We start from the raw sequence: 40588 nt of genomic DNA, 5'->3' as shown, positions 1-40588 counted from the left end.
ATTCATCCATGCTCAATCAGGTCGAAGCGCAGCTTCCGGCGCATCGTGAGCGATTACTTCCGCCGACCGAGACACTGGCGATGTTTCTCGCTCAAACCCTGAACGCGGACCGCTCCTGCCAGCCGCGACATGTGGAGCGAGAAATCGTTCGCGCGCACGGTCATCCGGTGCGTGTTAAGTAAGTGCCATTCTAACCTGACCCCGATACTGGACCGTTGAATTGACTGCGATCCGGCCGCGTCGATACGATGGCAAAGTCATCATTCCACCAGCCGACAAACCATGCACATAGCATTTGAAGGCCCTATCGGGGCGGGCAAAACAACCCTGGCGAAATTGCTAGCCGCACGACTCGGCGCTGGCTGCGAATTGCTTCTTGAGGATTTCGGAGAGAACGAATTCCTGAAGGATTTCTACGATAATCCGGCGCGTTGGTCCCTGCCGATGCAGCTTGATTTCTTAGTCTCGCGCTATGCGCAGTTCTGTCACGCTGCAAGTTTGTCCAAGCGCTGGATCGTGGCCGATCATTCGATGCGAAAGGACCGCATATTCGCGAATCTTTTGCTTCGCAGTCGGGAAGCAAGACTGTATGACCGCATCGCAACAGCTCTAGTGGATCGTGCCGCTAAACCCGAGCTCACCGTTTACCTAGACGCGCCGAACGCGGTACTTATCGAGCGAATTCGTCTTCGGGGAAGACCTTATGAGAAGAATATCGACGCCGACTATCTGGATCGGCTACGAGGAGCGTACGGAGATCTATCGGAGAACGAAGATTTTTGTAGCGCATTCATCGTAGATACTTCAGAAGTTGACATTTCCTCCGAAGCAGATATAACGGCAATTGTCAACAAGATACTGACGCATCCAAGAGCCGTCGAATAGCAGCTACGAGCGCCCAGGAGTGAACAGCGTGGAAATCCGGTTCTTGTCTGGAAACGAGCAGAAGATTCTGGAAACAGAGTTGATACTTGGCGCCGCTGGCGCAAAGGTCATCGCCGTAAACCGAAAAATCCATGAACTTCAAACTGACGACGCACGCAAGCTCGTTGAGGACAAGTTGGTCAAGGCTTTCAAAGAAGTGGGTCGTGAAGTATTCGTGGAGCACACAGGGCTTCACTTGGCAGGGCTCAAAAATTTTCCTGGCGGCCTCACCGAAATATTTTGGGAGACCCTTCAAGCGGACGCGTTTGCCGATCTCGTAGCCCGCCTCGAAACTCCCGCGGTCATCGCGAGGACAACAATCGCCTACTGTGATGGTCGACGCTTCCATTTTTTTGACGGTGAGATTAACGGCATGATTTCTAAATCGCCCGCAGGTCCGAGGGATTTTCAGTGGGACTGCGTATTCGTGCCTGATGGAGAGAACCGGACTTTTGCGGAAATGGGTAAAGAGAAGAACCGTCACTCTATGCGCCGAATCGCACTCGACAAGTTCGCGAAGTTCTTGGAGTCAAGCCGATGATTGAAGAGCTCAAAGATGCGTACCGACGGCGGCGCCTGATACTTTTTGTAGGAGCGGGCGTTTCGAGGGGCCTAGGACTTCCCTCTTGGTCAGACCTGATTGACCATATGGCGAGGGAGCTCGAGTATGAGCCAGAGGTCTACCGCACGTTCGGCGACTACTTGACTCTCGCGGGGTACTATCGAATTCAGAAAGGCCTCGGCCCGCTACGTAGCTGGCTGGACCGAGAATGGCACAGCAAGGACAGGGATGTGTCGAAGTCCAAGATCCACGAACTGATCGCGAAGCTAGATTTCGACCAAATCTACACTACCAACTACGACCGATGGATAGAGAGTTCCTTCGAGCATTGGAAGCGTCCGTACACAAAGATTGCGAACGTTGGAGACCTAGCCAAAGCGCAGAAAGGTACTCAGATCGTAAAATTGCACGGTGATTTCGATGACGATGCGTCGCTAGTTCTGGACGAATCAAGCTACTTTGAGCGCCTTGATTTTGAATCGCCATTGGACATAAAGCTTCGGTCGGATACGCTCGGAAAGTCCGTACTTTTCATCGGGTATAGCCTGACAGATATAAATATCCGCTTGTTGTTTTATAGGCTTGCCAGTCTCTGGAAAAAAGAACTTGTCGCGCAACAACCGCCGTCCTTCATATTCTTTCCGCGACCAAATCCGATCCAGCAGGCAATGTTGGAGAAGTGGAATATCAGAGTGATCTGTCCGGTAAGCGATGACAGCACAAATGAGCTTGAGAAACTCTTGACAGCGCTGAGAACATAACACCGTTTCAATCGAAGCAGTCGCCATCCGCGAAACTGGGCTGGGTTCGAATCACTGACTTTGTGCCAACTCTCTAGCCCGAGGGACGGCCGTCGACCGGAGGTTCGCTTACGCTCCGATATCGAGTTTTACGGGAACCAATTCGCTAGTCGCTCCGGAAATAATATTCATGAAGCGGCGGTAATTTAGCGACTTCCAGCCTGGGGCCGAACAGTGGCGAATAATCCACCCTGTGTCAGTCACTTCCATAACGCCATCGCCAGGCTTGTTGATTCCGGACACGCGTAGTCCGTCCTGCTCCAGCCCGATAGCAACGAACTGACTCGGATTGCCCTGTGATTTCAACATATAGACTTCGGCGATAGCCATGATGTGAGTAGCAGGGCAGCCTCTCCCTCCCTTGACTGCCTCGATCTTGGCAACTTCTACGTTGATTGAGCTAACTGCCGAACCGGCATGCTGTAGCTCGACTACCCGCATGCTCAGTGCGCGATTGCGATCCTGCTCTTTGGCAAGAGCGAGGCTGGCTGTCTTGGCTTCCGCGATACGCGTCAGCATATCTGCTTTGGCATGGCCAAGGTCCTTGGCGAGCGCTTCTGAATCGGCCTTCGCCTTTTTCAGTTCAGCAAGTTCAGCCGTGGGCACAGAGGCCTCCTTCAGCGACCTAATTTCATTTTCCGCCGTGGCTAGCTTCGCCTGAAGAGCGTCGCGCGCCGCAACAAGACCTTCATATTTCTGGGCCTTCTCCAGATCTCCGGAAGATACGAATGCTCGCCCAGACATTCGTACAACGGCCTCGTAAGACCCAATTCCTGCCGAGAACGCACCTGCTATGGCGGCGAGGAAAAAAATGACGGCGTTGTTATCTATCAACTGCTTGAAAGACATCTTCGACCCCTTGTTCTATTTCATATCCCAGAACGAATGGCTTTTAGATCGACGAGAATTATGTCTCCTCGTTAAATTGCAATGGACATAGTTGCCTCCGCTATAGATGCCCTACACATTGTGGTCGCCATCAGATCGCAATGAGCACCAAACGCCTGAATTTGGCCGCGCAGCGAAGCGGACTCAGCTTGAATTGTTAGCCATCAGCCACCTGATAGATGCGGCAGCCGAATCTGGTCTTTCCGAATTCAGCATAGAGCGCGGAGCCGCGCTCGCGAAGTCCTTCCGGTAGCACGAGAGCTGCAAGATCGCTCTTGCGGCCGAAGACACAGAGAAAGCCGAGCGCTTGCCCATGCGCCTCCCGGTACTTACGAAGCTTCTCAAGGTCACCGTTTACTCTCGGACGTGAGTTGCGAGCCCATTTCACCTCAAGAGCAAAGTGGCTGCCATGCCCCTGCGCAACGAAATCCAGTCTTCTTACGTCTCCGCGGCCCTTCCGTGCATAGCCGGGGCACTCGACCTCCGACTGCGTGGCAAATCCTCGCGCTGTAAGAATTCGCAACGCCGGCTCATACAGTACGTACTCGCTAAAAGCAGCATTCATTTCACAGGCGGCGAGGTAGCTCACGTAAGCAGCCAAGCCGCGCTTGATCCGATAGAGGACATCGATAGTCGCGTCCAGGTTTTCATTGCCCATCGCCACAGACCTTGATCGGATGGCTAACGCCTACTTGAGCCGACGTTCGAAGCGGCCCCTTGAGCACATAGCTAGACCACACGCTAGAGATCCAGAGCTATTCGCGCTGTTCTCTCATCAATGCCCGCTGATCTTGAAGCTCTAGCCTGACGTGCTTCGATTATTGACTGATTAAAATTGTTCAGTGCGCGCAGCGACGCTATTGCATATGCGTGAAGGTCCTTTACTTGATCAGAAACTTTCGCAGGAGCGACCAATAGGGCAAGACGAATTTCAGTTGCGAGTACAGGCTCCGCACTCTCTGTGCATTCTTCTACCAGAAGCATGCCTGCTCCACTTGTTAAAGCGGAATCGAGAAAATTATTCGCGATCTCCTCGCAGTTTCTATACCTATGTGCGACAAGAGCGAGATAAGCATGCAAAGGCCCAGCCTTCTTTATCTTTTCTATGATCTTCACATTTCTTGCTTTTCTTTCATCGGCCATCCTGAGTGCAGAAGCCTCATCGGCAAATTCAATTCCATCAAGTGCAGCTTTTGCATTTGGCGGAACGGGATAAGGCTCTGCGTCCTTGAAGGCATTTACAATTGATCGATCAAGGGCTCGGTCGCCGGTCGGCGTGATCCAACTCAGATTCAGCAGCCGCCCGCGAGAATCAGTCTTCACGCGCATTAGCCATGTTGCTGAGTTGGGTGATTGCGAGGGGCGCTTCCATGCCGCGAGCACCTTCTTTAGCACATCCGCGTGCCAAGCTGGCATTTGCATTTCACCGTCAATGTCAGGCAGTGCTACAACGCGATCAATGAGCTCCTGAGACGCAACGCCCGCATCCATTTGACCCTCAGCAGCGGGTTTTTCTGTTGCAAGCGCCTCTGCCGTCATGAAGATCACAATAATAAGTTTAAATATATATTTCATATGTTGCCCATAGAAGTCACGTTATACGCCAGCCCTAAGACCTACCGGCGAGCCGCAAGACGCGGCCTTACGCCGTGGTAAGCGGCAGCGGCAAGACCCCATACCATGAAACACGAGAGCCCCCACTGCCCGCTTGACCCCATAGTTAGCTTTCAGGCGCATCGGACTCCGGCGGGTCGCCGAAGTAATAATCGCGAGTAAACCTCTCCACCTTGAATTCGTCGAGACCTAAATAGGGTCTGCGCGTGCGCTCCTCCCCACGATACTCCGCGCGATGGGTGCGGTTCGACAGGTCCATGTAAGGCCCGCTTGTCACCAAGAGGACGCCCTCCTTAATGCGGTACGATGGCAGAAGTTCCTCGCGAACCTTATCGCACACATAGTTTGCCGCACGTGTCAGCTCTAAGAATAGATCCTCTACCAAAGAAACATGCTCGTTGTACTGCGCGGAGAGGCGGCTATAGCGATCGGGATTCCATTCATCGATTTTGTAGAATTTTGCTACTTGCCAGGTGTCGCCCCAGACCTTCTCGACATGCTTCTCGAATGTGCGGCAGAGGTCCTGAGTCACATAACGGAAATTTGTGAAAGAATCCTCAAGATTTTGGCATCGTCCTGGCCAAACCCGTGACAGCAGCCAGGGCCTAATGTCGTCTAAAGCTTGCTTTCTTTCCTGATGCATGCGCGGCTGATCAGCGCTGAGCATCCATGAGCCCCATCCGTTCCAGTCGTCCAATTTCAGGAAACCCGCCCACTCTTCGACGTAGCTGGCATAAAGGATCTCGTCACGTAGCTTTACGGCATCGAAGTCCAGCTGTTGGCGAACCCAAGCCTCATGCTCTTGCTTCAGCTGATTTAAACGATTGACCGTGTAGGCACCCGCTTGGTCATCAACCTGCTTGTGGTGCACATTGCAGAGCAGCAACAGATTGGCGTACTTGTCGCGCTGTTCGTGCGTCAGCGGCGAAACTCCCCGGGGGCCGCCCACCTTCTCGGCAACGATATGAGCCGCTTCTCCGACAACAGACTCATCATCCGTCTCTGTGGCGTCCATGACGAGCTCGCGTCTGCAAATCGCGCAGCGATTCGCTGCACGACCCCATAGCATCTTCTGAGTCTTTACGGATATCGACAAGCGCGCCCCCAGAAGCTAACGTTTGAGCTGAGCCGACCGTGTGGGCGAGGCCCACTGGCCGACCAGAGCAACATGGTACTGGGCTCTGGGCCGCCAGTGGCGCTTTCGGAGCGGGGCGGCTCGAGCGACGGATTAGGCGGCATCGCGACCACCGCCGCCGCATTGCTGCGAGAACGTCCTCCAGCTTTGCGTTGGCCTCTACTTCGTATTCGTCAAGAAGCTCCGCAAGATTGACCTTGGGGTGAGATTCGCCCTCACCCTGCCGCCACTGCTCGAAAGTGATGGCACTGTAGTTCCCGAAGCTTCTGCTCATGAAGGTGCGAGTGAGCGGTTCCCGCCGTGGTATGTCCTTCTTCACTGGGTGGCCAGCGCACAAGTTTCGGAGATCGCGAAGTTCAAGCCAGGCCTTGAGTTGGCTTCGCCTGGCATTCAACTCCTCGCCAGCGACGACTTCATGCAACTCACAGATTGCATCCTGTTGAATGACAATCGCCTGCATGACTCCCCAGAACTCCAGGTAAGCAGCACGCGCATCCTCTGCAAATCCACGGGTTCGATGCGCGGCCAAACTCTCCGTCGCGTCTTGGAGTAGGTACATGCTGTTGTAGTAGGCGACAAAGGAAGGCTCGTTTTCTTGGGCATAGAAGTAGCTTTGACAGCCTTCGCTCGAGTGGAAGTATTCGTATATCTTTTCTCGGGTTCGCGCCAGCGATTCCATGTGCCGCCCAACTTCAATTCATGCCCCAACTCGGGGCGCAATAAATCCAGTATCGCCTGAATCTCAATAACTTTCCTACACACCGTTGCGCCGTTCTCTGTTGCTCCCCAGCGCGGGGCTCGTCCACGCTACCGCCGCTACTTCGGCAATACGGGGGCGTATGACTTACGTACGGCAGGAGCTGTAGCGGGTGGTGCGGACGTCGCGGGCAAGCCGGGACTTCACTGAACAACGGGTCAACTTCTAGCCTCATTGAAACAACACGGAAGTCGACCTGGCCCAGTTTGTTGCGGAACATGCGTCGTCCGTGCCAACACTGCTATGAGCCTGTCGCTGGGAGCGGCAATCTCTCACCTGTGCGCAAAATATACTCGGTTCGCGCTGGGGACAAATCCGCGCTCTTGACGCCGCCCGCGACGAGGTAAACAATCCGCCCGTCGCCGCCTATTCGGCGACCGGGTTTAGCAGCTCGTAGTAAGTAGCGCACACAGCGCCGCACGTACTCCTGGCGTTTTTTTTCGCCCGGAGTTTGTGCGGCGACTGCTGCTGTTTTATGGCGGCGGTGTGTGGGGAGCCGCAAGGCTCGCCGGATGCTACTTCCCGGTCTGCTAACCCGCACACCGTTCGCCACCCTTTTTCGCCGTTCCGGGTGGCGACTCCACGCAAAGGGAGTTGTCCATGGAAAATCGGTCTGCAGTTGGCGGCACTGAGCCGCGTCCTTATTGCCTTGTCCGCGTTGGCGGCGTTGTTCCCCTATCCGGGAGGCGCGCGCCATGACGCCACAGGGTTCGTTCTATCCCCTGCGTCGCGACGACCGCGGCGATCATCCCGTGATGTTCGCGTACGTGCTCGACTCGAACGAGCACCGCGATGCGTTTGACGAGGAGATCATGACCCGCCTCGGCGCCATCCAGGAACTCAGCGAAACCATCGCGACGGCGGAACTGGAGTGGCCGGGTTCGCGCTCGCACAGCGGCATCCTCGAAGCCGTAGCCATCCTCTCGCGCGATGTGCGCGGACTGCTGGAGGCCCGGTGGGAAAAGGGACCGTAGGTTCCTGCATTGCCGGGGCGGCATCGCGCCGCTCCGGCGTTTTGACCGCGACGCTGCCGCACCGGCGACCGATCAGCTCGCCCGGTATTCGCCCTGCCCGTTCTCGCCGGTTCGCGCACATCGTGCGAACAATGGGTCTGGTTATCTTCCGGCCTGATGGAAGCCTGACGGGGCCAGCCTGACCCGACCCACGCCGCGCCTCGAGCCCGCCGTCTGAAGCTGCAACCGCTCAGCTATGAGCAAGAAGTAGATTCGATTCGCGCCGCGGAAAAATCTGCGCACTTGGCTCCGCCCGCGACCGGAAAAATTGCCCATCCGTTGCCGCCCATTCGGCCCGCAATCTCCCATCGCGCGTTATAGAAGCGCGGTCCGGCGCCGCTTCCTATCAGTGCTTTCGGTGATCACCCGCGTTCATGGCATTTCTGAACGTTTCGTCTCGCCTGATAGCTGGAGACTGCGTTTTTCGCTTGCGCCGATTTTTGATTAATTTTACTTGCGATATCAAAAATCACGATTGCGCTATTCATAAAGACGGAACATGATCGGAACGCCTCGGCGCACGCGTTCGTGTCGCCATCGTCTTCGTAGTGGATCGCGTCGCTGCCTGCAGCCAGCCATAGCCGGCAACGTGGTTCTTCACCACCGTGTTTCTTGCGTCATCGATGACCAGGAGTGTCCATGTCCGCGACGCCCGAGCGCCATTTGCTGCATTTCGATCTGCGCGGCCGCGATGCGGCGTATACCTTTCACGTCGCGCAGCGACAGTACCCCATCGCACGCCATACGCCGGAAACGCTGCTCAAAGCGCGCGGCAGCAACGGCTTTCTGCATCACTTGCCCGATGCGGATCTCAGCCACTATGCCGACGTGCCGCTGCCCACCGATGCCGTCGCGTTGATGTGGGTGACCGAGCCCGTGCTGATCGACGGCGTTCAGACGGAACGCCTCGTCTCGATGGGCATCCACGTGCCGCGCGAGGCGCGGCTGCGCGATGTGCGGCGCAATCTGCATCTGCTGCAGGCGGAGGAGCCTCACCCGAAGCTCGCGTATCGTCAGGCCGGCCAGAAGTTGCTGCGCGATCAGCGCGTGTCGCTGGAAGCCGCACCCGATCAGATCGCCGCGGTGCAGGACGCCTATGAAATCGCGGTCGCGCTGCTGTTCAAACATCCGGAGCTGATCAATCTCAACAAGGATGCCGCCACCGGCGGGCCGGTCACGGTCATCGAGGCCTGCATCCGCCGCGCGCTGTCCAAGTCGACGATTCTCATCGACCAGATTGCGGCGCATCTGGACGACTGGTCGCGCCCCGTGCGCGCGATGGACGGCGATCAGCCGGCCGTGGACGACGAAGGCCAGCCGGTGTTCGTGGCCGAGCTGCACCCGGCCGTGGCGGCGGCGCTGCCCGCGGCGTTGTCGCGCGCGCTGGTGCTGGCCAAGCAGGCGGAGGAATTGCGCAATCAGTCGTGGTCCGTCGAGTACGGCAGCACAGTGGCGGACTATGCGGGCACCGTGAAGCCGAAGCCGCATGCCGCGGCGGAACCCGAGCTGCTGCGCGCCGCGGGCGACGTGAATTGGCGGCTGAAGAATCTCACGCCGTCGGACGGCCTGCAGTTCGAACCGGACGTGCGTTTCACGCCCGCCGCGCCGGGCAACAACTGGCGCGCCGATGGCGTGTGGTCGAGCGAGGACGATCTCGCCGTCGGCCCGTTCGACGACGCGGCCCAGAAGGCGCTCGCCGCGCAGCGTTTGCATCTGGTGTTCGGCACCATCTCCGGGCCGCTGGTTCCGGTTGCCGGCAAGGCGGGCCTGTATTCGGTTTCACTCGGTGCGCAAGGCTCGTCGCGCCGCGCGCAGGGCGAGTGCCGCCTGAATGCGGTCGGTAGCGCGCTGCAATATCTGGTCAGCACGACGGACGGGGCGGTCGACAGCGCGTACTTCGCCATCGGCACGCCCGGCGCGCTGAAGAAGGTGCACACGGTGCTGGTGCGCGACGGCGGCAGCAACGGCAACCTGATGGTGGTGGTGAAGAACCACTGGCTGCGGCATCTGTCGGCCTATGTCGAATTTCTCGATGCGGCGGGACGGCCGAAGGCGCCGCCCAACTGGACCTCGCGTTTTCCGATTCCGGGTACGAGCTTCGACGACCACCCGACCTTGCGCTATGTCGACATGGTCGGTCCGGTCGAAACCATGATGGGCATTCCGCTGCCGGCGGACTCGTCCCATCTCAGCGTGCCGGTGCCGATGGATGCGGCCGTGGTGCGCTTTGTCTGGGGCGGTCTGGGTCAGGGACGCAACCATCCGGTCGCCTGCCCGCCCGGCGCCATCATGACCGTGGTGGTGGAGATGGCGCTGCCGGTCGTGATGCTGGTGGCGGGCGCCGGGCTCACCGCCTCGGGCGGTCTGCTCAAGCTCCTGCGCGAGAAACCGATTCTCGGCGCGCTGCTCGCGGCCTTCACCGCCTTCTATATCGCCGACAATCCGGCCAAGGCGGTCACGACGATCGGCAAGAAGCTGATCCCGGTGATCGCCAAGGCGGGCCTGGGCAAACTGTCGGAATACATTGCCTCGAAAATCATCGAGGGCGGCGCAAAGAAGGCCATCCCGTTCATCAATATCGCGCTGTTCCTCGCTGATACCGCGGCCACGGTCGCGCAGCTGGCACAGACCTCCAACGCGATCCGCCAGTCGCCGCGCGCGCACCGCACGGAGATCACGCGCAGCATCGATCTGCGCATCACCATCACGTCCAGCAAGGTCTACAAGAAATTCCCCGATCACCACCATCATCTGGGCGTGGTCGTGGTGTACGACTCGGGCGCGACCTTGCCCAAGCTCGTCAAGGCGCTGCCTACGGAAACCATCAGCGAAGACATCGTGGTCGAATTCAAGGATGTGCCGGCCGCCGGCAACCTGCGCGTGCTCGTGTTCTTCTACGCCGAAAACGATTGGCAGTCGGGCCAGGGCGCCAGCGACTGGATGAAGGCTGAAGGCAATTCGGGCAGCGCGCGCCTGGTCGTTCCGCCGATCGAGATAGCGGTAAACGAAGTGCCGCTGGGACGCTGGTCGGTGTACGAGCATCTGCAGAAGATTGTGCTGCGCGACAACCGGCACGTGTGGCAGGCTGGCCCGGCGCCGAAGGCGACCAAGACCACGTCGTGGCCCATTCGCGGCAAGATCGAAAAGCGCCACGCCATCACCATGGCGCAGTACCCGCAATTCGTGGGCTATGCGTGGCAGGCGACCGATCTGGATCTGCCGCCGGACGATCCGCGCAAGCCGCCCACGAGCGCGAGCTTGTTCACGCTGCAGAATCTCTCGGTGCTGCAGCACCCACAGGAACGCTACGCCACGCCGGTCATTGGCACCACCGCCAGCGGCGGCATCGCGTATGACCTGGTCTCGCCCGACGACGGCAGCGGCCGCAATTTCCTCCTCGATCCCACGCGCGGAATCTACGACGAAGAGACCAATCCCGCCGGCGGCCATCACCTGCGCCGCGTCATGCTGAATCACACGCGTGCGCCGCAGTTCAATCTGGGCACCGGCGACAGCTTCGGGCGCTTTCCCGATGCGGTCGACGGGATGGTAGTGCACCCGCATGGCTACGTATTCGCCATCCGCCGCGGCCGCCACAAGCTCTATCGGGTCGAGCTACCGGCGAACGGTTCGGAAGATATCGATGCGCCGATGGCGGCGCTGTACTCCGGCGAAGGCAAGCGCGTGGGGCTGATGCAGTCGCCGCTGGCACTCGCCCTGGCGCTCGATGGCCGCGTACTGGTGCTGGAGGAAGGCAACAACCGCATCCAGTGCTTCGACGTGAACGGAAATCCGGTGGCCTATTTCAAGGACGCGGCCACGCAGAAAGCCACACCGTTGCTGGAACTGCGCAAGGATCCCGATTTCTCGCTGCTCGACATGGCGGTCGAGGCCAAGGGACATCTCTTCCTTCTCGGCCACACCGGTGCCGGCAAGCTACCGGGCGACTACCGCCTCGATCTGTACGACCCTTCCGGCGCGTTTCTGACCTCCACGCCGAACTTCACCGCGGCGCGCATCACGGTGGACCTGCTGCGCAACATTTTCGCCATGAACTACGAGGTGCTGGACCACGCCTCGCGGCGGCCGGAACCCGGCATCAGTCAATGGCGGCCGCCCGCACCGCCGAAACTGCAGGGCGAAACGGGCGAATGATTTCGATAAAGAGCAACCAGGGGAAGCGCGCATGAAACGATTCGCCGGCAAATATTCGTTGCTCATCGACGGTCGCAAGCTCGTGCTCTGGGAGCGGCGCGTCGGCCTGATCAGCAAGGACCGCACCGATATCCTTGATCTGACCGGCAGGCGCGTGCCACTGCCGCCGGAAGCCTCCATGTTTTTCGCCATCGATCGCGGCGACGGCACCTTCGTGCTGCAAGCCTGCAACGGCGAGGTACTGGCGACCAACCACTACCTGGCCATGGTCGAAGTCACCACCGAACCGACCCGCTTTGTTCCTTCCGTGTTGCCGATCGGCACCATGCGCTTCGATCTCGCCCTGCTGCGCAAAACGCGTGCGAGCGGCAAGGCGCAGTTGCGGTTCTACCTGCAGACAGAGTCCAGCGTGAAATGGCGCTTTCTCGAAGCCTCTTCTGTGCGCCTGCGCGAAGTCGACGAGATCACCGGCGCGCGCTACGTCACCAATCTCAGCGCCACGCTGAGGGAAGGCCCGGTGTGGACGCTCGTGCAGCACGGCGACGGCATCGACGAGATCAGGGCGTCGAAGAAGGTCACGCATTTCGACTTCTCGGCCGCCGGCGAGGCGATCGTGGACCTGTCGGGCGAGGATCTGACCGACGTCGATTTCGGCCGATCGGATTTCAGCGGTGCAGTGCTCACCGGAACGGTGATGAAGAATGCCTCGTTCAAGGCGGCGATGTTCCGCAAGACCCTGCTCGACGGCGCGACGTTCGAGGGTGCCACGCTGGATCGCACGCGCTTCATCGAAGCCTCGATGCTCGACACGACCCTGAAGGACGTCACGGGCGGCGGCTGCGATTTTTCGTATTGCGACCTGCGCACCGTGAGGCACGGTGACGTGCCGCTCGCCCTCACGTCGACCGCCGACGCGCCACTGCGGTTTTCCTACGCCACGCTCAATTACGCGCTGGTCGGCCCGACCTGGCGGCACATGCACTTCGACTGGGCGAGCATTGAAAACGTGCCGAACGACGTGGCCATCGATGCGCGCAATGCCAACCTCACCGGCATCGCCCTGCCCGGCGTCACCTTCGGCACGAGTTCGAAATTCGACGAGGCGATCCTGCGCGGCGCGAGCTTCGTCAACGCCACGCTGCCGCTGGCCTCGTTCCGCGGCGCGCACATGGATGCGGTCATCGAACCCGATTTCGCTCCGACGGATTTCGGCGGCGCGCGCCTGCAGGGCAGCGACTTCACGGATGCCCGCTGCAGCCACACGAACTTCTCTGGCGCGCGCATGGACGAAACGCAGTTCAACGGCGCAACGCTCGTCGGTACCAACTTTGCCAACGCCTATCTGCGCGGCGCGGCTTTCGGCGCAGTCGAGCAGAAGAAGATGAGCGGCGCCAAATTCGACCACGCCTTTCTCGTCGACGCGAATTTCGTCGGTGCAGATCTGTCGACCTACGACGGCGTCGCGGTGAACCTCACTCAGGCCTTCCTGCACAACGCCGACTTCAGCAACGCGAAGCTCGCGGGCACGTTCATGGGCGCCGCCGGCGTCGCGTTCGAGAGCGGCACGCTGACGGTACACCTGGGCGGCCGGACCTTCTCCGTGGACTACGACCCCACGATCATCGACGTGAACACCACCACCGAAGGCACGACCTGCCCCTACGGCAAGAAAGGCCCGTGCACGCGCGCAACCCTGCACACGCGCGATCCGTTTCCGACAACGTGGTCATCGTCGGTGCGCAGCGACATGCGGGCCGCCTGGCAGAGCGGCGAGGACGAGTAGTTTTGCGGTGCGGGCCTGCCAAGGCAGGCCCGCCTTCGGCGCGGCCGACGCCAGCACTTTCGGGGCCAAGCACGGCGCTTCTTGTGTCACCCGCTGCGCTCTTCCGCCGGCTTCCGCACTTTTTGCGCGACACGCCGCGGGAAAAGTGCGGTCGTTGAAATTTCTTGTACAAAACGCGAGGCAAAAGCGCGTGCGTAGGGACCGTGGACCAGCGGCGCGCATGACGTTCTGCGCGGCGCCTCTCGATGGAACGGTCAGGCGCTTGTTGCCGCAGAAAGCTGCCGTAGCGAAGCTTTCCAGGCGTCTGCTTCCTCTCCCTCTTCCCAAAGCTCAAGCAGCTCGGAATCGGCCGATGCAATTCGCTCGATGACTTGTCTTGCCTTGGCCAAGAGTTCCGCCGTCGGCTTCTGGGCATGCTGCTTTACCCATTGATCGATTTCCTTCGTATACGCATCGGTCTGGGTTCCCTTGCCCCGTAGCTTTGCCAGAACTTCGATCGCGGCAAGGGCTTCGGTCGCCAGATCGGCATCCAGGTAGTCCTCGCCGTTTTCAATGACAGCATCGAGCGCGGCTTCTACTGGCGAGAGGTCACTTGCCTCCACCAAGCCATAGCCCCAATCGCAAGCGGTATCGTTGCCAAAGGGTTCGTGCGACCAGGCTCCCATGTATTGCTCCTTTTCAAGCGACTAACGGTTGAGTTGAGCGGCGCGCGACGATGTATGAAGTTCGCACATTGTCCCTCGCGCGTCCGCCCCAGCGATTTTGTAGGCGGCTCAGGTGTCGACCCGCTCGTTGAACTTGGCAAGAGCAAGCGCTCCTGCGGGGTTTCCGGCTGCTCTGGCGCCATCGCGATTTGAGGTGCTTTCCACCCCGAACATATTCATCTGATGGGCATCAACTCCGTAGCGCAGGAGCTCCTCTACTTCGGGCACGCGATTGAGATTTACAGCGTGTTGAAGCAACGTATCGCCTCCGTCGGTGATTACGTTTGGGCTTAGGCCAGCACAGAGCAACGCTTTGAATGTCGCCAGCGCGTTCGAGTTTGCGTTCGACAATGCAATGCAAAGTTCGAGTAGACCGAGCGAATCGGCTTCGACCGCTTCGGCCTTCGCGCATTGGCCCAAGCACTGCACCACTACGTTGGGTGGTGCGTTGAGCTCAATCAACCAGGCCACCGGCGAGGAGCTCGGGCAGCGCACGTCGGAAGGATCGTCCTGCGGCTTGATAGCCGACAAAGCCAAGTTCCAGTCGGCGCGTCGAACCGCCTCGAGAAAGTCAGCACTCACGTTCTGAACCGGGACATCTTGAGAAGACATAGAGAGCGCCTGACTTTAGAGCCGCGCGGCGTGCTCGCCGATGCATGAGCTTGGCACTTTATTCCTCACGTGTCGTCTCCGACGATTTGATAGACGGCATCCAGGAATTCAGCGGTCACGCAGCACTGTCGCCGACGGCGAGCCAATGAGGTTTTCGCGCAGGGACTTGTGATCCGGATGAATCCGGTGCTCGCCGTGGAGGAGCAGCCGCAGCACTTCAACCGGACGTCGGTACCAGCTGGCCCAGGCCAGCGGCGTGTCTCCGTGGGCATCGGTCTGTTCCGGTCTTGCACCGGCGCCAAGCAGCAACTGGATCGTGGCTGGGTTTCCGAAGGCCGCTGCCCGATGCAAGGGCCCCTCGCCTCGTGTTCGGCTATCTCGCATGAAAGACCCCGTCGCCGCGCCCGGAACGGTCGGTGCGTTCGCGTCGGCGCCCGCGCGTAGCAGGACCTTCACCACAAGGTCGTACTTCATCCGGTCGTCGTTGGTGAGTGCCGAGTGGAGCGGCGTCTCACCCGTAACCGAATCGGCGTACCTCGCGCTCGCTCCCGCCTCGACCAGGAACTCACACAGTTGCCAGTGACCGTGGAAGGCTGCCGCGTTGAGTCCCCTGTCCTGGCCGAGTGCAGCCAGAACTGCCCCAGCGCCAAGAAGCGCCTTCAGCGCGGTGACGTCGCCGTAGTAAGCCGCCCAGTGAAGCAGCGAGGCCCCTTCCACTTCTGGCCAGGGCCCGGAACCGTGAGTCGTGAGGATGTCGACGATCAGGTCGGTGCGACCCGTCGCAACGCGGAGAAAGCGCGAGTCAGGGTGCATGGGGTGCTGCCTATCGCCTTGGTTGCCGCGCCGAAGGCGTCGGCGTGAATGGTTGGTCAGGCCACGAACTCGGCCCCCACAAGGCAGGGGCGACTGCGAAGAAGACAAGCGAGGCCAGGTAAACGCTGCCCGAGATCGGATCACGGGACGCCAGGTAGTCACCCGGCGATCGGGCGCCGAGGAAGTACGCCACCCCGAGTTCTGCAGCAACGAGCAACACGAACGCGGTGCAGCCCACCGCCAAGCGCGCCGGGCGTCCCCACGGTGCATTGCGGCGAGCCAGGTATCGCGATGCCCAGAGGATGACGAGCAACATGACCGGCGCTTCGATGAGCTCGGCTGTGCGCACGCCAAAGCGTGGCACCAGGAACGGTATCCTGATGAGCGCGAGCGCGAAGCCGGCGCCAAACACGAGAAAAAAGTATACGAATCCGGCTCGCAAGATACGCATAAGTTTGCCTCAGGGGCCTGACGTTCGAGCTAACCTGCCTGCGCAGGCAGGTGCTGCGAGCCCGGGCTGCAATGATGCACTACCTGCCGCAGCCTGGGCTTGCGGCGCTGGCTGTATCCGGCCACAAGGAGTTGGACCGCGTCGGGCTTGGCGCCGCACGGTTATTCGACGAAGCCTTGCTCCTTGTAGCTGGCGTAGCCCGCCTTGGTGAGCGTGGCGAGTTCCCTGAACAATGCAGGTTCGAGCACGGCGAAGTTGAAACATGACTTGCCTTGCATGCGTGCCTTGAGTTCAGGTGATGTGGAAGCCAGCAGTTCTGGCTTCACATACACCGGCATGAGGTGGAAGCTGACGTACGACTTCTTGATTTGAACGGCACCGAAGAACAGCGGCTTCTTGTTTTTCTGGATGTGCCGCGTGTCGACGTAGAGTTCCTGATCGTCGTCCCGGGCGGCAGCGAGCTTGCCCGCGTACGGCGCCATGATCTTGCGTAGCTCTGCAAAGACGGGGCTAAGGTCGGGCATGCGAACTCCTTGAGCGGTGCGAGTAGCAGTGACATGGATTGCGCGGCCTGACGCGAGAGTCAAGCCGCGCGCCGCTCATTGCAGCCATCCCGAATCGTACGTGCGAACAGCGCCTGACGTGAGCACGTGGCGCGCGTGCAGTGAATCGCCATCCCTGCCCCATTGCCGCAGTGACGCTGGAACACCTTTCGCCCATGTGGCGTCTACAAACGCCGAACGGGCGTACTGCCGACGCCCCAGGCTCTCGACACGATCAGCGTCGTTCCTGCCCGCGACGCGCAGAGCGGGCGCTTGATTCCGCGCCGCTCCATCAACGCCACTGTGCGTCGCTCGGGACGGCAGTCCCTGCTTCGCTACTCCACCTCGAACGACTGCAACTCCACCGGCACCGCCGTGACGGTGAGCGTGACCGAGGTACCCGTATAGTTGATCCGGAATACCCGGCCATCATTGAACGGGATGGACGCCCCGTCGGCTAACCCGTTGAACGTCCCCGTCACACTGCTCGCCGACACGATGGTAAACACATCGCCGAGCCCCGGCGCGAATGCCCCGCTCAGCACCAGATCCACGCCGGTGAGATTCACCGAGCCGGCAACATTGAGTTGCGAGTACTGCGCATCGAGCGTCGTGCCGTTAATGACGATATTGAGATCGCTGCCGAATGACACGGTACTGGCCGTGGCATCGGTAAGGGCGCGGACCGGTTTGACCGCGGCAGGAGTGAGGCCCGGATCGAGCAGCAAGGTGCCGCCGCCCGTGTTGACTTGTCCTCCGCTCACCACCACGTCGCCGCCGGAAATCAGCTCCATCGCCGTGGAAACGGGTCGAGTCATGTCGGTGCTGACCGTCAGCGGGCCACTGGTGCTGTTGCCGATCTCCAGGGTACCCGCCGTGACCTGATCCAACTCCGCGTCGGTGAGGCCTAAGGTGAGCGGGCTGCCGGTGAGCACATCCACGCCACCCAGGTTGATGAGCGTCCCCGCCGTGCGCGGTTGCAGCGTCACCCGGCCAGTGCCCGCGTTGACGGCGCCGGGAGTGAGCCTGACGCTGTCGGCGGTAATCACAATCGCGGCATTTCCGCCCGATTGGATCGCGCTCGTATCCTCCATATTTACCGCCGCGCTGTTGCTGGTCCCGGCTCCGGTGACGGTGACCGCGCCGCCCGCTGAATTGATCTGGGCCGCGTTGACAGCGGACACGCCATAGCTGCCGCTGGGTGGCACCCCGGTGGCCCCGGCGGTGCCCAGCACGGTGGTTGTACCCGCGCCACCGGCGCCGATTTGACCGCTGTTGAGAAGCACACCCGCATTGTTGGTGCTGACGCCGGTGCCACCGCCTTGTCCGGTAACGCTGACCGCACCGCCACTGGAGGTGATCCGTGAGTTGGCGCCTCTCACCTCGACGCCGCGATTGATCTGCCCGGCGGTTCCGCCCGTGCCCTCGACCGTGACCGTACCGGCGCCACCCGCGCTGATCTGGCCATCGGCGCTCACGAACACGCCGAAGTGCTCGGTGCCGCTGATACCGCCGCCGAAGCCGGTGACACGGACATTGCCACCGCTGGAGGAAATCTCAGAGCCGCTGTTGGTGACGCTGACCCCGATATTGAACAAGCCCGTGCCAACGCCGCCCGTGCCGTTGACGGTGACCGCGCCGCTGCTGCCGGCGCCGATCCGACCACTCAGGACCAACGCCACGCCGTTGTTCTGAGCGCTGGCGCCGCTGCCGCCGCCTTGTCCGGTGATGGTGACCGGACCGCCGTTCGAGGTGATTGAAGAGTTTGCATCTCTGACATACACGCCGTTGTTGCTCGTTCCTGGGCCAGCCCCACCCGTACCCGAGATCGTGAGCAATCCACTGGTTCCGCCAATGAGGTCGCCCCCAGAGCGCACCTGCACGCCATGCTGCAAACTTGCCCCGTCGCCGCCGCGGCCCGCGACCGAGAGCGCGCCAGTGCCGGTGACTTGCACAACGGCCGCGTTAATGTTGACGCCGATGAAGTCACCCGAGCTTGCCGTCGCCTGCTGGTTGGCTTCCAGGACGATATTGCCGTTGGCCGCCGTCAGGGTGGCGCCGCCGGCGAAGCTGATGTTACGGCTGGTACGCGCGGCAATGCTGGCAGCGCCGGCGAAGCTCGAAGCTCCATTGAACGTGATGGTGCCGGCGGCATTGTCGAGGGTGATATCGAACGTATCGCCGTACGTGTTTGCGCCACTGCTGTTGAAGGTCGCCGCAGTGCCGGTGGCCGAGTCGGTGAGGCGAATGGTGTTGAACGCGGTCAGTCCTGCCGCCGTTACCGTCATCGACGCGGTGCCATTCCCCGTGACGTTGGCGCTGTTCGTGCCGATCCAGGTACCGCCGGTCAAGGTGAGTGTGTACGTCGTCGCGTTGGCGACGATCGCCACGGCCTCGTTAGCGGTATTCAGGTCAAGGTTGAGTTGCGCTCCGGCCTCACTGAAGGTCGCGGCCTTGGCTGCCGTGGTTGCGCACGACACCATGGCAACCGCAACCAGCGTCCTGCAGGCGAATGCACACGTCCCGGTGAGCGGGAATCCACAAGACGACCAGAATGATCGACCGCGAAGAATCAGCATCAAGGACATTTCCTGCATATGCTGCAGTAGACGGCCCCATCGCAACGCAGGTTGTTGGCCCCAGAGATGCAGCTTCCCGAAGTTCGTGTAGACCACACGAATGCCACCCGAGCGCCCGTTCGGAATTCTGCCCATCGCCCCCTCGCTGAAGAAATTCTACAAATGGCGCGAAATCTCCTCGAAGTCCGGAGGACTGTCAAGTTGCAGTTTCCCCGACTGAGATGTCCTCGCCTCGACTTCGAAGCGAGTCCGTCGCGCTGCGAATCTCGTCCACTACTGAGTCGGCAGGCGTCGCGATCAAACGCCCTGATTTGAGCCGCACCGAAGGCGTCAGGCAGTCACCGCGCTCAACTTGCGCGGACTACGGCCGGAACCAAGCCGAGCCGCGAACCCGCTTAGTCTTGAATGAATTCCTAGCCGCCAGTTTCGGCCAAGGCTGGATTGCGATTCTTGAGCTTGTGGTAGGCGAAAGTACCGGAAACGCCGTGCCAGAAGTAGTAGATGAAGATGACTGCAAGGACAGCGCCGGAGGGCGTGCCTGACTCGACCATGAGGATGATCTTGGAGATGGTGAAGTAAATGAGCATCACTACCGCGCACGCGCGGCTTTTCTTGTAGATGCCAAATGCCAAGCCAAAGATCAGCACAACGTCGATAAGCACCCAGGCGGAAAATCCGAGCATCTCGGTTCCCGACATTGCAATAAGTGTGAATACGAGGGTGATCGAGCCGGATATCGCCGCCGCGACCCAAGCGCTCTTGATCTTCCCGCGAATGTCGGCTGGTATCTCCGGAGTGACGTCTGCGACGTGAGCGGTCGGCGCTGAGTACGGATTTTCGGTTGCCATAGTTTCACCTGTACGTGCCAACGGAGAAAATTGAGCAGCTCGCAGCCAGCAACCGCACCATACCGCAGGACGATATCGCGAGTCTGCTCCGACGCCTGGTGCGGCGCTTGCGACCTCAGTAATCGGGAAATGGATACTCTCCCCAAGGCTCGCGACCCGCAAACGCCAGGGCCAAGTCAACTTGCTCCCAGACACTGAGACCCACAGATTCCAATTCTTCGAGTAGCAATCGAGCTTCATCCACGCGCCCTCGCCTGAACATCTCGATGACCAGAACGAGCAGGACGCCTCGCTGCCTGACTGCTTCCAGCGCGGGATCGCTCGCGATACGTCGAGCAGCATCAAACTCCCCGAGGACGGCCAGCGTCTCAGCCACCTCTTCGAGCCGGACACCCGACCTGGCCAGGGGTTCGGCCTCCCGAAACCGGCCTTCGAGACACAGCGCAAAATGGGGCTCGCGCGCAGCGTACGACCGGATTCGCTCCAGCAGTACATCTGCCCGGTAAGGCGGGTGGCGCTTCTCCAATGCCTCGAGATCGCCGAGCGCCCGCATCCGTTCGGCGGCCCCCCGCAGGGAGTTCGAAGTTCGTGAGCGCCCCGGCCCCGAACATCTCATCGGGTGCCGTTCGCAGCAGCGTGACAGCACGGTTCGCGATCGCCTCACGACACAGAACCTTCGCCGCACAGCCGAACGCGCGAATGGCCAGTGTGTCGTAGCTACCTTTGCGTGCAGCCCTCTCAAGCTCATCGATTCCGGCTTGCAACTGGCTGTCCACAAGTTCGCTTGACACCGGGTCAGTGGGTATCGCCATTCATTCGCCTGGTTTGCCTGACGCCTGAATCAAGCCGACCCGCGAAGCGGGCTTGGTCTGAATTGTCAGCCTGTGCCGACAGACGTTGTTTCCACGGGTAACACGCCGATTTCTTTCAACCACGATTCGAGGAGACCAGGCCACGTGGAGCCGACCGGGTGTTCCATGTGGCGCAGCCCAAAGGCATGGCCGCCCTTCGCAAAAATATGCACCTCGCTTGGAACTCCCGCTGCATCAAGTGCTCGAGCATAGACCGTGCTGTTGCAGACAGGATCGACATCATCGTCCCAGGCGTGGACCAGAAAAGTGGGCGGCGTGCCCTTTGAGACGTTGATCGAAGGCTCCAGAACGTCGCCCTTTCGACAGAGATGTCCAGGATAAAACGCTATTGCGAAGTTCGGGCGGCTACTCAATTTGTCGACTGCATCGACGGGTTTATAGGTTGGCTCGACAATGTTGCTGGTCTGCGCAACCAGGAATCCGCCTGCCGAGAAACCCATCACGCCAATCCGGTCCGGGTCGATATGAAGCTCCTGTGCCTTGGACCTGACTAGCCTGACAGTTCGTTGAGCATCCTGGAGCGGGTTGCACGGGCATTCATCGGGCCAATGATGGTTTTCACGCGCCGGCACGCGATACTTGAGCAATACGCAGGTAATGCCCTTTGAGGTGATCCAGCTGCAGATCTCCGTTCCTTGTTTTGTGACGACGACGGCCCTGAACCCTCCACCTGGGAAGACAACTATCGCAGCGCCACTATTTCTCCCCTTTGGAGGAAATACCGTCATGGTCGGAACGGAAACATCCCAGGCGGCTTCCGAGGTCGAGCCTTCAAGCGCATCCGGGGTTTGAGCAATCTCGATTCTCTCTTGAACGGTTGCCCGAACCCCGTTATCCGGCGCGGCTCCTGGCCAGATTGGGGTTTGCTTCAGGTTGTGAGGGGGTTGCCAAGGCCCCGGGGCCCAACGACTTTCGTCGTTCGACGTTGTCGATGCAGCAATGGCCCCCTTGGCTGGAGTAGTGCCTCCACTCACAGCTGGCGCTGCAGCCGCTGTTATCGCAAGAACGAAAGCGATAGCTGCAGCGATTCTCAACATGTATGGCTTCATGAATTGTCAGGCTGCCGTTCTGTTGGGCACACAGGCCTACGCCTTGGCAGATCCGCGCCGAAGGCGTCTGCGCGAATGATCAGCCATGCCCAGATCCGGAAGTCTCACGAATTCCGGGCAAGTAGTAGTACGGCCCTTCACTACTGGGCGCGAACCCGAGCGCCAAGGCGAGCGCGAGCGACGCAGCGTTTTGCTTCCTGCATGCCCAAATCGGCTGAAGTCCTTCAGTGATGCAATAGTCGATCATGGCTGCCGCAGCATACTTCGCAAGACCCATGCCGCGAAACGCCGGATACGTCTCGACCCCAATTTCCAATTGGTCTTCCAGGCGAAATGCTGCGAAGGCCAGCGAAGCGACCTGCTCGTCTGCGGTAACGCAGTATCCGCCGCCTTTAGCCAGGAACCCAGGGGCATCAGGCCAGAAGCGATGCGGCGAAACGGAAATTCCTGGACGTGCAAAGTCATCTGCCGACATGGGCCGCACGCGGAACTGGCGCGGCACTTCGAGCCGTGAAGCCAGTTGCTCATAGCGCTGCTGCAAGAATATGAAGTTGCTACGTGTGTGGCGTTGAGCCCGAGAAGAAGCTTCCGGGTTGTCGGGCGGCGCGAGTTCTACAGTGAGGCTCTCATCGACCACCACGGCGTGCCTGATTGGGTGCACCTGCATCCAGAGCGCTTCCGGTCGGTCGCGGCAGGAATTGATATGCCGCCGAAGCTCAGCCCGGTCTGGATTCTCCGACCGGATCAGGAGCAGAGACATTCCATATGAATGAATGATGTGAATCAGCGTTGGGTCGACTTCAGAGTCCGCCCAGACTTCGCCATTTGCCAGGCCTTCAAGAACGCTCCTGGCGAACAGGCAGTTGAAGTCGACGTCATGCAGAATCGATGAAAACTTTGCATACGAGGCTGATGGAAGTTTGAGCACGTCTTCTTCTCTGAACCAGTAGCATCCTGCGCCCAGGATTGACCGGAAGGCTCTTACGGAAGTCTCTAACGAATTGTCAGCTGCCAACCCGCACACCTGCGGGCGTGCGTTCCACCGCTGCCAAAAACTGTGCCCTGACGTCTTGCAGCGAGTATGCCGCCTTGGCGGGAATTGCGAGAAGCGGCAAATTGATGGCGCGGCACACATTGCCCACCAGCTCATCCCGGACCATTGCCCGTTGGCCGGCATGTGACTTGTCATTGAGCTCGACGACGCAGACAACTGACAGATCACCGGAGCGGCAAACAACAAAGTCAACGTGCTTGGCAGCAATGCGATTGAGCGCGCTTTGCCGGGCAGAGTTGCCCAAACCCGGCTTGACTGCAGCCAAATCCGCGACCCGAACCTTGCCAAAGACCCGGTGCTCTGAGCCCACAGCCTGGTCCAGGACGCCGAGAAAGGAGCGCTCTGCCGCCGAGAAGAGCGGCTTGGCGGGCTGGTATGGAAATCCGATGCTGCCTGAGCGATCAGCCTTGCCCTTGGCTGCGGCAAGAACGACCAAGACAACCAAGGCAAGAACGAGCAATAGGATCCATGACATGCGGAGTGCGCCCCTTGGCACCTGACGTTCGAAATGAGCCGCCGCCGCGCGGCGGTGATTGAATCATACGCGCAACCTCATCAACGGCCCGCTTGAATACAAATCCAGTCACGCGCGCCCGACTTGTGGGGATGGCGTTCCACGAGATGACAGATGAATCGGTTGAGCGACCGGCCACAACTCGAACAACCCAAGATGCCGTCGTTCTCCGCGAGAGCGACTCCGCATGCCGGGCAGAACCATGTGCCGCCAACGCGGTACTTCAAAGGCGCATTGTCGGTTCGTCCCGAAGCGCTTTCAAAAGCATCGCGCAGCAGCCTTTCCATGTGTTGCGTGAGCACCATATCTCCGGATACACACGTCAAGCGGCCATCGCTGTACTGGAGCATCCCGCCGCACATTGGACAAAACGCAGTCGTATCCTCGCGCACCCAATGTTCGAGTTAAACGGCGCGCGGGGGCCTAGGCGCCTCTCGATAGAGCTGTTAGGCGCTTGTTGCCGCAGCAAGCTGCCGTAGCCAAGCTTTCCAGGCGTCTGCTTCTTCTCCCTCTTCCCAAAGCTCAAGCAACTTTGAATCGGCAGATTCAATTCGCGGCACTGCCGAGCGCGGGAATGGCCAGTATGCTGAAACTACCTTTGCTTGCAGCCCTCTCGAGTTCCTCGATTCCAGCTCGCAACAGGCAGTCCGCAAGTCAGCTTGACACTGCGTCAGCGGGTATCGCCATTCATTCGCCCTCTTTGGCCTGACGCCTGAATCAAGCCGACCCGCGAAGCGAGGTCGGCTTGAATTGTCAGGCCGCGGGCCGCTCATTGCAGCCATCCAGAATCGTACGTGCGACCAGCGCTTGAAGTGAGTACGGCTCGAGTGTGCAAAGAAAAGTCGGCTATGCGGCACCCAATGCATGCCGGAACAGTGGAATGAACTGCCCGACTTCCTCGTACGAGACGAAACAGCCGAACAGCGCAGCCTGTGCCTTGTTGCGACGCTGGAATGCCTCGGGCGCTAGCAAAACTGTCTCATAGTCGACGTAGCCGCCATAGCGTGAGTTGCCGACCCAATGAGCAGCGCGGTGGGCGTACATCTCTGGCTGAAGTTCCGTGAACTTGCCTGCTCCGACTTTGTTCTCGATGTGTAAGCCGAGTAGCTTGTCGTTCCGGTCTGAGACGACTAGCAGAACGTCGGTTTCCGATTGGCGCAGAGTGCTCCTGCACTCTCCAGTGGCGGCGTCGATACTCGGGAAAGGGTGCGAACCCCATGGATGATTGGCGCGGCAACTTCGAAAGACAGCACCGCAAGCAGCGAACTTAGTTTTGGTCACAAACCATTGCAGGAAAGCGGAGTTGGACTCCAGCTCAGCCGCAAGGGCGAGATCAAGCTCCTTCTCTGTCGCCATGGGCTTCACGTGGCACATAGCGCCGTGCCAAGCCGCCGCGCGACGGTGTGTGGTTGATACGCGCAACTTCGTCGGCGGTCGGCTTGAACACATAGCTAGCGAGGCCACGTTCGCGGGCCGACCGAAAACGAGGAGTGAACCACTGGAGCTAGCGCCGAGAGCACGCAGAGCAAAACCCAAGGGAGAAGCCAATGCTTGCCGAACAGACTAGGGGGAACAAACAGCGAGCTGCCGAGGAAGACGGTAGCCACGCCAACTCCTAGCAGCAGCGAGGCAACCAATGAAGCCGATGCGCGTGACCAACGAGAGCCAAGCCAGTAGCAGGCCGCACCCAGCAAACCGACGAGTACAGCGATAGCGAGAGCGAAGCGGAAAGTGGCATCGCGCCCCAACATAGCCTCGAACTCTCCGCGCATAAAGATCGCATAGGCGCTGCTAGACGCACTTACGATCGCCAGTGTGGCTCCGAAGGCTGGAGGACCGAGGAGGTTCATCACGTGGACCCTAGTGCCGCGCTAAGCGGCCGCAGACCGAAGACACAACAGGAAACATCGAAACCTCTCCCCGCCGTCCGCTTGAACCAGTTGCAGCGCGACACTCATACCAAGCGTGTGCCTCCAGCGCCTCGTCTCTCGCCTGGGGCCGAAAGAGGATGTGCATTTAGTCATTGCGCTGGAACAGTTCAGTGCGCACCTGATCCCATGGCACGGCACTCGCCGGGTCATGCTCATGCTCTTCCAGCCTGGCCTGTACTGCTTGCAGCCGGTCGGGCGTTAAGGTCATGGATTCTGGGCTTTCTGCAGCGATGCTGTCCCAAATGTCTTCCGCGAACTGGATCCGTTCAGCAACGGAGAGGCTAAGAAAATCGGGTCTGGGCTGGCTCATGGCGGAAGTGTAGACCGCTAGCTGTGCGGGCGCTAACGCGTGAGTTAAGCCGACCGGCAGCGGCTGGCGACTGGGTGCTAGCGCAGCGGAGAGGCACCCAGGCGACGCCCCGATTCGGGTTCCGGGGATCATCCAGTGGTGTTCGCGTTGGTGCTCGACTCGAACGAGCACGCCGGGGCGTTTGACGAGGAGATCATGGCCCACCTCGGCGCCGTCCAGGAACTCAGCGAAACCATCACGACGGCGGAACTGGAGTTTCCGGACTCGCGCTCGCACAGCGGGATCCTCGAAGCCGTGGCCATCCGCTCGCGCGATGTGCGCGGGCTGCCGCAGGCCCAGTGGGAAAAGGGACCGCAGGTTCCTGCGTTGCCGGGGCGGCATCGCGCCGCTCCGACATTTTCGAGCGTAACCGTGCGGCGCTGGCGATCGATCGGCCGCTCGGCATTCGCCATGCCCCGTTTTCGCCGGTTCGCGCGCTATCCCTTTCTGCCGAGGGCCGGCGACGGCTCGCCACCGCATTCTGTCGAACGCCACTGGCTGATCCCCAACACCGGACAGTCCGATGAATGAATGAGCTCGCGGGCTGCGGTTAATACCTTGGTCCGCACCCGCTACATCACTGCAACAAGACCGATTACGGAAATGCAGTCGGACAGCGTTGCATCCCGCAATTCACTGACACATCACCGAAACTTGGCAGCGCAACAGCCAACCCAACAGCGGGCAAAAAGCAGCGCGTTCCATGCTCACTATCCGTGTCGCCCAGATCCGTCTTCAGTGCATGGCGGCGAGGCCCATGGTACGGGCCAGGACGCCGAGAATCAGAAGAAGCAGCACGGCCCACGCGAGGGTCAGGAGCCACCACGGATTGCGTTTCCGGATCGTCAGCGCCAACCCGCCCGCGACCGAAATGACCAGCGATGCGATGAACACGTAGCCGTAGAGAGCCCCCAGCCGTGGCGGATTGAAGGCCGATGGCGTCAGGTAGTACAGGACAACGACGGCAGTCGCGGTGCCGGTCGCTACGAGCACCGCGCTGCTCAACAGCCACCAGCGGTCGCGCTGAGAAACCTGTGACGCGATGTCGCCGTCAACAGCCCCGGATGCCGGTTGCGATGCAGGCTCTTGTCCACGTGGTGCGGTCATGGGGCAGCTTCACATGGCGGGCATGCGCCAGACGCGGTTCGCGTCCCGCGTGAAGTTCCGACACGCGCCGGCGAATCCGACAATGTCTGTGGATACTGCCAGCCAGTAGGTGGTGAGTACGCGCGCCCATTGCGGATGCGCGGATCGGCAACAATGCACAAATGTCGCCCTATTTTCCAACGAGCGCAAACAGGAAAAACCAGAGCAGGGCCAATAGCAGACAGCTCGCCAGGCTTCCGAGCGCAATGGCGACCGACGCAGCTCGTCGGTCGTCGTATTCCGCCGCGGCGGACAGCGCCAGCGAACACGCGGCGCCGAAAGCGCACGCCACAACCCTATAGCAGGCGGTTGTCCCACACCAGGTTTCCGGTGAGATGGATCAGCAGCGGGAGCAACCAGCCGATGACGAGCGTTACGACACTGGCGTTCAGCATGCGGGAAGTCGTTCCAGGAAACAGGTCAGTCCGGCTACGTGGGTGGACCCATGGTCTTGCGGATTCGAGCGAGCATACGCTGCTTGAATCGGTGCCTGAAATCCACGGGGCCGCTTCACATGAGAAGCCCTCCCCTCGAGGGGGAGGGCTTGGCGCTTTCGCCTTGGCAGTGTGTCAGGCGCTGTTGGATCGACCGCACGCGACCTGCGTCACGGCTGTCGGAACAGATCGCGTCGCGGCAATCCGCCGCTCCACGTCGTGTCGCAGGAACAGGTACTGCCGATGCCGCCGCGGAGCCGGCAGGAGTTGTTTACGCCTTGCCGGAAGCTGCCTTCCTGCGTCCCGCGCAGGCGGGTGCGCACCAGGTTCGTGCCGGCGATGCCTTCGCCCTGGTCGAGGCAGCTCGCCCCGTAGCAGTAGCAGGCGGTGCCGGCGCCGCCGGCGCGGCAGTCGCGATTCGAACGGCATCCCGTGCGCTCGGCGAAGCATCCGTAGGACTGGATGCCCAGCGAATTGGGCTCGCCGTCGGGCGCGATGGCCTGAAAGGCGACGCCGTTGCCGTCTTTCTGCTCGGGGCAGCCGATGGCGAGTACGCCTTCGTACGCGGTCTTGAGGTTGTACGCGCGCTGCAGGTGCTGGCAGTCTTTCGCGCTGCCGCCACTGCACAGCGGCGAGTAGATCTGGATCCACAGTTCCCAGACCGGCTTGAAGCCGTAGCGAATCGGCTGATCGCCGCGCGCGCCGCTGGCGATGAAAGCGTCGACGCGTTCTTTCGTCACCTCCTGCGTGAGCGCGACGCGCGCCCGCGGGGTTCCGCCCATGACGATCTGTCGCCACTCCGAATGCGTCTGTGACGCCTTTTCCCGCTGTTCGCTCGAGTACGCCGCGCAGCCGTCGACGCTCCAGCCCGCGTTGGTCGGGTTCTTGCCCTCGACCGCGGCGCAGGCCTTGGCTTTCAGGATGTTCAGGATGTCGCTGGTGCTGGCGTTCGAACTCTCCCACCGCTGGAAGCGGCTGCCGAGCACTTGCCGCACCTGGATGTGCGAGCCGAGCCGCTGCAGGTAGACCACGTAGGGATCCCACTGGCCTTGCTGGCCGGCGCGGTCGGCATGGATCAGCGGCAGCGCCTCGAATTGCTGTACGTCGGAGGGATCGACGTTGTCCTTCGCGAAGCAGTCGCGGCCCCGCTGATTGAAGTCGACGGTGCGCGTCGGCGTGGTGATGTCGATGTGCGTGCTGGCCATGCGCTGGGTCGTCGAGGTGTCCGCGCCGGTCATGGCCGACACCGATGCCCGCGCGGTCAACCGTGCCGTCGTGTAGCTGCCGCTCAGTTCAAAGCTCGACGAGGTCTTGCGGGTGAGCTCTTCCATGCTTTCCGAGTTCTGGAATTGCCGCGTCGCCGAGCCGTCGGGCGGGGACAGCGAGGCGCAGCTTCCCAGGCGGGCGTCCACGAAAAAGTCGTTGCCCGCGCTGGGCGGATCGAAGCCGTTGATGGCTGGCAGGAAGAATGCGTGACCCAGACCGCGACAGGTGCCGTTCGGGCAGGCCGGCGACTGCATTTCCGCCGACACCTCGTCTGCCGCGGCAAGGGCCGGATAGCCGGCGATCAGACCCAGTACGGCAATGAGGCAGGAAAGCGCCGAGGCGGCGGCGGAACGTGTTGCGGGGAAGCAAGCGGCCAGCGCCGGCCGGTCGCGGAGTGCATTTTGGCGCATTTTCCAATCTCCTCTCGACGTGAGTCGGAACCGGACCTCACATCGAAGCCCAAGCGTACGAGTCGCGGGATTCCTATCACCGTCGACTTACGCTTTTTGTGGAAAGCGATGCACGCAGTTGCGCTGACCGGGCAAGAGGAATCTTGGCGCCGGTACACCCGCGACGCCGTGCGCCAACACGACGTACCACGGTCCGCCTGCCGGCATCGCGGACGTCGACGGCACTCCTCATCGCTGCTCCTCATGCGCAGATGCCGATGAAGAAGGCGGCATCCGGTATCTGGCTTCGCCGTTTGTGCGACCGGTGCAACCAACGCGGCCAAGTGCGCGTCGGCTGGCGCGAAATTCCGGTGCCGCCGCTCAGGCTCAGGCGATGCCGCAATTTCTGCACGCACGCCCCTCTCGCTCGGTGACACACGGTGCGCACACATTGAGATATGTCACTTTTTAACCATGGTCGATATGCATACCTCGCATGGAGGAGTACCGATGCTGTAACCCGCTCGCCGCGGTGTTTCTCCTGCCCCCTCGTGCGACTCACCGGATTCCGAGGGCGACTGCGGCTACACGATCTACGGCGTGATCAGGACGACGCAGATCAACGGCTCGACGGCCGCGCGCGGCGGCGACAGCGGTGGTCCGATGTTCGCGCTATTGGGCGACGGCGTGCGCGCGAAAGACAGCGTGACCGGCGGCGGCGGAACGACGATGTATTTCCAGGACTGGGCTGACGTCATCGTCTGTACAGCGGCTATCCCGTGACGCCGTGATCGCGGCGGGACGAGCCTCCTTCACGAGGCCCGTCCTTCTTGCATCGGTGTCGTGCCCTCGCGCGCTCCAGGAAGCCGTAGCAATCGCGCCACTTGCGAGCCGGCTTCTACCCCTCCGCCGCAGCCATGGCCTCGATCCGCGCCAGCAGCACCGGCTCGATCCGGCGGCGATCCTTCACCAGCGCCATCGCGCGGCGCGCGGTATCGCGGGCCGCGCGACCGTCGCCCAGGCGCGTGTGTAGCGACGCAAGGACATCGAGCAATTCGATCCGGTGCAAATCCCCCGCAGGCGCGAGCTGTTGCCAGATTGCGAGTGCCTGATTGATATCGGGCATCGCCTCGGCAGGGCGGCCCAGCGCGTTCAGTGCGCTGGCGCGCCGTGCCAGCACGGCCTCGGCGACCGCGCCGTGCCGCTCGTCCAGGCGCGCCAGCAGGTCGCGCGCCTGATCGCACAGCGCCAGCGCCGCTGCGGGGTCGTTGCGCAGCAGGCTCAGCGCCGCGCGCGACTGCCACAGCTGGGCCATCCAGTTATGGCCTTGCGGAAAGATTTCCTGCGCCATCGCCAGCGCGCGTGCGCTGCTGGCATCGGCCTGGTCCAGATCGCCCGTGGCGAGCGCGAGTTCGGCCACGGTCGCGTAGATCTCGATGCAGGAACGCGTGGCGTGCAAGTCGGGGCGTTCGCACCATTTCGCCGCAGCGCGGATGTGCTGCGTGGCCGCCGCCATGTCGCGCCGGCGCAGTTCCAGTTTGCCCAGCCGGCTCAACGTATTGGCGACGCGCAGATGGCCGTCACCGTAGAGCGTCCGCATCATCGCCAGTGCACGGACCAGCAAGGGTTCGGCCTCGTCCAGGCGTGCCTGCAGACGCAGTACGTCGCCGAGATTGAGCAGGGCCAGCGCAATGCGTTCGTGCGGCGCGTCGTAGATCCGCTCGGCCGTGGCCAGCGTTTCGCGCAGCAAGGACTCGGCCGCTGCGGTATCGCCCAGGGCCTGGCGTACGCGCGACAGATCGGTGAGGCCCTGCAGAAAATCCTCGGTCGGCGCGCGTCCGCTGCGGCGCCAGGTCTGCAGCGCGGATTCCAGCAACGTCGCGCCTTCGGCTTTGTGGCCCGCTCCCACCAGCAGATTGCCGCGCACGAGGTCCGCCTGCACGGCGCCCGGAGAACCGGCGCCATACAGTGCGGCGGCGTGTCGCGCGGCTTCGGCGGAAATGGCCAGCGCCTGTTCGGTGCGCGCCGAATACATCAGCGCACTGGCGTAGTTCTGCAGTCCCTCCACGCTGGCGGCGCTGCTGTCGTCGCGCATCTGCGGCAGCAGCTCGGCATATGCGACGCTGGCATCGGCGTAGCGCGACTGATGGATCAGCAGGTTTGCCTGCAGCAGGCGAATCCGCGTCACGGCCATGTCGCCCGGCGCGTAGAACGTGTGCGCCAGGTCCAGGGCCTGATCGTAGAACTGCCCGGCTTGAACGTAGTCGCTGCCGACCATCCGGACTTCGCCCAGCGTGCGCAACAGCTCCACGCGCGTAGCGACGGACAGGTCGGCCTGCGTCTGCAGGCGCTGGCCGGCGCGCTGCACGAGTTGGTCCAGCGTCAGTCGCTGGTCCGGCAATTGACCGGCTTTCGAGGCATCGAACAGCTCGATGAGGAAATCGCGCACCGCGGTGGCGCGCTGCGCCTGTTCGCGCGCGACATGCGCCTGCCACAGCGTCAGCGACACGCCCAGCACGATCGCGAACACGGCCAGCATCGCGGCGATGGATGCGGCGCGGTTGCGCTGCATGCTCTTGCGCAGGCGATACCACGCCGAGGGCGTACGCGCGGTGACCGGCTGGTTGTGCAGATAGCGATCGAGATCGTCGGCCAGCAGTGCCGCCGAGAGATAGCGGCGACCCGGCTCCTGCGCCGTCGCCGTGGCGTGGATCGCGTCCAGGTCACCGCGCAGCATGCGCGTCAGCGCATCGCCGGCGGGCAAGCCGACAGGCACCGGGGCCGCATCGGCGCAGGCGCGCGAAAGATTGACGCGGGTGTGGCCGCGCGGCAGCAATTGCCCGGTGAGCAGCTCGCCCATCAGGATGCCGAGCGCGTAGATGTCGGTCGCCGTGGTCACCGGCCCGGGCAGGTATTGCTCCGGCGCTGCGTAGCCGGGCGTCAGCGAGATCGCGCTGGTCTGGGTGGCGTGGTGGTCGTCGTCATCGAGCAGGCGCGCGATGCCGAAATCCAGCACCTTGATGTCGCCCGCGGTGTTGACCAGCACGTTGGAGGGCTTGAGGTCGCGATGCACCACGAGGGCGCGGTGTGCGCTGTCGATGGCGCGGCAGACGGTGACCAGCAGCGCCAGCCGCACACGCAGGCCCAGGCCGCGTGCCGTGGCGTAGTCAGTGATCGGCTGGCCATCGACGAATTCCATCGCGATGTAGGGAATGCCCGCCTCGCTGATGCCGCCGTCGACGAGGCTGGCGATATGCGGGTGCGACAGCTGCGCCAGCACGCCTTGTTCGCGCCGGAAGCGGCGCTGTCCATCGGCGGAGAACAGCCCCGTGCGCAGCAGCTTCAGCGCCACCGTCTGCGTGCCCGCGCCGCTCGCGCGTTGCGCGCGGAACACCACGGCTGAACCGCCCTGCCCCAGCACCTCGATGAGCCGGAACGGCCCGATGCTGCTACCGATCAGGCCGGCGCCGTCCTCGTGCGGCGGCGTGTACTGCTGCGCCAGCACGGCGGCGGAGGTGGCGAGCAGCGGTGCGTCGTTGAGATCGGCGGCCAGCAGGTCGAGCACTTCCTGGCGCAGGCCCGCATCGAGGGTGTGCGCAGCCAGCCACGCCTCGCGTTGCGGCGGCGTCAGGTCGACCAGTTCATCGAAGCACGCGCGCAGGCTGGGCGACGATGCACTCACGTCAGCCGCGCTTTGAGGAAGGCGGAAGCGAAACGCCAGTCGCGCGCCACGGTGCGCGGCGCCACGCCGAGCAGCGCGGCCACCTGATCCAGCCCCAGTCCCGCGAAGTAATGCAGGTCCACCACGTCGGCGGCACGCGCGTCCTGCAGCAGCAAGGCATCGAGCGCGGCGTCCAGTTCGAGCGCCTGCGCCGGATCGATCGCGAGCGTTTCCACATCCGGATCGGTGAGGGCCACGCGCAGACGCGTGTCCTCGCGCTTGAGGCGCATCTGCAGCTTCGCGCGATCGAGCAGGATGTGACGCATGGCTTTCGCGGCGTAGGAAAAGAACTGCCGGGCGTCGCCGAAGCGCAGACGCTCGGCGTCGGCCAGTTTCAGGTACAGCTCGTTGACCAGCGCGGTCGTGTGCAAGGTGTCGGGCGCACCGCCGCGACGGCGCTCGCTGCGCGCCAGGGTGCGCAACTGCAGATACAGATCATCGACCAGTGCATCCACGCCGCTGCCATCGACGACTTGCTGCATGGATCGGGGGACTCTCGCGCAAGGGCCGATCACGGTACAGACATGACCGCGGCTTTTCCACCGAACCGACAGCAGTTCGATCCTTTTGTTCGCGCGTGCCTTGATCGGCGATGGTGCCCGGTACCGGCTTCGTCGTGCAGACCAAGCTGGGCAATATCGCCCGCCGCCGGACATCATCCGTGCCCATTGCTTTGCGCTCGTCAACGGCAGCCGATTACGCGCACTGCCGCGCCTGTCTGGTGCCGCTGACTACCCTGCTCATCGGCAACCTCTACCCCACAGCGATTGCTGATAAGCGTCGAGTACGCTGCGCCTGATGCTTCACGACATCCGACGCATGACTCAGGGACAACGTGGGATCGCCATTGCTTCGTTGTGATGGGACTCGCACGCCTTACGCTTCGCCGTTCTTCCGCCGCACCTACTCGAAGCCATCCGCAAACAGGCTTTCGCTCGCGCTATCCGGCAGCGGATAGCGATGCCCGAGGATACTCAGCCGCGGATCGCCCGGCGGCAGACGCGTCAAGACGCCGCTGCCGACCAGGTCCGAGCTGGCACTGACCACACTGCCGGAGGCCACCGTGTCGAGGCCATGGGTGTTGCGCCAGGTCGCCCAGCTCATGTTCATGGGCGAGCCGCCGCACTCGGTGTCGCGCATCGCATTGGCATTCGCGGTTTCCAGCCGGTTGGCGCGCGCGCGGATCTGGACCGCGAATGCGCCGGGCACGGTGTTGAGGCACGACGCCCACGCATACGGCGCCGCCGTCGAGCGGACCAGGTTGTGGCTCATCCGCGTGTCGGCGCTGGTGGCGTTGAACACGCCCCAGCGCAGCACCACGCCACCGCCGACCAGCGTGTTGTGGTGCACGTCGTGCTCGCGCAGATAGCAGCCGGGGTCCTGCACGCATTGCCCGCCGAGCAGCACCCCGGTATTGATCATAAGGTTGTGATGAATGTGGACTTTTTCCGAGTTGTACTGTGCAGAGATCTGGATGCCGTTGTTGTTCGCGAATCCGGGCGCGTATTCGATGAAGTTCTCGCGGTAGACGTTGCGCTGCGAATTGTCCTTGTCGTGCACGCCAACGGTGGAGGCGCCCAGGCGCACCTGGTTGTTCTCGAACAGCGAATCGCCGGCGTCGAACCAGGTGGTGGCGTAGCCCGCCGGGTAGTTGATGAACGCCGAATCCTGCACGAGGAAACGATGCCGCGTGAGTTCATCGCCCCAGCCGTGGATATACGCGGGATTCTCGCCGCCGTTGGCGACGACCCCGTCGAGGAATCGGACGTTGCGCACCACCAGTCCGGGCAGTGAGGGATCGCTGACGATGCCGTACTGGCGCACGCCGGTGATATCCACGCCTTCCAGCCGCGCGGCGGGCGCCTGGTTGAAACGCACGGTGATGTTGCCGGTCTGGTCGAGCGCGACCACGGGCACTTCGTCGGGATAGGCAACGATCTGCCGGGTGCGCCCGTCGTTCAGATCGAAGCGGCCGACGTAGGTGCCGGCGCGCAGCATGAGCGCCTGCGCCGACGTGCCTTGAGTCAGCGCATAGGGGATGCTCAGGAACGGCTGAGCCATGCTGCCGCGACCCGGCGCATCCACGCCATTTGGCGCGACGAACAGGAATCGGCTGGTCGCCGCGGTCACCGCAAAGGTGCGCTGCGCGACTTTCTGCACTACGCCACTGTCGCGTACCTCGATGTCGAACTCGAAGCTGCCGGCAGCCGCGGGAACGAACCGCAGCGTGCCGCGCCGGAAATCGAGGCTGGCGACGGCCGTCGACATCGCCTGGCCGTTGAAGCGCATGGCGAGCAGGCGGAACTCGTAGGGAAACTGGCCACCCACGACGCCGGGGCGGCTCTCGTAGGCCAGGCCGGGATAAGCCATCGAGCGCAGCCCGGCACCGTCCAGCCACCACGTCAAGGGATCATCGGGAAACGTCGCCGGCATCGTGATGCGCGGCGCGGCGACGTGCACGCAGCGCACGAACACCGGCGCGGCGGAAGCGGGCACCAGCGCCGGCGCCTGCGCCGACAGCGCGCAGGTCTGACCGTCCGGCTGCGACAGCACGTCGATACTCAGTGGTGCGCCGGACTCCGCACTGCCGAGCACCAGTGGCCCGTCGAGACTGGCGCTGACCGTGACGCCACCCTGGCGCAGCGACACCGCGTTGCCCAGGGCCAGACCTTCGAGCCGGACATTGACCGGCACGACAACACCGGCGGTCGCCAGCGGCGCAGCGCTCAGCAGCAGCACGGCAAGCGCGGCGCGCATGCCGCGGAAGGAACGCAACGGCGGGCCAGCGGGACAATCGGTCGGCGACACGGCAACGCAGGCATTCACGGGCAGTTCCTGAGGAAGAAAACGGAACGAGGTTAACGTAGTGACGTGATCCGGAAAGTTGACCTGACGCCTGTTTCTGCCAACGTGAATCTGACCTCGGATCAGGGATGGACGGCCGCGAGTCAATGCCTTTGCAGCCGCTTCCTCACAACGGCGAAGACGCGCAACGGGCCTGCGATCACACGCTTCAGTGAGTGAGCCAAAGCCGGCTCACGGAAGGCGGTCCTGCGCACATCCAGACCACTGAATTGCCAGCAGGCTCGCTCGTCGCGTCGCCTGCAAAGCGCTTCTGAAACCGTCAGGCCAGCCCTACGCCGGAACTTGTCCCGCACGCGCCTCGGCCGTGAACTCACGGCAGGCAAGCTCGCGCTCGGCGCCGCTTGCGAGATCCAGGCACCAGATAGCCCGGTCGGTAGGAAGGGTGGTCGAGGTGTGGCCAGAGACCAGCCGTGCTCGGGGACCGACAAGGCCACCACAGGAAACGACGGAACTCGTGCCCTCACGCAACGGCTGATCGTGCACGCGTCCCACCCGGTCCCGATTCATCCGGTGCCTGTCGGCCGCGACTCGTTCAGAGTGCCTCCAGTGCGCGCTCCGCTTCGCGCAACATCTCGCGCTGTGCGGCAGTGGGGATCCGCTCTGCGCTTTCGGCATCGACCGCGAGCGCCGACAGGTACGCCATCCATGTGCGCAGACCGCGGGGGCCAGGGCCGTCGAGCAAGGTATTGAGTTGTGCGGTTCTCGCTGCCGCCGCCGGCGTGTCAGTCGTCTTCAGCGAGGCCAGTTCCTGTTCGGCGACCTTGCTGCGCTCTGCCACCGTCTTGAGTGCTCGCGCCAGGGCGAGATTGAAATCCAGGATGCTGCGCATATCAGCGATCGGCAGCGCGACGCGAGGGTCGGCGATGATGCGCAGGTCGGACTCGAGTGATCGGCCATCCACTGTCATCACGATGCGATAGTCGCCTGGCAGCGCCAGCGCGCCTTCCGGCAGGGCCGAGGTTTCTACCCCCGCAGTCGCCGCGATCGAGTACTCGTAGGCGCTTGCCAAGGGACGCGGGTAGCGCAAATTCCAGACCCAGCGATGCAGGCCAGCGCGACGCGGGAGGTTCGCCGGGGGTTTGCGATAGAGATCCGAAAAATACTGATCGGCAGTCAGCTTTTCGGGGGGATCGTCAGAACTGAAGCTGCGCACCAGCTGCTGCTGGCCGTCGAATATTTTCAGGCTCACGTGCTCGGCATCGCGCGGCAGATGGTATTCGATCATCGCGCCGGTAACCGGGTTCTCGCCGAGTGGTATTTCCGCGGCAAGCGGAGTGTCCTTGTTCTGGTTCTTGCGCAGGCGCATGGCATCAGCAACGGCGAACAGGCGTGGAGCACCGCCCAGTCCAGTGCGTGCCAGCCCACGCAAACGCGAGAAATTGTCCAGGATCCACAGCGCACGGCCCTGCGTCGCGATCGCCAGGTCGTTCCCGACCACGCGCAGGTCACGCACCCAAGCGACCGGCAGGTTCAGCTGCAGTGAATTCCAGTGCCCGCCATCGTCCAGCGAAAAGTACACACCGCGATCGGTGCCGGCGAACAGCAGGCCCGCCTGCTGCCGGTCCGCGCGAATCACGGCGGTGAATTCGTTGGCAGGGATTCCTGCGTCGATACGCTGCCAAGTGACCCCGCTGTCATGGCTGCGAAACAGCATCGGTGCGAACACGTTGCGGCGATGCTGATCGACCGCCAGGTAAATGTGATTGCGGTGCAACGGCGAAATATCGATGCGTGCAACCGTCGACCATGCCGGCAACTGGCTGGGTGTGCGGTTGTGCCAGGTCTTGCCACCATCGCTCGTGTGCTGCACCAGGCCGCTGTCGGTGCCTACCCAAATCTCCTGCTCATCATGTGGCGAGGGAGCAATGGTGAAAATCACGCCGAATCCGCAGGCCCTGGCATCGTGCTCGGGGACCGTGCCCTGGCATTGACTGGCATCGCGCGTCTGCCCGGTCAGATCGGGACTGATGATGGACCAGTGCGCGCCGCGATCATCACTGCGAAACAAGTACTGCGAGCCAAGATACAGGGCATGCGAGGCCGTGCTCGACAGGGTGAATGGCGTGATCCAGGACCAGCGATGGTCAATCGTGCGCGGATCACGGCCATAGGTGTTGATCGGGACCGGCGTGATGTTCTGTACATCGCCGGTGCGCGCGTCAAAGCGGCTCACACGCCCACCCAGTCCACTGCCATAAACGATATTGCGGTCGTCGGGATCGGCCAGCACGCAATCGCGCTCGTCGGCACCGGTGGGCATCCAGTCGCGAAAGCTGATTGCGCCGTAGTCCGAGCGACTGGCGATCGAGACGGAGCCATTGTCCTGCTGCCCTGCATAGAGCCTGTACGGAAAGCGCTCATCGACATGCAGACAGTAGAATTGCCCGGTGGCCTGGTTGTACCAGTTGCTCCAGCTGGTTCCGCCGTTGAGCGTCACCACGGTGCCCTGGTCGCTCGCCGCAACCATGTTTTCCGGATTGTCAGGATTGAGCCACAGGTCATGGTAGTCATCACCGCCGGGCGAGCCGCGCAGGACCTTCAGGGTCTTGCCGCCATCGTGCGAGACCTTGATCGAACGGCCCATCAGGTAAAGGGTGTCGGCATCATCCGGATGCACGATCACGCGTGAAAAGTAACGGGAGGTCAGGCCGGGGTCTTTTTGCATGGCCTGCCAATTCGCGCCGCCGTCATCAGAGCGATACAGACCACCCTGCTCGGCGTGATCGACGATGGCGTAGACGCGGCTCTGCGAACCCACCATGCGCGTTGCGACGCCAATGCGCCCGAGAGCGGCCGCCGGCCATCCCTTGCCGTTGAGCCGCGTCCAGTGCTGGCCGCCATCCACGGATTTGTAGAGGCCACTGCCCGCACCCACCATGGGCGTGAAATAGCTCATCCAGGGATAGTTGCGCGCCGTCCATGCGGATGCGTAGACCACGTCCGGATTTTTTGCATCGCTTGCCAGATCGACCACCCCCGTGGATTCATCCACGAACAAGGTCTTTTTCCAGTGCGCGCCGCCATCGGTGCTGCGAAATACGCCGCGCTGCGACGAGTCAGCGTAGTAAGGCCCCAGCGCCGCAACCAGCAGTATTTCGGCATTCCCGGGGTGCACCAGAAGATCGCCGATATGCCGCGTTTCGCTCAGGCCCAGGTGCGCCCAGCTGGCGCCCGCATCACGCGAAACATAGACGCCGTCGCCCGCTGCCGTGTCATAGCGCGCCTGCGGCTGCCCGGTGCCGACATAGATGACTTTGGCGTCGCTCGCCGCAACCGCGAGTGCGCCAATCGACGGCGCATGCGAATCAAATATCGAAAACCAGTTGTGCCCCGCATCCGTCGTCTTCCAGACCCCGCCGCCCGCCGCACCAAAGTAATAGACATTCGGCGCGCCCGGCACTCCGACCGCCACTGTGCTCCATCCCGCCCGGTGCGGCCCGATACTCCGCCAATGCAAATCACTCAGGGCAGGATCGGCCGCGGACGCGCTCGAGGCACTTCCACTGAGACCGGCTATCAGCATGCAGAACCAGCGTATCGACGAACGCATGAGGCACCTTGTGGGTTTGTCGCGTGGGTGGATCGGGGAACGCGTGACCGACGTAGAACGAGTTCCAGTCTTCGTGGATATCCCGCCCGGGAGAGGCGAGTGTTGCGGCTGACGCGAAGCCCGCAATCCCGCCCACGGGAAGCCGGCGACCGACGCGGGTGGAACTCGGACGCGAAGTCTAGGCGACAGGGTCGATTCTGTCGCCGCCCCCGGCCGCACGCGGGGCTTCCTGCGCAGCGATTCGCCGGCCGCAACCAATCTGCTGACACGGGCCCGCGCCCTTCCGCCAGGTCGTGGTGTCGTCAACACGCCTGAGCTACGCTAGCGCGCGCCCGCCATGCCGCCGCGGGTCGAGGCTGGTGTGAACCTCAACCAAGTTACCCTCCCGGTCACCGACTTCGATCGCTCTGTCGCGTTCTACTGCGATATGGGATTCACGCTCGTCGTCCATGCTCCACCACGATACGCACGTTTCGAATGCCCGGAGGGCGACTCGACCTTTTCGCTCCATGCCATGGACCGCCCGGCTGACAGCACTGGGGTCGTTGTGTACTTCGAGTGTTCTGATCTGAATGCCCGGGTCGATATTCTTCTCGCCGCAGGATTCGAGTTCGCAAAACTCCCGACTGATGAGCCGTGGCTATGGCGGGAAGCACGTCTTGTCGACCCTTCCGGCAATGTCATTTGCCTGTTCTCGGCCGGCGGCACTCGCAAGAATCCGCCATGGCGGGTTGCAGCCAGAGGACTGAACTGAACACCGCCAGCGCCGCGTGTTTTCCATCGCGTCTCGCATGCACGGAAGTGCGGTTTTCAGGCTCGGCGACCCACCAAGAACAAATCCCTCGTAACCACAGTGAATGACGGCGGCAAGCGCATCGTCATGGCAGGCACGTACCTGGAAAAATCGGAGCCCGTACGGGACATGGAGATGAGGAGGGTTTCGGCCGTCTCGATTGCCGTGGTTCAAGGCGACGGCGAGCGACTCAAGGCTCTTGCCAGGAACGTAGTCGTCCGAGCGCGCGGCCTGACGAACACCAGCGGATCGCGCGGCCGCGATCCTGTCACAGACCGGCTTGTCGACACTTTACATTTTTGTACTTATGCTTTTATCGTATGATTGCCTGCATGCGCCGCACGCCGCCGGTTCGAGCCATGCGCGTGGCCGCACCGGGCGCCCGCAAAGGCGCCCGGCGACTCGTTCAGTAATGCATCAGACCACAGGTTTCCGAGCAGCCCGGCGCTGTTCATCGCGATATGTGGTTTCGGCC

35 protein-coding genes are annotated in these 40588 nt (G+C 62.1%); 11 read left to right on the top strand and 24 right to left on the bottom strand.

Features of this window, described 5'->3' with window-relative positions; all coding sequences use genetic code 11:
- The 4 genes from RUU78_RS16165 to RUU78_RS16150 all read left to right on the top strand — a co-directional run.
- On the top strand, positions 1-182 hold a 182-nt coding region (locus RUU78_RS16165; protein ID WP_313918398.1), incomplete at its 5' end, for a hypothetical protein.
- 100 nt (positions 183-282) lie between these two features.
- On the top strand, positions 283-885 hold the full coding sequence (locus RUU78_RS16160) for a deoxynucleoside kinase (protein ID WP_313918396.1): 603 nt from the start codon (positions 283-285) through the stop codon (positions 883-885).
- Between the two features lie 28 nt (positions 886-913).
- On the top strand, positions 914-1465 hold the full coding sequence (locus RUU78_RS16155) for a non-canonical purine NTP pyrophosphatase (protein ID WP_313918394.1): 552 nt from the start codon (positions 914-916) through the stop codon (positions 1463-1465).
- Positions 1462-2247, top strand: a complete 786-nt coding sequence (locus RUU78_RS16150; protein WP_313918392.1) for an SIR2 family protein — start codon at positions 1462-1464, stop codon at positions 2245-2247. The genes RUU78_RS16155 and RUU78_RS16150 overlap by 4 nt, the downstream gene beginning before the upstream one ends.
- 108 nt (positions 2248-2355) lie before the next feature.
- Here RUU78_RS16150 and RUU78_RS16145 read toward each other — a convergent pair whose 3' ends face one another.
- From RUU78_RS16145 to RUU78_RS16125, 5 genes are all read right to left on the bottom strand, one after another.
- A complete protein-coding gene (locus RUU78_RS16145) occupies positions 2356-3135 on the bottom strand; it encodes a hypothetical protein (RefSeq protein WP_313918391.1) in 780 nt (259 codons plus the stop codon).
- 196 nt (positions 3136-3331) lie between these two features.
- Entirely contained in the window at positions 3332-3832 is a 501-nt protein-coding gene (locus tag RUU78_RS16140) for a hypothetical protein (RefSeq protein WP_313918390.1), read from the bottom strand.
- Positions 3833-3915: 83 nt separating this feature from the next.
- Complete coding sequence (locus RUU78_RS16135; RefSeq protein WP_313918389.1) at positions 3916-4749, bottom strand: TonB C-terminal domain-containing protein; 834 nt, start codon at positions 4747-4749, stop codon at positions 3916-3918.
- Positions 4750-4894: 145 nt separating this feature from the next.
- Positions 4895-5803 (bottom strand): hypothetical protein, encoded by a 909-nt coding sequence (locus RUU78_RS16130; RefSeq protein WP_313918388.1) that lies wholly within the window; start codon positions 5801-5803, stop codon positions 4895-4897.
- Positions 5781-6602, bottom strand: coding sequence for a hypothetical protein (locus RUU78_RS16125; protein WP_313918387.1), 822 nt, complete (start codon positions 6600-6602; stop codon positions 5781-5783). The genes RUU78_RS16130 and RUU78_RS16125 overlap by 23 nt, the downstream gene beginning before the upstream one ends.
- A 773-nt stretch (positions 6603-7375) precedes the next feature.
- On the opposite strand from RUU78_RS16125, the gene RUU78_RS16120 reads away from it, so the two are divergent.
- From RUU78_RS16120 to RUU78_RS16110, 3 genes are all read left to right on the top strand, one after another.
- Entirely contained in the window at positions 7376-7654 is a 279-nt protein-coding gene (locus RUU78_RS16120) for a hypothetical protein (RefSeq protein ID WP_313915926.1), read from the top strand.
- Between the two features lie 678 nt (positions 7655-8332).
- Positions 8333-11848, top strand: a complete 3516-nt coding sequence (locus RUU78_RS16115) for a hypothetical protein (RefSeq protein ID WP_313918386.1) — start codon at positions 8333-8335, stop codon at positions 11846-11848.
- Between the two features lie 31 nt (positions 11849-11879).
- A complete protein-coding gene (locus RUU78_RS16110; protein ID WP_313918385.1) occupies positions 11880-13631 on the top strand; it encodes a pentapeptide repeat-containing protein in 1752 nt (583 codons plus the stop codon).
- 254 nt (positions 13632-13885) lie between these two features.
- On the opposite strand, the gene RUU78_RS16105 is transcribed toward RUU78_RS16110, so the two are convergent.
- From RUU78_RS16105 to RUU78_RS16045, 13 genes are all read right to left on the bottom strand, one after another.
- Entirely contained in the window at positions 13886-14296 is a 411-nt protein-coding gene (locus RUU78_RS16105) for a DUF4259 domain-containing protein (protein ID WP_313918384.1), read from the bottom strand.
- A 108-nt stretch (positions 14297-14404) separates the two neighbouring features.
- Entirely contained in the window at positions 14405-14947 is a 543-nt protein-coding gene (locus tag RUU78_RS16100) for a hypothetical protein (protein ID WP_313918383.1), read from the bottom strand.
- Positions 14948-15055: 108 nt separating this feature from the next.
- Positions 15056-15760 (bottom strand): ankyrin repeat domain-containing protein, encoded by a 705-nt coding sequence (locus RUU78_RS16095; protein ID WP_313918382.1) that lies wholly within the window; start codon positions 15758-15760, stop codon positions 15056-15058.
- 10 nt (positions 15761-15770) lie between these two features.
- Complete coding sequence (locus tag RUU78_RS16090) at positions 15771-16211, bottom strand: hypothetical protein (protein ID WP_313918381.1); 441 nt, start codon at positions 16209-16211, stop codon at positions 15771-15773.
- Positions 16212-16372: 161 nt separating this feature from the next.
- Complete coding sequence (locus RUU78_RS16085) at positions 16373-16735, bottom strand: hypothetical protein (RefSeq protein WP_313918380.1); 363 nt, start codon at positions 16733-16735, stop codon at positions 16373-16375.
- 353 nt (positions 16736-17088) lie between these two features.
- Positions 17089-19335: a hypothetical protein gene (locus RUU78_RS16080; protein ID WP_313918379.1), complete on the bottom strand. Its 2247-nt coding sequence runs from the start codon at positions 19333-19335 to the stop codon at positions 17089-17091.
- Positions 19336-19745: 410 nt separating this feature from the next.
- Positions 19746-20180, bottom strand: a complete 435-nt coding sequence (locus tag RUU78_RS16075) for a hypothetical protein (RefSeq protein WP_313918378.1) — start codon at positions 20178-20180, stop codon at positions 19746-19748.
- Positions 20181-20295: 115 nt separating this feature from the next.
- Entirely contained in the window at positions 20296-20733 is a 438-nt protein-coding gene (locus tag RUU78_RS16070) for a hypothetical protein (protein ID WP_313918377.1), read from the bottom strand.
- 324 nt (positions 20734-21057) lie between these two features.
- Positions 21058-22089 carry an alpha/beta hydrolase gene (locus RUU78_RS16065; RefSeq protein ID WP_313918376.1) on the bottom strand — a complete coding sequence of 344 codons (1032 nt, stop codon included), beginning with the start codon at positions 22087-22089 and terminating at the stop codon, positions 21058-21060.
- A gap of 91 nt (positions 22090-22180) precedes the next feature.
- On the bottom strand, positions 22181-23029 hold the full coding sequence (locus RUU78_RS16060) for a GNAT family N-acetyltransferase (RefSeq protein WP_313918375.1): 849 nt from the start codon (positions 23027-23029) through the stop codon (positions 22181-22183).
- A 76-nt stretch (positions 23030-23105) separates the two neighbouring features.
- The gene (locus RUU78_RS16055; RefSeq protein ID WP_313918374.1) at positions 23106-23630 is read right to left on the bottom strand and encodes a DUF2726 domain-containing protein; all 525 of its coding nucleotides are present in this window, start codon (positions 23628-23630) and stop codon (positions 23106-23108) included.
- An 885-nt stretch (positions 23631-24515) separates the two neighbouring features.
- Entirely contained in the window at positions 24516-25025 is a 510-nt protein-coding gene (locus RUU78_RS16050) for a hypothetical protein (RefSeq protein WP_313918373.1), read from the bottom strand.
- 660 nt (positions 25026-25685) lie between these two features.
- Entirely contained in the window at positions 25686-25910 is a 225-nt protein-coding gene (locus tag RUU78_RS16045; protein WP_313918372.1) for an addiction module protein, read from the bottom strand.
- A 147-nt stretch (positions 25911-26057) separates the two neighbouring features.
- Here RUU78_RS16045 and RUU78_RS16040 point away from each other — a divergent pair, with 147 nt between their 5' ends.
- Entirely contained in the window at positions 26058-26480 is a 423-nt protein-coding gene (locus RUU78_RS16040) for a hypothetical protein (RefSeq protein ID WP_313918371.1), read from the top strand.
- Positions 26481-26684: 204 nt separating this feature from the next.
- Here the strand turns inward: RUU78_RS16040 and RUU78_RS16035 are convergent, their stop codons facing one another.
- Positions 26685-27056 carry a hypothetical protein gene (locus tag RUU78_RS16035; RefSeq protein WP_313918369.1) on the bottom strand — a complete coding sequence of 124 codons (372 nt, stop codon included), beginning with the start codon at positions 27054-27056 and terminating at the stop codon, positions 26685-26687.
- A 643-nt stretch (positions 27057-27699) separates the two neighbouring features.
- A complete protein-coding gene (locus RUU78_RS16030; protein WP_313918367.1) occupies positions 27700-29205 on the bottom strand; it encodes a hypothetical protein in 1506 nt (501 codons plus the stop codon).
- 579 nt (positions 29206-29784) lie between these two features.
- Here RUU78_RS16030 and RUU78_RS16025 point away from each other — a divergent pair.
- A complete protein-coding gene (locus RUU78_RS16025; protein ID WP_313918365.1) occupies positions 29785-29967 on the top strand; it encodes a hypothetical protein in 183 nt (60 codons plus the stop codon).
- A 115-nt stretch (positions 29968-30082) separates the two neighbouring features.
- Here the strand turns inward: RUU78_RS16025 and RUU78_RS16020 are convergent, their stop codons facing one another.
- The gene (locus tag RUU78_RS16020; RefSeq protein WP_313918363.1) at positions 30083-32866 is read right to left on the bottom strand and encodes a serine/threonine-protein kinase; all 2784 of its coding nucleotides are present in this window, start codon (positions 32864-32866) and stop codon (positions 30083-30085) included.
- Positions 32863-33387, bottom strand: a complete 525-nt coding sequence (locus tag RUU78_RS16015) for an ECF-type sigma factor (RefSeq protein WP_313918361.1) — start codon at positions 33385-33387, stop codon at positions 32863-32865. Before RUU78_RS16015 ends, RUU78_RS16020 begins: the two co-directional genes overlap by 4 nt.
- A 110-nt stretch (positions 33388-33497) precedes the next feature.
- Here RUU78_RS16015 and RUU78_RS16010 point away from each other — a divergent pair, with 110 nt between their 5' ends.
- Complete coding sequence (locus RUU78_RS16010; protein ID WP_313918359.1) at positions 33498-33704, top strand: hypothetical protein; 207 nt, start codon at positions 33498-33500, stop codon at positions 33702-33704.
- Between the two features lie 104 nt (positions 33705-33808).
- Here the strand turns inward: RUU78_RS16010 and RUU78_RS16005 are convergent, their stop codons facing one another.
- The gene (locus RUU78_RS16005; protein ID WP_313918357.1) at positions 33809-35731 is read right to left on the bottom strand and encodes a hypothetical protein; all 1923 of its coding nucleotides are present in this window, start codon (positions 35729-35731) and stop codon (positions 33809-33811) included.
- Positions 35732-36302: 571 nt separating this feature from the next.
- Positions 36303-39446: a hypothetical protein gene (locus RUU78_RS16000; RefSeq protein WP_313918355.1), complete on the bottom strand. Its 3144-nt coding sequence runs from the start codon at positions 39444-39446 to the stop codon at positions 36303-36305.
- Positions 39447-39681: 235 nt separating this feature from the next.
- On the opposite strand from RUU78_RS16000, the gene RUU78_RS15995 reads away from it, so the two are divergent.
- Entirely contained in the window at positions 39682-40074 is a 393-nt protein-coding gene (locus RUU78_RS15995; RefSeq protein ID WP_313918353.1) for a VOC family protein, read from the top strand.
- Positions 40075-40588: the final 514 nt, after the last annotated feature.

Source organism: Tahibacter sp. (genome assembly GCF_032229445.1).
Classification (GTDB): domain Bacteria; phylum Pseudomonadota; class Gammaproteobacteria; order Xanthomonadales; family Rhodanobacteraceae; genus Tahibacter.
The sequence above is the reverse complement of the archived record's forward strand: the minus strand, read 5'-3'. Positions and strand labels throughout refer to the sequence as shown.

Coding starts and splice junctions, on each gene's coding strand:
- RUU78_RS16070 (WP_313918377.1), bottom strand. CDS start 20,733: ATGCGGGCGCTCGGCGATCTCGAGGCATTGGAGAAGCGCCACCCGCCT.
- RUU78_RS16090 (WP_313918381.1), bottom strand. CDS start 16,211: ATGCGTATCTTGCGAGCCGGATTCGTATACTTTTTTCTCGTGTTTGGC.
- RUU78_RS16150 (WP_313918392.1), top strand. CDS start 1,462: ATGATTGAAGAGCTCAAAGATGCGTACCGACGGCGGCGCCTGATACTT.
- RUU78_RS16015 (WP_313918361.1), bottom strand. CDS start 33,387: ATGCAGCAAGTCGTCGATGGCAGCGGCGTGGATGCACTGGTCGATGAT.
- RUU78_RS16095 (WP_313918382.1), bottom strand. CDS start 15,760: ATGCACCCTGACTCGCGCTTTCTCCGCGTTGCGACGGGTCGCACCGAC.
- RUU78_RS16135 (WP_313918389.1), bottom strand. CDS start 4,749: ATGAAATATATATTTAAACTTATTATTGTGATCTTCATGACGGCAGAG.
- RUU78_RS16010 (WP_313918359.1), top strand. CDS start 33,498: ATGGTGCCCGGTACCGGCTTCGTCGTGCAGACCAAGCTGGGCAATATC.
- RUU78_RS16125 (WP_313918387.1), bottom strand. CDS start 6,602: ATGGAATCGCTGGCGCGAACCCGAGAAAAGATATACGAATACTTCCAC.
- RUU78_RS16035 (WP_313918369.1), bottom strand. CDS start 27,056: ATGACCGCACCACGTGGACAAGAGCCTGCATCGCAACCGGCATCCGGG.
- RUU78_RS16085 (WP_313918380.1), bottom strand. CDS start 16,735: ATGCCCGACCTTAGCCCCGTCTTTGCAGAGCTACGCAAGATCATGGCG.
- RUU78_RS16050 (WP_313918373.1), bottom strand. CDS start 25,025: ATGGCGACAGAGAAGGAGCTTGATCTCGCCCTTGCGGCTGAGCTGGAG.
- RUU78_RS16115 (WP_313918386.1), top strand. CDS start 8,333: ATGTCCGCGACGCCCGAGCGCCATTTGCTGCATTTCGATCTGCGCGGC.
- RUU78_RS16120 (WP_313915926.1), top strand. CDS start 7,376: ATGACGCCACAGGGTTCGTTCTATCCCCTGCGTCGCGACGACCGCGGC.
- RUU78_RS16045 (WP_313918372.1), bottom strand. CDS start 25,910: ATGAGCCAGCCCAGACCCGATTTTCTTAGCCTCTCCGTTGCTGAACGG.
- RUU78_RS16130 (WP_313918388.1), bottom strand. CDS start 5,803: ATGGACGCCACAGAGACGGATGATGAGTCTGTTGTCGGAGAAGCGGCT.
- RUU78_RS16160 (WP_313918396.1), top strand. CDS start 283: ATGCACATAGCATTTGAAGGCCCTATCGGGGCGGGCAAAACAACCCTG.
- RUU78_RS16105 (WP_313918384.1), bottom strand. CDS start 14,296: ATGGGAGCCTGGTCGCACGAACCCTTTGGCAACGATACCGCTTGCGAT.
- RUU78_RS16145 (WP_313918391.1), bottom strand. CDS start 3,135: ATGTCTTTCAAGCAGTTGATAGATAACAACGCCGTCATTTTTTTCCTC.
- RUU78_RS16100 (WP_313918383.1), bottom strand. CDS start 14,947: ATGTCTTCTCAAGATGTCCCGGTTCAGAACGTGAGTGCTGACTTTCTC.
- RUU78_RS16110 (WP_313918385.1), top strand. CDS start 11,880: ATGAAACGATTCGCCGGCAAATATTCGTTGCTCATCGACGGTCGCAAG.
- RUU78_RS16065 (WP_313918376.1), bottom strand. CDS start 22,089: ATGTTGAGAATCGCTGCAGCTATCGCTTTCGTTCTTGCGATAACAGCG.
- RUU78_RS16055 (WP_313918374.1), bottom strand. CDS start 23,630: ATGTCATGGATCCTATTGCTCGTTCTTGCCTTGGTTGTCTTGGTCGTT.
- RUU78_RS16030 (WP_313918367.1), bottom strand. CDS start 29,205: ATGCGCCAAAATGCACTCCGCGACCGGCCGGCGCTGGCCGCTTGCTTC.
- RUU78_RS16140 (WP_313918390.1), bottom strand. CDS start 3,832: ATGGGCAATGAAAACCTGGACGCGACTATCGATGTCCTCTATCGGATC.
- RUU78_RS16075 (WP_313918378.1), bottom strand. CDS start 20,180: ATGGCAACCGAAAATCCGTACTCAGCGCCGACCGCTCACGTCGCAGAC.